Origin of the sequence: Hyphobacterium vulgare (assembly GCF_042643335.1) — a bacterium.
In the GTDB taxonomy this organism is placed as follows: domain Bacteria; phylum Pseudomonadota; class Alphaproteobacteria; order Caulobacterales; family Maricaulaceae; genus Hyphobacterium; species Hyphobacterium vulgare.
On record NZ_JBHRSV010000020.1, the window covers coordinates 30021 to 84511 of the forward strand.

Annotated in this window: 58 protein-coding genes and 1 riboswitch (1 of these 59 only partly in view); of the genes, 16 read left to right on the forward strand and 42 right to left on the reverse strand. The window is 65.8% G+C overall.

From position 1 onward, the window contains the following. A partial coding sequence (gene ahcY / locus ACFOOR_RS10960) for an adenosylhomocysteinase (protein WP_380214538.1) occupies positions 1–1347 on the reverse strand: 1347 nt, incomplete at its 3' end. Between the two features lie 178 nt (positions 1348–1525). Between ahcY and ACFOOR_RS10965 the strand changes: the two genes are divergently transcribed. After that, positions 1526–2350: a TIGR00282 family metallophosphoesterase gene (locus tag ACFOOR_RS10965; RefSeq protein ID WP_343164735.1), complete on the forward strand. Its 825-nt coding sequence runs from the start codon at positions 1526–1528 to the stop codon at positions 2348–2350. A gap of 158 nt (positions 2351–2508) precedes the next feature. Here ACFOOR_RS10965 and fsa read toward each other — a convergent pair whose 3' ends face one another. The 3 genes from fsa to ACFOOR_RS10980 all read right to left on the reverse strand — a co-directional run bounded on the left by fsa (position 2509) and on the right by ACFOOR_RS10980 (position 4671). Then, complete coding sequence (gene fsa, locus ACFOOR_RS10970) at positions 2509–3162, reverse strand: fructose-6-phosphate aldolase (protein ID WP_343164820.1); 654 nt, start codon at positions 3160–3162, stop codon at positions 2509–2511. A 64-nt stretch (positions 3163–3226) separates the two neighbouring features. Further along, positions 3227–4468, reverse strand: coding sequence for a type II toxin-antitoxin system HipA family toxin (locus ACFOOR_RS10975; protein ID WP_343164734.1), 1242 nt, complete (start codon positions 4466–4468; stop codon positions 3227–3229). Continuing rightward, positions 4465–4671 (reverse strand): type II toxin-antitoxin system Y4mF family antitoxin, encoded by a 207-nt coding sequence (locus ACFOOR_RS10980; RefSeq protein WP_343164733.1) that lies wholly within the window; start codon positions 4669–4671, stop codon positions 4465–4467. Before ACFOOR_RS10980 ends, ACFOOR_RS10975 begins: the two co-directional genes overlap by 4 nt. A 239-nt stretch (positions 4672–4910) precedes the next feature. Here ACFOOR_RS10980 and ACFOOR_RS10985 point away from each other — a divergent pair, with 239 nt between their 5' ends. Together ACFOOR_RS10985 and ACFOOR_RS10990 are read left to right on the forward strand one after the other, a co-directional pair. Beyond that, positions 4911–5672, forward strand: coding sequence for a YebC/PmpR family DNA-binding transcriptional regulator (locus tag ACFOOR_RS10985; RefSeq protein WP_343164732.1), 762 nt, complete (start codon positions 4911–4913; stop codon positions 5670–5672). A 4-nt stretch (positions 5673–5676) separates the two neighbouring features. Continuing rightward, complete coding sequence (locus tag ACFOOR_RS10990; protein ID WP_343164731.1) at positions 5677–6552, forward strand: hypothetical protein; 876 nt, start codon at positions 5677–5679, stop codon at positions 6550–6552. 95 nt (positions 6553–6647) lie between these two features. Here the strand turns inward: ACFOOR_RS10990 and ACFOOR_RS10995 are convergent, their stop codons facing one another. Beyond that, positions 6648–7727 carry an SMP-30/gluconolactonase/LRE family protein gene (locus ACFOOR_RS10995; RefSeq protein ID WP_343164730.1) on the reverse strand — a complete coding sequence of 360 codons (1080 nt, stop codon included), beginning with the start codon at positions 7725–7727 and terminating at the stop codon, positions 6648–6650. Between the two features lie 190 nt (positions 7728–7917). Here ACFOOR_RS10995 and tkt point away from each other — a divergent pair, with 190 nt between their 5' ends. Beyond that, the gene (gene tkt, locus ACFOOR_RS11000; RefSeq protein ID WP_343164729.1) at positions 7918–9903 is read left to right on the forward strand and encodes a transketolase; all 1986 of its coding nucleotides are present in this window, start codon (positions 7918–7920) and stop codon (positions 9901–9903) included. 2 nt (positions 9904–9905) lie between these two features. On the opposite strand, the gene ACFOOR_RS11005 is transcribed toward tkt, so the two are convergent. From ACFOOR_RS11005 to ruvC, 15 genes are all read right to left on the reverse strand, one after another. Beyond that, complete coding sequence (locus tag ACFOOR_RS11005; protein ID WP_343164728.1) at positions 9906–10538, reverse strand: glutathione S-transferase family protein; 633 nt, start codon at positions 10536–10538, stop codon at positions 9906–9908. After that, positions 10535–10942, reverse strand: coding sequence for a cupin domain-containing protein (locus tag ACFOOR_RS11010; RefSeq protein ID WP_343164727.1), 408 nt, complete (start codon positions 10940–10942; stop codon positions 10535–10537). The genes ACFOOR_RS11005 and ACFOOR_RS11010 overlap by 4 nt, the downstream gene beginning before the upstream one ends. Further along, complete coding sequence (folP, locus tag ACFOOR_RS11015; RefSeq protein ID WP_343164819.1) at positions 10939–11760, reverse strand: dihydropteroate synthase; 822 nt, start codon at positions 11758–11760, stop codon at positions 10939–10941. Before folP ends, ACFOOR_RS11010 begins: the two co-directional genes overlap by 4 nt. Positions 11761–11784: 24 nt before the next feature. Further along, positions 11785–13710 (reverse strand): ATP-dependent zinc metalloprotease FtsH, encoded by a 1926-nt coding sequence (gene ftsH / locus ACFOOR_RS11020; RefSeq protein ID WP_343164726.1) that lies wholly within the window; start codon positions 13708–13710, stop codon positions 11785–11787. Then, positions 13707–15092 carry a tRNA lysidine(34) synthetase TilS gene (gene tilS, locus ACFOOR_RS11025; RefSeq protein WP_343164725.1) on the reverse strand — a complete coding sequence of 462 codons (1386 nt, stop codon included), beginning with the start codon at positions 15090–15092 and terminating at the stop codon, positions 13707–13709. The genes ftsH and tilS overlap by 4 nt, the downstream gene beginning before the upstream one ends. Continuing rightward, complete coding sequence (gene ybgF / locus ACFOOR_RS11030; RefSeq protein ID WP_343164724.1) at positions 15083–15985, reverse strand: tol-pal system protein YbgF; 903 nt, start codon at positions 15983–15985, stop codon at positions 15083–15085. Before ybgF ends, tilS begins: the two co-directional genes overlap by 10 nt. Positions 15986–16107: 122 nt before the next feature. Continuing rightward, positions 16108–16632 (reverse strand): peptidoglycan-associated lipoprotein Pal, encoded by a 525-nt coding sequence (gene pal / locus ACFOOR_RS11035; protein WP_343164723.1) that lies wholly within the window; start codon positions 16630–16632, stop codon positions 16108–16110. Between the two features lie 144 nt (positions 16633–16776). Then, positions 16777–18132 carry a Tol-Pal system beta propeller repeat protein TolB gene (tolB, locus tag ACFOOR_RS11040; RefSeq protein ID WP_343164722.1) on the reverse strand — a complete coding sequence of 452 codons (1356 nt, stop codon included), beginning with the start codon at positions 18130–18132 and terminating at the stop codon, positions 16777–16779. 38 nt (positions 18133–18170) lie between these two features. After that, the gene (locus ACFOOR_RS11045; protein ID WP_343164721.1) at positions 18171–19007 is read right to left on the reverse strand and encodes a hypothetical protein; all 837 of its coding nucleotides are present in this window, start codon (positions 19005–19007) and stop codon (positions 18171–18173) included. Positions 19008–19009: 2 nt separating this feature from the next. Next, positions 19010–19441 carry an ExbD/TolR family protein gene (locus ACFOOR_RS11050; RefSeq protein ID WP_343164720.1) on the reverse strand — a complete coding sequence of 144 codons (432 nt, stop codon included), beginning with the start codon at positions 19439–19441 and terminating at the stop codon, positions 19010–19012. A 3-nt stretch (positions 19442–19444) separates the two neighbouring features. Next, complete coding sequence (tolQ, locus tag ACFOOR_RS11055; protein WP_343164719.1) at positions 19445–20113, reverse strand: protein TolQ; 669 nt, start codon at positions 20111–20113, stop codon at positions 19445–19447. A 185-nt stretch (positions 20114–20298) separates the two neighbouring features. Next, positions 20299–20757 (reverse strand): tol-pal system-associated acyl-CoA thioesterase, encoded by a 459-nt coding sequence (gene ybgC, locus ACFOOR_RS11060; RefSeq protein ID WP_343164718.1) that lies wholly within the window; start codon positions 20755–20757, stop codon positions 20299–20301. Beyond that, positions 20754–21779, reverse strand: coding sequence for a Holliday junction branch migration DNA helicase RuvB (gene ruvB, locus ACFOOR_RS11065; protein WP_343164717.1), 1026 nt, complete (start codon positions 21777–21779; stop codon positions 20754–20756). Before ruvB ends, ybgC begins: the two co-directional genes overlap by 4 nt. Next, the gene (gene ruvA, locus ACFOOR_RS11070) at positions 21776–22426 is read right to left on the reverse strand and encodes a Holliday junction branch migration protein RuvA (RefSeq protein ID WP_343164716.1); all 651 of its coding nucleotides are present in this window, start codon (positions 22424–22426) and stop codon (positions 21776–21778) included. The genes ruvB and ruvA overlap by 4 nt, the downstream gene beginning before the upstream one ends. A gap of 3 nt (positions 22427–22429) precedes the next feature. Continuing rightward, positions 22430–22930, reverse strand: a complete 501-nt coding sequence (gene ruvC, locus ACFOOR_RS11075) for a crossover junction endodeoxyribonuclease RuvC (protein WP_343164818.1) — start codon at positions 22928–22930, stop codon at positions 22430–22432. A 230-nt stretch (positions 22931–23160) separates the two neighbouring features. Between ruvC and ACFOOR_RS11080 the strand changes: the two genes are divergently transcribed. The 4 genes from ACFOOR_RS11080 (at position 23161) to ACFOOR_RS11095 (ending at position 26249) form a co-directional block, all read left to right on the forward strand. Then, positions 23161–23499 (forward strand): hypothetical protein, encoded by a 339-nt coding sequence (locus ACFOOR_RS11080; RefSeq protein ID WP_343164715.1) that lies wholly within the window; start codon positions 23161–23163, stop codon positions 23497–23499. A gap of 275 nt (positions 23500–23774) precedes the next feature. Next, entirely contained in the window at positions 23775–24284 is a 510-nt protein-coding gene (locus tag ACFOOR_RS11085; RefSeq protein ID WP_343164714.1) for a hypothetical protein, read from the forward strand. Positions 24285–24356: 72 nt separating this feature from the next. Next, entirely contained in the window at positions 24357–24896 is a 540-nt protein-coding gene (locus ACFOOR_RS11090; RefSeq protein WP_343164713.1) for a hypothetical protein, read from the forward strand. A 162-nt stretch (positions 24897–25058) separates the two neighbouring features. Further along, complete coding sequence (locus ACFOOR_RS11095; protein ID WP_343164712.1) at positions 25059–26249, forward strand: cupin domain-containing protein; 1191 nt, start codon at positions 25059–25061, stop codon at positions 26247–26249. Here the strand turns inward: ACFOOR_RS11095 and ACFOOR_RS11100 are convergent. The 16 genes from ACFOOR_RS11100 to ACFOOR_RS11175 form a co-directional block, all read right to left on the reverse strand. Next, positions 26219–27103, reverse strand: a complete 885-nt coding sequence (locus ACFOOR_RS11100) for a DMT family transporter (RefSeq protein ID WP_343164711.1) — start codon at positions 27101–27103, stop codon at positions 26219–26221. The two genes, ACFOOR_RS11095 and ACFOOR_RS11100, sit on opposite strands and share 31 nt — an antisense overlap. A gap of 27 nt (positions 27104–27130) precedes the next feature. Then, positions 27131–28054 (reverse strand): isopenicillin N synthase family dioxygenase, encoded by a 924-nt coding sequence (locus tag ACFOOR_RS11105; RefSeq protein WP_343164710.1) that lies wholly within the window; start codon positions 28052–28054, stop codon positions 27131–27133. Next, positions 28051–28923 (reverse strand): ribokinase, encoded by an 873-nt coding sequence (locus tag ACFOOR_RS11110; RefSeq protein ID WP_343164709.1) that lies wholly within the window; start codon positions 28921–28923, stop codon positions 28051–28053. The genes ACFOOR_RS11105 and ACFOOR_RS11110 overlap by 4 nt, the downstream gene beginning before the upstream one ends. After that, positions 28920–29870 (reverse strand): nucleoside hydrolase, encoded by a 951-nt coding sequence (locus ACFOOR_RS11115; protein ID WP_343164708.1) that lies wholly within the window; start codon positions 29868–29870, stop codon positions 28920–28922. The genes ACFOOR_RS11110 and ACFOOR_RS11115 overlap by 4 nt, the downstream gene beginning before the upstream one ends. Positions 29871–29920: 50 nt before the next feature. Continuing rightward, positions 29921–30562, reverse strand: coding sequence for a hypothetical protein (locus ACFOOR_RS11120; RefSeq protein ID WP_343164707.1), 642 nt, complete (start codon positions 30560–30562; stop codon positions 29921–29923). Between the two features lie 20 nt (positions 30563–30582). Further along, positions 30583–31356, reverse strand: coding sequence for a hypothetical protein (locus ACFOOR_RS11125; protein WP_343164706.1), 774 nt, complete (start codon positions 31354–31356; stop codon positions 30583–30585). Further along, on the reverse strand, positions 31353–32081 hold the full coding sequence (locus tag ACFOOR_RS11130) for a hypothetical protein (protein WP_343164705.1): 729 nt from the start codon (positions 32079–32081) through the stop codon (positions 31353–31355). Before ACFOOR_RS11130 ends, ACFOOR_RS11125 begins: the two co-directional genes overlap by 4 nt. Continuing rightward, the gene (locus ACFOOR_RS11135) at positions 32078–32803 is read right to left on the reverse strand and encodes a hypothetical protein (protein WP_343164704.1); all 726 of its coding nucleotides are present in this window, start codon (positions 32801–32803) and stop codon (positions 32078–32080) included. The genes ACFOOR_RS11130 and ACFOOR_RS11135 overlap by 4 nt, the downstream gene beginning before the upstream one ends. Further along, on the reverse strand, positions 32800–33921 hold the full coding sequence (locus ACFOOR_RS11140) for a DUF3500 domain-containing protein (RefSeq protein ID WP_343164703.1): 1122 nt from the start codon (positions 33919–33921) through the stop codon (positions 32800–32802). The genes ACFOOR_RS11135 and ACFOOR_RS11140 overlap by 4 nt, the downstream gene beginning before the upstream one ends. 207 nt (positions 33922–34128) lie before the next feature. After that, positions 34129–34881: a hypothetical protein gene (locus tag ACFOOR_RS11145; protein ID WP_343164702.1), complete on the reverse strand. Its 753-nt coding sequence runs from the start codon at positions 34879–34881 to the stop codon at positions 34129–34131. Between the two features lie 89 nt (positions 34882–34970). Then, the gene (locus ACFOOR_RS11150; RefSeq protein WP_343164701.1) at positions 34971–35786 is read right to left on the reverse strand and encodes a hypothetical protein; all 816 of its coding nucleotides are present in this window, start codon (positions 35784–35786) and stop codon (positions 34971–34973) included. A 72-nt stretch (positions 35787–35858) separates the two neighbouring features. Then, complete coding sequence (locus ACFOOR_RS11155; RefSeq protein ID WP_343164700.1) at positions 35859–36392, reverse strand: DUF4199 domain-containing protein; 534 nt, start codon at positions 36390–36392, stop codon at positions 35859–35861. A gap of 84 nt (positions 36393–36476) precedes the next feature. Then, positions 36477–36989, reverse strand: coding sequence for a response regulator transcription factor (locus ACFOOR_RS11160; RefSeq protein ID WP_343164699.1), 513 nt, complete (start codon positions 36987–36989; stop codon positions 36477–36479). 46 nt (positions 36990–37035) lie between these two features. Continuing rightward, a complete protein-coding gene (locus tag ACFOOR_RS11165; RefSeq protein WP_343164698.1) occupies positions 37036–38280 on the reverse strand; it encodes a hypothetical protein in 1245 nt (414 codons plus the stop codon). A 73-nt stretch (positions 38281–38353) separates the two neighbouring features. Then, on the reverse strand, positions 38354–40189 hold the full coding sequence (locus ACFOOR_RS11170) for a tetratricopeptide repeat protein (protein ID WP_343164697.1): 1836 nt from the start codon (positions 40187–40189) through the stop codon (positions 38354–38356). 65 nt (positions 40190–40254) lie between these two features. Beyond that, a complete protein-coding gene (locus tag ACFOOR_RS11175; protein ID WP_343164696.1) occupies positions 40255–42021 on the reverse strand; it encodes an ABC transporter ATP-binding protein in 1767 nt (588 codons plus the stop codon). Positions 42022–42358: 337 nt separating this feature from the next. On the opposite strand from ACFOOR_RS11175, the gene thiD reads away from it, so the two are divergent. Then, positions 42359–43177, forward strand: coding sequence for a bifunctional hydroxymethylpyrimidine kinase/phosphomethylpyrimidine kinase (thiD, locus tag ACFOOR_RS11180; protein WP_343164817.1), 819 nt, complete (start codon positions 42359–42361; stop codon positions 43175–43177). Here thiD and ACFOOR_RS11185 read toward each other — a convergent pair. Further along, positions 43144–44052, reverse strand: coding sequence for a DMT family transporter (locus ACFOOR_RS11185; RefSeq protein ID WP_343164695.1), 909 nt, complete (start codon positions 44050–44052; stop codon positions 43144–43146). The genes thiD and ACFOOR_RS11185 overlap by 34 nt on opposite strands. Beyond that, the gene (locus ACFOOR_RS11190) at positions 44049–45185 is read right to left on the reverse strand and encodes an aminotransferase class V-fold PLP-dependent enzyme (RefSeq protein ID WP_343164694.1); all 1137 of its coding nucleotides are present in this window, start codon (positions 45183–45185) and stop codon (positions 44049–44051) included. Before ACFOOR_RS11190 ends, ACFOOR_RS11185 begins: the two co-directional genes overlap by 4 nt. A 122-nt stretch (positions 45186–45307) precedes the next feature. Between ACFOOR_RS11190 and ACFOOR_RS11195 the strand changes: the two genes are divergently transcribed. Continuing rightward, entirely contained in the window at positions 45308–46471 is a 1164-nt protein-coding gene (locus ACFOOR_RS11195) for a phosphoserine transaminase (protein ID WP_343164693.1), read from the forward strand. A gap of 65 nt (positions 46472–46536) precedes the next feature. Further along, complete coding sequence (locus ACFOOR_RS11200) at positions 46537–47106, forward strand: outer membrane beta-barrel protein (protein WP_343164816.1); 570 nt, start codon at positions 46537–46539, stop codon at positions 47104–47106. Positions 47107–47218: 112 nt separating this feature from the next. On the opposite strand, the gene ACFOOR_RS11205 is transcribed toward ACFOOR_RS11200, so the two are convergent. Beyond that, positions 47219–47767 carry a hypothetical protein gene (locus tag ACFOOR_RS11205; protein ID WP_343164692.1) on the reverse strand — a complete coding sequence of 183 codons (549 nt, stop codon included), beginning with the start codon at positions 47765–47767 and terminating at the stop codon, positions 47219–47221. 129 nt (positions 47768–47896) lie between these two features. Between ACFOOR_RS11205 and ACFOOR_RS11210 the strand changes: the two genes are divergently transcribed. After that, positions 47897–49186 (forward strand): adenylosuccinate synthase, encoded by a 1290-nt coding sequence (locus ACFOOR_RS11210; RefSeq protein ID WP_343164691.1) that lies wholly within the window; start codon positions 47897–47899, stop codon positions 49184–49186. Positions 49187–49192: 6 nt separating this feature from the next. On the opposite strand, the gene ACFOOR_RS11215 is transcribed toward ACFOOR_RS11210, so the two are convergent. The 3 genes from ACFOOR_RS11215 to ACFOOR_RS11225 all read right to left on the reverse strand — a co-directional run bounded on the left by ACFOOR_RS11215 (position 49193) and on the right by ACFOOR_RS11225 (position 50945). Beyond that, a complete protein-coding gene (locus ACFOOR_RS11215) occupies positions 49193–49714 on the reverse strand; it encodes a hypothetical protein (RefSeq protein WP_343164690.1) in 522 nt (173 codons plus the stop codon). 164 nt (positions 49715–49878) lie between these two features. After that, positions 49879–50373: a hypothetical protein gene (locus ACFOOR_RS11220; RefSeq protein WP_343164689.1), complete on the reverse strand. Its 495-nt coding sequence runs from the start codon at positions 50371–50373 to the stop codon at positions 49879–49881. A 68-nt stretch (positions 50374–50441) separates the two neighbouring features. Next, positions 50442–50945, reverse strand: a complete 504-nt coding sequence (locus ACFOOR_RS11225) for a hypothetical protein (protein WP_343164688.1) — start codon at positions 50943–50945, stop codon at positions 50442–50444. 93 nt (positions 50946–51038) lie between these two features. Continuing rightward, positions 51039–51154, forward strand: a riboswitch (TPP riboswitch). Here ACFOOR_RS11225 and ACFOOR_RS11230 point away from each other — a divergent pair. The 4 genes from ACFOOR_RS11230 to ACFOOR_RS11245 all read left to right on the forward strand — a co-directional run. Further along, complete coding sequence (locus ACFOOR_RS11230; protein ID WP_343164687.1) at positions 51149–51640, forward strand: hypothetical protein; 492 nt, start codon at positions 51149–51151, stop codon at positions 51638–51640. Its footprint overlaps the riboswitch before it by 6 nt. Positions 51641–51685: 45 nt before the next feature. Next, the gene (thiC, locus tag ACFOOR_RS11235) at positions 51686–53728 is read left to right on the forward strand and encodes a phosphomethylpyrimidine synthase ThiC (RefSeq protein ID WP_343164686.1); all 2043 of its coding nucleotides are present in this window, start codon (positions 51686–51688) and stop codon (positions 53726–53728) included. Continuing rightward, the gene (locus ACFOOR_RS11240; protein ID WP_343164685.1) at positions 53725–53952 is read left to right on the forward strand and encodes a hypothetical protein; all 228 of its coding nucleotides are present in this window, start codon (positions 53725–53727) and stop codon (positions 53950–53952) included. The genes thiC and ACFOOR_RS11240 overlap by 4 nt, the downstream gene beginning before the upstream one ends. Positions 53953–54265: 313 nt before the next feature. Continuing rightward, a protein-coding gene (locus ACFOOR_RS11245) for an SH3 domain-containing protein (RefSeq protein WP_343164684.1) crosses the window boundary here: on the forward strand, positions 54266–54491 show its 5' portion. It continues 698 nt past the right edge of the window; the window shows 226 of its 924 coding nt (coding positions 1–226); it begins with the start codon at positions 54266–54268; its stop codon lies beyond the right edge, outside the window.

A 54491-nucleotide genomic window follows, 5' to 3' on the forward strand; every position in this document is an offset into this window, starting at 1 on the left:
ATTGGCCTGCTCGCCCGACAGCTTGGTCAGCTTTGCACTGAGCTTCGGCAGGTGCAGCGCCGCGACCTTCTCGTCGAGATGCTTGGGCAGGATGTAGACTTGGTTCTGGTAGGCATCGCCGCGCGTCCACAGTTCGATCTGGGCCAGCGTCTGGTTGGTGAAGCTGGCGCTCATCACGAAGCTCGGGTGGCCGTTGGCATTGCCGAGGTTCACGAGACGGCCTTCCGACAGCAGGATGATGCGGTTGCCTTCCGGGAACTCGATCAGGTCGACCTGCGGCTTCACATTCTTCCACTTGAAGTTCTGAAGCGCCTCGACCTGGATCTCGTTGTCGAAGTGACCGATATTGCACACGATCGCCATGTCCTTCATGGCGCGCATGTGGTCGATCGTGATGACATCCTTGTTGCCGGTCGCCGTGACGACGATGTCGACATTGTCGATCACGTCCTCGACCGTCACCACCTGGAAGCCGTCCATGCAGGCCTGCAGCGCGCAGATCGGGTCGATCTCGGTCACCGCCACGCGGGCACCGGCCTGGGCGAGGGATTCCGCGGAACCCTTGCCGACATCGCCATAGCCGCAGACCAGGGCGGTCTTGCCGGCCATCATGACGTCGGTGCCGCGGCGGATGGCGTCAACCAGGCTTTCACGGCAGCCGTAACGGTTGTCGAATTTCGACTTGGTCACGGAGTCGTTGACGTTGATCGCCGGGAAGGGCAGCTCGCCGCGCTTGTGCATCTGGTACAGGCGCATCACACCGGTCGTGGTCTCTTCGGACACGCCCTTGATGTTGGCGAGCGCTTTTTCGAACCAGCCGGGATTGGCGGCGATGCGCTTGCGGATTTGCGCGAACAGCCACTTTTCCTCTTCCGACTTCGGCTCGCCGAGCGTCGACGGATCGGCTTCGGCCTTCTTGCCGAGCATCAGATACATCGTCGCGTCGCCGCCATCGTCGAGGATCATGTTGGCGGTTTCGCCGTTCGGCCAATCGAAGATCTTGTCGCAGAAGTCCCAGTATTCCTCGAGCGTCTCGCCCTTGTGGGCAAAGACCGGGATGCCGCGCTCGGCGATCGCCGCGGCCGCGTGATCCTGGGTCGAGAAGATGTTGCACGAGGCCCAGCGCACTTCGGCGCCGAGCTCGACCAGCGTCTCGATCAGGACAGCGGTCTGGATCGTCATGTGCAGAGAGCCGGCGACCCGCGCGCCTTTGAGCGGCTTCTTGGCGCCAAACTCTTCGCGCAACGCCATCAGGCCCGGCATTTCGATTTCGGCCATCTCGATTTCGGTGCGGCCCCAGCCGGCAAGGCTCAGATCCTTGACGGCATAGTCTTTCGTGTCGGTCATGTCGGATAATCCTCTTGGGACGATGAAAAACGAAAAGAGAGGGCAGGGTCTCTGGTAAAGCCGCGGGCGCTCTAACACGGGGGTCGCGCTGGCTCAACTTCGTACCGGAACAGACCTGCCTTGCATGTGCGTGACGCCCGATATAGGCCGCACGCCTGATCTTCAAAACGGAGCCACCATGCGCCTCGCCATTTTCGGAGACGTCGTCGGACACACCGGCCGCCGCGCCGTGCAGGACCACCTGCCCGGCCTGCGCGAGACGCTGAAGCTCGACTTCGTCGTCGTGAATGCGGAAAACGCCGCCGCCGGTTTCGGCATCACCAAGGGCACGGCGGAAGACCTGTTCGACGCCGGCGCCGACGCTCTGACCCTGGGCAATCACGCCTGGGACCAGGCCGAGGCCCTGACCCTGCTTGACCAGGAACCGCGCCTGATCCGCCCGGCGAACTACCCGCAGGACCTCCCCATTCCGGGCAAGGGCGCGAACCTGTTCCACACCGCCGATGGCCGCAGCGTGCTTGTGACCAACCTCATGGGCCGGCTCTACATGGACCCGCTCGACGACCCCTTCGTCGCGGCGGAACGCGAGCTGTCGAACGCTCCGCTCGGCCAGGTCGCTGACGCCGTCATCGTCGATTTCCATGGCGAAGCGACCAGCGAGAAGATGGCGATGGGCCTGTTCTGCGACGGCCGGGCCAGTGTCGTGGTCGGCACCCACACCCATGTCCCGACAGCCGACGCCCGCATTCTGAGCCGCGGCACGGCCTACATCACCGACCTGGGGATGACCGGCGACTACGATTCCGTCATCGGCATGGACAAGGAAGAACCGATGCGCCGCTTCACCTCGCGTCTGCGCTCCGGGCGCATGATCCCGGCCGAAGGGGAGGCCACCCTGTCGGGCCTGTTCGTCGAGACCGACGACCGGACCGGCCTCGCGGTGCGCTGCGAGCCGATCCGGGTGGGCGGGTTGCTGTCGCAGGCGATGCCGGGCGTCGCCTAGGTTATTTCAGGCGCCCCTCCCTCCCCCTGATGGGGAGGGTGCCCGCCGTCAGGCGGGCGGGAGGGGTGATATGCCGAAGACCACCCCCTCCGCCCCGGAACAAGTCCGGGGCACCTCCCCCATCAAGGGGGAGGAGGAACAACAGCATCAATCGATATCTAGATCGCCCCCCGTCCCGACGCTTCCCAGTCCTTCAGGAAGGCGGCGAGCCCGGCATCGGTCAGGTCATGCTGGATCATCTTCTCAAAGATCGCCGGCGGGATGGTGCAGGCATCGGCCCCGGCCAGCGCCGAGCCCTCGACATGCTCCACCGAGCGGATCGAGGCGGCGAGGATGCGGGTCTCGTAGCCATATTCGTCATAGACGGCGCGGATGCGCTGGATCAGCCCCAGCCCGTCCTCGCCGCGGTCGTCGAGCCGGCCGATGAAGGGCGACACGAAAGTCGCGCCGGCCTTCGCCGCCAGCAGGGCCTGCGCGACCGAGAAGCACAGCGTCACATTCGTGGGATGCCCGTCCGCGGTCAGCGCGGCGCAGGCCTTGAGGCCTTCGAAGGTCAGCGGCAGCTTCACGACGATATTGTCAGCCACGGTGCGCAGCTTCTGGCCTTCCGCGATCATCGTCGCGGCATCGGTCGCGACCACTTCGGCGCTGACCGGACCATCGACCGCGGCGCAGATATTCGTCAGACCGGTGATGAAATCCCCGCCGGCTTTCGCGACCAGCGACGGATTGGTCGTCACCCCGTCGACGAGCCCCGTCTCGGCATGGGCGGAAATCAGCGCGGCATCGGCGGTGTCGAGGAAAATCTGCATGAAGAACTCCGGCATTTCCGCTGTCATATCCCGGCTTCGTGAACAGAAAGTCACGCTTGGCTGGTCATGAGCGGCCCAATTGCGCGTTACGCAGGGTTCGTTCGGTCTGCTCTTGTATCGCGTTGCTGAAGAGACGTACGGCATCGGGCCGGGCGGCCGGATCTTGAATCAATTCATCGGCAGTCGCCGGAAGGTGTTCGAGAATCTTTCGGCAAAGCCTGTCGACCTGTCGAAGTGTCGCTGCCGGCCCCAGACCGGCTTGGTTGGCAAATTCCTGCCAGTCTTCCTTGAAAATATAGCGGCGGCTGCGCGCGCTTCCGATCTTCATGGCCAGGTTTTCGGTGATCCCGTGATACATGCCCGCGGACAGGACGTCGTATAACGGAGCGAGTCGGTGTCCGTCGGGGCTGATCATGAAGCTGAAATTCTTGGCGTGCGCATCGGTATTGCCGACTGCGGCATTGAAGATGACGCGGTCGAGCAGGGCCAGCCGGTCTTCGACAAGCTGGGTGCTGGCTGCGTCGATGAGCGCGAACAGTGCGCTCAGTCCGGGACCGCCGGAGGCTTCGTACTTTCGTGTCGGCGGAATTCCGAGTGCTTGTGCCGAATCCTCCTGGTGCAGCCTGTCAACAAATCCGTCCTCGCGCCGCTTGCGGTCGTACCGTTCGATCAGGAGATAGCGGTACCCTTCGGCTATTCCGAGTTGGACATTGGGAGTATCCACGCCGACGGCCTTTGCGAGACGCATGCAAAGCGCCTCATTCTCCACGCTTGCATAAAGCCGCTGCGAATCTGGTTTCAGAATATGGGTCGATGCCGCCCCGTTCTGCGGCAGGTGAATCCTGTCATCGAACAGCGCGACCGCCATTTTTGACTGCGCCCCCGCCAATGACAGAGTGACCTCGTCTTCTCCGGCGTGAAGCGGCCGGGCAGGAAGTCCGGCAATATCCTCCGCAAGCTCCGCTGGAGATCGGAGAAGATATCTGCCGGGATGTTCGGGTCCGCCAATACACAGGGCCCCGGCAGTTTCCCGGCCCATGCGTCGAAGCAACGCAAATATCTCGCCGGGATGCAGCCCAAGCCGGCTGGCAAACACTCTCAGCTGATCGTCCTCAGGCAGAAGGTTCCAGAACCATCCCGTCGACAGGCCCTCGTCTTGTTCATCAGCAGACAGCGGCAATGATTGGGAAATCGGGAAGCATTCGCGATGTTCCAGCCAATCCACCGCGTAACGAAAGGTCAGGCCTCTGCCTGTGTCGGTGAGGTGGCCGACTAGCCGTGTGTGCAGATAGACATCCAACATCATACTTTGGCGTCCAGGCGTAGACCCAGCGCCGTCGCGATTGCGATCACGGCCCCGATCCGTGCGTTTGGCTTGCCGCGTTCCACCTCGCTGATCCATTGATGGCTGACCCCCATGGCTGCGGCGACCTGTTCCTGGGTCAATTGACGCGCCTCCCGGGCGGACCGGATTGCTCGTCCGAGGTCGCGGGCATTTCGTATCTCCATGCAGTCTCCATTTCGTCGATCAACGAAATTTAGCAGGAGCCGGCAGAATATCAATCAGTTTTCGCCAATCGGCGAAAATCAGCGAAATTGGAGAGTGATGCGCCTCAATTTCGTCAAGCGGCGAAACTTTCGACGCGGACAACCGGCTTGGACAGGGCGGTTCGATACGCTAGACAACGCGCCACATCAGGGCCGGTCGATCCGGCCCCTCCACCCGATTGCATCAGGAGGTTTCGGCCATGGCCGGGCACTCGAAATGGGCGAATATCCAGCACCGCAAGGGCCGTCAGGACAAGGCGCGCGGCAAGCTGTTCTCCAAGCTCTCCAAGGAAATCACCATCGCCGCGAAGATGGGTGGTCCCGACCCCGACATGAATCCGCGCCTGCGCCTCGCCGTGGCCAATGCCAAGGGCCAGTCGATGCCGAAGGACAACATCCAGCGCGCCATCGACAAGGCGGTCGGCGGTGATGTCGAGGCCTATGAGGAAATCCGCTACGAAGGTTTCGGCCCCGGCGGCATCGGCCTGATCGTCGAGGTCTCGACCGACAACCGCAACCGCGCGGCGTCCGATGTGCGCACGGCCTTCTCCAAGAATGGTGGAAACATGGGCGAGACCGGCGCGGTCGCCTTCATGTTCGACCAGGTCGGCGAGATCCGCTTCCCGGTCAACGTCGGTGACGAGGAATCCGTGTTCGAGGCTGCCATCGAGGCGGGTGCCGAAGACGTGTCGACCGAAGAGGGCGACGAGGACGAAGCCGGCGAATACGTCATCATCTGCGCCCGCGAGGATCTTGGCGAAGTGTCCACCGCGCTTCAGGAAAAGCTCGGCGAGGCGAAGTCCGCCAACATCATCTGGAAGCCGCAGAATTTGATCGAGGTCGAAGCCGACAAGGCCGCCGGCGTGATGAAGTTGCTCGAAGTCCTCGACGATCTCGACGACGTGCAGAACGTCTTCTCCAACGCCGACTTCTCCGACGAATCCCTCGCCGGCATGGAATAATTCCATGCCCGGCATCACCTTCGTCGACGCAGTCAACTTCCCCTCCGGCAACGGCACGGGGGACGATCGCTACGGCTTCGACGAAGGCATGGGCACGGCCTGGGTGGTCGATGGCGCGACCGATGTCGGCACGCGCCGCGTCTTTCCCGAACTGGTCGAGCGTCCGCCGTCCGGCCCCTTGCTGTTTGAAAGCGATGCGGCCTGGTATGCCGACACGCTGAACGCGGCCTTCACCGCGCCGCCGCGGTCCGGTGAGGCTCCCAAGGCCTATCTCGAACGCATCATCGCTTGCGTCGCCGAAACCGCGCGCGCCGAAGCGCTCTGCGATCTGTCGGCAGAGCCGCGCCACAACTTGCCGAGCGCGGGCGGTATCTGGATGCGCTGCGAAGGCGGCAGCGCCGACTTCGCCGGGCTCGGTGACTGCGTCGCCATCGTGCGGTCCGGCAGCCACACGCATTTCGTCGGCCAGCTTGACCTGATCCGCGCCGAACACGCCTTCAACCGCCAGCAACTCGCCGAACCGGCGGGCAAGGCGGGCGGCTACGCCAATGCCCGCGTCTCGCGCGGGCGGATGAACACCGAAGGCCATCACTGGGTCTTCTCGATCCATCCCGAAGCCGCTGACCGCGCCGAGACCGATCGCGTCAGCGTGTCGGAAGGCGACCACATCCTTCTGATGTCGGACGGCTTCTTCCGCCTCGTCGAACCCTATGGCATCTGCACGGTCGAAACGCTGATGGACCGGGCGATCGAGGAGGACGGCCTGCTCTCGCTCGTCCGCGATCTGCGCAATGCCGAGCGCAATCCCGACGACGACGCGAAGATCGGCCGCCTCAAGACGAAGGACGACGCCACCGCGCTTCTGGTGCGGGTGGACTAAGCCGCGACCGGAAAAGACCCCTCACCCTGACGCGCGTCGCCTTCGGAGCCGTACGCCTGTCCCTCTCCCTGCAGGGAGAGGGAGGGGACGATCCTTCACGGAATCACGAACACACCGGCCCGCGGTTCGGTCAGCGAGCCCAGATAGAGCCGGCCCTCCCCGTCGGGCACGACATTGGCAATCATGCCCCAGCGCCCGTCCGGGTCGTGCCAGCTGTCGAGATGGTTTCCCTGCTCGTCGACGACGAGGATGAAGGCGCGCGGCGGCCCGGCCCTGAGCCAGACAAACTCAGGCAGCTTGGTGATCATGCGTGTCAGGAAGGGATTGCGGTGCAGGAAGGTCAGTAGCGGCACGCGCTGCGTGTCCATCGCGATATAGAGACGCCCCGTCCCGTCGCCGGTGACCCCGTCGGGGATGCCCGGCAGATTGTCGGCGACGATCTCCCACTCCCCGGCGCGCGGCCCCTCAATCCAGTAGCGGGACAGCCGGTAGCGGAAGGTCTCGATCACGAAGACCGATTGCCCGTCGGACGCCATCGCCACGCCATTTGCGAAATAGAGATCGTCCTGCAGAAGGTCGATCGTGCCGTCCATCTGCAGGGCATAGAACAGGCCGTAGGGCCGGTTCTCCGCCATATCGTACTGGAAGCTCGGCTCGCCATTGCCGTTCGGCCAGCGCCAGGACGCATCGGTGACGTAGATCGTGCCGTCCGCGGCGATATCGAGATCGTCGGCGAAACCGAACGGCCGGTAGGCGGGCCCATTCGAGATCAGTTCGACCGCGCCGGAGTCCACGTTGATGGCGTACACCCCGTCCGAGGCGGCGGCGATCAGCCGGCCTTCCGGGTGCCATTGCAGGCCCAAAACCGGGCGGTTGTTGGTGACCTGCGCCACCACCCGGGCCTCGCGGCCGCTCTCGGATACCCACATCAGCGTGCCGTCCGGCTGTCCGGTATAGAAGCCGCCACCCGGTGCCAGTGCGATGTCCTCGCTCGAGGCGATCAGCCCCTCGCCGCGCGCCCCCGCCGCTGCGAGTGCGCCGTCGGGCTCCAGCACGCCGGTCAGTTCGGGGGGGTCGAGCTCGTCCCAATAGGCGGGGTCGACGCGCGACGGCCACAGCCACCAGACCAGCAGAACAAGGGCGATCCCGCCCAGAACCCAACCGAAAGTACGCATGAAATGCCTCCCCAGCCCGTCACTCTAGCGCGCCGTCTGCGTTCTGGCGAAGCCTTGCTGCGGACCGGACTCCGCTTTTCGGCCACGAAACGTTAGGACCCGCACCTGTCCGCGATTCAATGCGCCGCGTCCGCCGCGAATCCCCTTAGGGTCGGCATCGCTCGCGCCACCGCTCGCCCCGGGGAATGCCATGACCTCCGAAACCAGCCTCGATCCGGCGCGCTTGCGCCAACTCGCCAACGCCATTCGCGCCCTGTCGATGGATGCGGTCGAACAGGCCAATTCCGGGCATCCGGGCATGCCGATGGGCATGGCGGATGTCGCGGCGGTCCTCTGGACCCGGCATCTGAAATTCGATGCTGCCGACCCGGCCTGGCCCGATCGCGACCGCTTCATCCTGTCGGCTGGTCACGGTTCAATGCTGATCTATGCGCTGCTGCACCTCGCCGGCTTCGAGGACGTGACGCTCGACGAGATCAGGAAGTTCCGCCAGCTCGGTTCGAAGACGCCGGGCCACCCCGAATATGGTCACACGGCCGGCGTCGAGATGACGACCGGCCCGCTGGGGCAGGGCATTTCCACTGCCGTCGGATTCGCGCTGGCCGAGCGGATGATGCACGCCCGTTTCGGCAGCGATCTCGTCGATCACCACACCTTCGTCATCGCATCGGACGGCGACCTTCAGGAAGGCATCAGCCATGAGGCGATCTCGCTCGCCGGGCATCTGAAGCTGAACCGGCTGATCGTGCTGTGGGACGACAACGAGATTTCCATCGACGGCGACACGCGCCTGTCGGAATCGACCGATGTCCTGAAACGCTTCGAGGCTGCGGGCTGGGCGACCAGCCGTGTCGATGGGCACGACCCGGCGGCGGTCGATGCCGCGCTTCACGCCGCCAGGACGAGCGGCCGCCCGGTTTTGATTGCCTGCCGCACCACGATCGGCTTTGGCGCCCCGACCAAGGCCGGCAAGGCATCCTCGCACGGCTCGCCACTGGGTGCCGAGGAGATCGCCGGCGCGCGGACGGCGCTGGGCTGGAGCCACGGAGCGTTCGAACTGCCCGGCGATATCGTCGAGGAGTGGCGTGCTGCCGGCCGCCGATCGATCGCCGCGCGCGCAGCCTGGCAGGACCGGCTCGCCGCCTCTGGCCGCCAGAGCGAGTTCATCTCCAGCCTCGCCCCGGACATGCCCGGGGACGTCGCCGCGATGATGGCGAACTACCGCAGGGAACTGACCGGAACCCGCCCGTCCCTGGCATCGCGCGCGGCGTCGGGCCAGACGCTCGACCGCCTCGTCCCGGCGTGGCGCGAACTCGCCGGAGGTTCGGCCGACCTCACCGGATCGAACCTCACCAGGGCGAAGGATCAGTCCATCCTCACCGCCAATGATTATTCCGGCCGATACATCCATTTCGGCGTGCGCGAGCATGGCATGGCAGCCTGCGCCAACGGGATGAGCCTGCATGGCGGCGTCCGGCCCTATATCGGCACCTTCCTCGTCTTCGCCGACTATTGCCGCCCAGCGATCCGGCTTGCCGCGCTGATGCGCCAGCCCGTGACCTATGTCTTCACCCACGATTCCATCGGTCTCGGGGAAGACGGCCCGACCCACCAGCCGGTCGAGCATCTGGCGTCATTGCGGGCGATGCCGAATGTCAGGGTCTTCCGCCCCGCTGATGCGCTCGAAACGGCCGAGTGCTGGGAAGCGGCGCTCAACGAGACCGGTGGGCCTTCGGTTCTGGCTCTGTCGCGCCAGAAACTGCCCTTCCTGCGCGGCGATGACGGCAGCGAAAACCTGTCCGCCAAGGGCGCATACGTGCTGCGCGAGGGCACGGATGGCGTCTACATTGCCACCGGATCGGAAGTGAAGATCGCGATGGATGCGGCGGAGATTCTTGAAGCTCAGGGTCATTCCATCCGGGTCGTGTCGGCGCCGAGCCTGGAAGTCTTCGCTGCGCAGAGCGCTGAATACCGGGACCAGGTCCTGCCGCGTAACCTGCCCTGTGTGGCGGTCGAGGCGGCCGCCCGCTTCGGCTGGGATCGCTGGATCGGCCGCGATGGCGGCTTCGTCGGAATGGAAAGCTTCGGCGAATCAGGCCCGATCGAGGATCTCTACGCGCATTTCGGCATCACCGCCGAGCGCGCGGCGGAGGAAATGTTGAAACGGGTCGGCTAGAATCAGTTGCTCTGGAAATTGCGCGCGAAGACCCGGGCGACCACCGGGTGCGCCTCGGTGCGTTCGACGATGGCGTTGAGGGTCCGGCAATTCGTCCGGAACCAGTCGCGTCCCGGGGACCAGTGGCTCATCATCGCGGCATAGATGTCGAGCACCGTCATGGTATCGCCGACGATGAAGCTGGCCGGCTTGATCTGGGCTTCCATCAGCTGCCACAGCGCCCGCCGGCGGGCGAGCGCGCCCTTCACCAGCATGTCGTGCCCGGCCGGGTCTTCATAGAAGCGGCCCGGCTTGTCGCTGATCGCATAGGTCGAATAGAAATTCGCGGCCAGGAAGGTCAGCCAGCGCAGGAAGGTCGCCCGGCCCTTCGCGCCCGGCTTCGGAGCCAGATTCGCCTCCGGGAAGATCTCCGACAGATAGATCAGGATCGCCGCGCTTTCCGTCATCAGCGTGCCGTTCGGCAATTCCAGCGCCGGGACCTGAAGCAGGGGATTGATGGACTTCAGCCGTTCGAAGGCTTCTCCCCCCTCGAACGGGGAGGCCGGCACGAAGTGATAGTCGGCACCCGCGATGTCGAGCACCGCCTCGACACAGGTCGATCCCGTACCCTCTGCCCCGTAAAGCGTGAAGCTCATGCGCGTCTCTCGTCTTCGGTGATCGGACGATGGTCGGTTCCCTCGCCCTCGGTCACGAACAGGGCTTCGCCAGGTTCGACCACGACCCCGCGATGCCAGATATTTCTCGGCACAAGCATGGCCTGGCCGGAGTCGAGCCTCACCGTCCGATTTCCACCTGGCTCGTCAAGGATCACATCCATTGCGCCAGATAGCATCACGATGACTTCCTCGCCCTCGGGATGACGTTCCCAATGTGCAAAGTCCTCCGTCATCGGGAAGCTCATGACGAGCCGCCCCGGATACCGGGTCTGGCCGCTGATCAGGTCTGGCCAGAATCGCTCGTCTACCGCAATCTCCCTGGCGCCGCTGTGGGCCAGATGGATATAAGTGGACTTCGGATCGAAGCCTTTTCCTTCGGTCATTCCCCAATACCCTCGATGGCGACTGAAACCGTCAGCGCCTGAACCGTTTCGCGCACGTCGTGAACGCGCAGGATTGCTGCACCCGATGCTGCAGCATGCAAGGCCACGGCCAGCGACCCGCCGAGACGGTTATCTGATTGCGATCCCACGTCAATCGCGGCAATGAAGCGCTTGCGTGACGCGCCGACCAGAACCGGGAATCCCGCTTCGGCAAGCGAAGAAATGCTGCGCAGCAATGCGAGATTATGCTGCAGTGTCTTGCCGAAGCCGATACCCGGGTCGATCCAGATCTTGTTGCGCGGAATGCCCGCCGCGATCGCCGCATTCGCGCGTTCGAGCAGAAAGGCTTCGACCTCGGCCACCACGTCGTCATAGGCGGGTGCGTGCTGCATCGTGCGCGGCTCGCCCTTCATGTGCATCAGGCAGACCGCGGCGTTCAGTTCGGCGGCTGTATCCAGTGCACCGAGGGCGCGCAGAGCATTGACGTCATTCCAGATCGTCGCGCCGGCGGCGAAGGCGGCGCGCGCGACACCCGGCTTCATCGTGTCGATCGAGATCGGGATGCCGGTCTGGTGCCGCAGCGCCTCGATCACCGGCACGGTGCGGACAATCTCTTCGGCCTCGCCGACGGGCTGGGCACCCGGCCGGGTCGATTCCCCGCCGATGTCGAGCATGTCCGCGCCGTCGGTCACGAGCTTCAGACCGTGCTCGACCGCGCGCGGCAAATCGTCGAACTGTCCGCCATCGGAAAAACTGTCCGGCGTGACATTGACGATCCCCATGACGAAAGGCCGCCCGCGTGCGCGGACGGCCTTCATCAGGTCAGTCGGAAGTCCGGTCACTCAGGCCCCTTGCGGCGACACACCGCCGGGCGCGGGACCTTCCTCGTCTTCCTCGTCCGTCACCGGCACGGCACCGGTCGGCGGCGTGCCGGTCGGGCTCGTGTCCTCGCTCGGACGCGAGGGGGGATTGCCCTTCAGGAGTTCGGTGATTTCCTCGCCCGACAGCGTTTCGTATTCGAGCAGGCCTTCGGCGAGCGTCTCCCAGTCCTTTTTCTTCTCGGTCAGGATTTTCCGGGCCGTCGAATTCGCCTCGTCGATCAGGCGGCGGACTTCCTCTTCGATGATCCGGGCGGTCTCGCCGGAGATCGATTTTGTCCGCGTGAGTTCCTGGCCGAGGAAGACGTTCTGGCCGTTGCTGTCGGAATAATCGATCGTGCCCAGCTTGTCGGAGAACCCCCAGCGCGTGACCATGGCACGGGCGACGCGGGTCGCCTGCTGGATGTCGGACGACGCCCCGGACGTGATCTTCTCCTTGCCGAATTTCAGCTCCTCGGCGATCCGCCCGCCCATCGCGATCGCCAGGAAGGACGTCATCTGGGTGTAGTTCTCGCTCAGCTTGTCGGCTTCCGGCAGACGCATCACCATGCCGAGCGCGCGGCCCCGCGGGATGATCGTCGCCTTGTGCACCGGGTCGGCCTCGGGAACGTTGATCGAGACGATGGCGTGACCGGCCTCGTGATAGGCCGTCAGGATCTTCTCCTTCTCGCCCATCACCATCGAGCGCCGCTCCGGCCCCATCATCACCTTGTCCTTGGCGTCCTCGAGCTCGGCCATGGAGACGACGCGCTTGTTGCGCCGGGCGGCCAGCAGGGCCGCCTCGTTGATCAGATTGGCGAGATCCGCACCGGAGAAGCCCGGCGTGCCGCGCGCGATCGTCTTCGGATCGACATCGGCCGCGACCGGGACATTGCGCATGTGGACTTTCAGGATTTTCTCGCGCCCGGAGATGTCCGGGTTCGGGACCACGACCTGGCGGTCGAAGCGGCCCGGACGCATCAGCGCCGGATCGAGCACGTCGGGACGGTTGGTCGCGGCAATCAGGATGATCCCCTCATTCGCCTCGAAACCGTCCATCTCGACCAGAAGCTGGTTCAGCGTCTGCTCGCGCTCGTCATTGCCGCCGCCAAGGCCGGCACCGCGTGACCGGCCCACTGCATCAATTTCGTCGATGAAGATGATGCAGGGCGCATTCTTCTTGGCCTGTTCGAACATGTCGCGGACCCGGCTCGCGCCGACGCCGACGAACATTTCCACGAAGTCGGAACCGGAAATCGTGAAGAAGGGCACATTGGCTTCGCCCGCGACGGCGCGCGCAATGAGCGTCTTGCCGGTACCCGGAGGGCCGACCAGCAGCGCGCCTTTCGGGATCTTGCCGCCGAGACGCTGGAATTTGGACGGATCCTTCAGGAATTCGACGATCTCCTGCAGCTCTTCCTTGGCCTCGTCGACGCCGGCGACATCCTCGAAGGTCACGCGGCCCTGGCGTTCGGTCAGCAGGCGCGCCTTGGACTTGCCGAAGCCCATCGCGCCGCCGCGGCCGCCGCCCTGCATCTGGCGCATGAAGAATATCCACACCGCGATCAGCAGCAGCATCGGGAACCACTGGATCAGGATGGTCCAGAAGCTCGGTCCGGTCTGGCCCGGATCAGCGCTGATCTCGACGCCATTGTCGCGCAGTGTGGAGATCAGCTGATCGTCCTGCGGCGGCAGGTTGGCGACGAAGGTCTCGCCGCTGCCATTCTGGCCGATGATGCGCTCGCCGCGGATCTCCGCGCGATTGATCGTGTCCGCTTCCACCTGATCGAGGAATTGCGAATAGCTGATCTGGTTGGCGTTCGCCGTCTGCGGCGGTCCCTGTAGCAGGTTGAACAGCGCCACGAGCAGGAGGAGGACGATGCCCCAGATGAGAAGATTGCGAAGGTTCATGTCTCTAACACTTCCAGATCCGATCCCCGGGGATATGGGGCGTCGGAGAATGAATTGCGAGAGCCGGCCGCACCGGTTCGCAGCGCCAATTCCCGATCAAACCACGCCGGCGGGAGTCCGGCAAAGAGCGTTCGTGCAGCCAGCGCCGGGCCCAGCCATCCCGACCTGACACTGCGGGGCGTGTCGAGGCCCGCCACCGCAAGCACCGTGCCGCCTTGCCGCAGCGCGCCAAGCGTCGGCCGCGCAAGGCCTGGCACCGCGTCCAGCGCCGCAGCGCCGGTGTAACCTGAATAGTCGGCTCCAAGCGGCCCGATGTCGAGGCCCTCGCAATCGGATGCAATCTGCCATCGTCCGTCCCAGGCGACGCTTTTGCCCAAAGGCAGGCCAGACGCCGCCGCAGGTTCACGGCCGGGTTCGCGCACCAGCCAGTGCCGGCCTTGCCAATTGGTCAGGGCCGCACCGCCCCCGGTCGCCGGTCCGCCGCACTCCAGTCCGGTAATCACCGCCTCCACGCCGCGCGGTGCGGGCCGGGATGCGCCGGACACCATGGCGATGGCCGCGGCCACGGCCCGTCGCCGCAGCGCGGCTGGCGCGGTGTTCAGCCTCGCCCGGTCGAGCCTGACCCCGCCCCAGGGCCTGGGGTCGATCGCCTCGAGGAACAGGCGCGCCCCGGCTGCCGCGAGACCGTCTTCGATCCGGCCCGCGCTATCGGCCAACCCGGTCAGCCGGCCGGTGCCGAGGCCGCGCGCACGAAGTCGTTCGAGGGTCCGGCGCACCCGGATGCGCTGGAAGCCGGTGTCCTCGTTGGAGGGGTCGTCGATCCAGTCGAGGCCCTGAGCCGACAGCCAGTGCCGGACACCGGCGCGGGTCTGGTCGATCAGCGGCCGGGCGATCCACAGCCCGTCGCCGTCCGGCCAGACTGGGTGCGGCGACAGGGGCCGCATTGTTGCCAGGCCGGAAAGGCCCGCTCCGGCGGTCAGCCGCATCCAGACGGTTTCCGCCCGGTCGTCATGGGTATGCCCGAGAAGAATGGTCGCGGCCCCGATGCGCCGGGCCTCGTGCGCGAGTTCGGTCAGCCGCCATTGACGCGCTTCGGCCTGCAGACCGCTGGCCGGGACCGCGCCGTCGCGGCGGACGATGCGAGCCGGTACGCCTTCGGTCTCGGCCATCGCAGCGGCACGGCGGGCGTCCTCTGCGCTCTCCCGGCGGAATCCATGGTCGCAGACAAGCGCGTGCAGCGGGCGACCGGAAAACCGGCTCCACCGCGCCGCAAGGATCAGGAGCGTGCGGGAATCGGCCCCGCCGGACAGGCCGATCAGGACCGGTCCGGGCGCGGTGACGAGCGTGTCGAGACGCGCGGCGGTTTCAGCGCCTAGCGGCACCCGATCCGCATCGCTTCGCGATTGGCGCGCGCCCGCGCGTCGGCGGTCGCGTTCGGGAATTGGCTGGAGAAGCGGCCGAGCGTCTGGCACGCATCATTGTCGCGGCCGAGATTGGACAGGGAGGAGGCGAGGCGCACCAGCGCGTCCGGCGCCTTTGGACCGCGTCCGTCCGCGCGCAGCGACGCGATATAGGCGTCGGCGGCCTCGGCGAAATCCGAATTGATGAAATAGGTTTCGCCGAGCCAGAACTGCGCTTCGGAGGCGCGCTGGTGATCGGGATAGTCGGCGACGAAACGCTCGAACCCTTCCTGCGCGCCGAAGAAATCGCCGTCGAGCAGACGGCTTTCCGCCTCCGCATACAGCGTGTTCGGATCACGAGCGGGCATGTTCGCGGCACCGGAAGCCGCGAGCGTGCTCGGACCACCCAGCGGGCGTGTCGCGGCAGCGCGCTCGTCCGCATAGGGATCGTCGGGATTGGTGACAGCGTAATTGCCGGTCAGATCGGCGGGACCGCCTGCGCGACCGGAAGGACCGGAGGAGGGAGAGCCGGCGCCCGCCATCGCCTCGTCGCCGAATCCGGCATTGTCGTTGGCGGGGGCGCTCATCAGCGCATCGACATCGCGTCCGAGACGCTCCAATTCCTGGCGCATGCGCCGGTTCTGGAATTCCAGCTCCTCGATCGTGCCGCGAAGATCGCGCATTTCGCCCTCCAGCCCGTCCACGCGGACCAGGAGCTGTTCGGCGACCGGATCACCAGCCATGAAGCGGGACTCCATCTCGGCGAGCCGCGCTTCGGCGGCGTCGAGGCGCTGCGCCATTTCGCGGCGCGATTGCGCCTCGGCAGGCGCGGCCAGGAGGAGGATGAGCGGGAGGAGCAGGAAATAGCGTGTCATGTCACCAATTCTGATCAGCTAGCGCGGCGAAAATGCGGCGTTCGGCAGACAGGGAAACGCCCGCCCGGCAGGGGCCGGACGGGCGTCTCGTTTCACCGGTCAGATCATCCGGAGCGTTCGAACTAGCTGTTCGATCCGCCCTGGATCATCGTGATCGCGTTCCGGTTCTGCGCCCAGCAGGCCTCGTTCGACTGCAAGCAGGACGGGCGCTCCTTGCCGTAGGACACGGTGGAGATGCGCGCCGGCGACACGCCGAGGCTGACCAGGTAGTCGCGGGCCGCATTGGCGCGGCGGGCACCCAGGGCGAGGTTGTATTCGCGCGTGCCGCGCTCGTCGCAATTGCCGGCGACGAGAATGGTCGTGCCCGGATAGGCGTTCAGCCACTCGGCCTGACGGCGGAGGGTTTCACGCGCTTCCGGACGCAGCGAATACTGGTCGAGATCGTAGAACACCCGGTCGCCAGCAGTGGCGACGAAGTGCGCTTCGGTTCCCGGCGTCGGGCCCGGGTTTTCCGGGGTTGTGCGCGGCGGAGTCGTCGGGCCATCGACGCGGGTCTGCGGCGGCGGCGTGTTGTCTTCCGGCGGCGTCGAGGCACAGGCAGCCGCGAGAGCGGCGAGGCTGGCTACGGCGAGAAACTTGATTTTCATGCGTGCGTCATCCCTTCTGAACCGCTCCCTCGCAGGGTTGCGGTATGACTCCCACGTGACGTGTCTTTGCGGCGTATTCGTGACCGACGGACCCTTCCTTGAGCAAATTTCCGGGGTCGTGGGAAAAAGTTAACGCCGACTGCCTCAATCAATCAAGGGCGACCATGCCGGATCGGAGGCGGCGCCACGGATTGGCGCAGGCCGCAGATTGAATCCCGCAAGGTCAATACTCCAGATGGCGTATTGGGTTCCGTTCGACGAACGGTCTCCGCGGGTGAACAGCAGAACCCGGCCATTCGGCGACCAGGCCGGGCTGTCGACGAAATAGCCTTCATAGAGGATGCGTTCCTCTCCGCTGCCATCGGCGCGAACCACGCCGAGCGCGAACTGGCTGCCGCGCTGTTTCACGAAGGCGATCAGGTCGCCGCGCGGCGACCAGACCGGGGCGGTGTAGCGGCCTTCGCCATAGGTGATGCGCTGGGCCGGGCCGCCATTGGCGTCCATGACATAGAGCTGCGACCCGCCGCCGCGTGCCGAGGAGAACACGATCTGATCGCCATCGGGCGAGAAGGACGGTTCCACATCGTCGGCCGGGTGGTCGGTCAGGCGCGTCAACTGTCGTGCCCGCAAATCGAAGCGGTGGATGTCATGGCCGGACTGGCGTTCGATCGAAACCACCAGGCTCTGACCGTCCGGCGAGAAGCGCGCCGACAGCGACTGGCCGTCTGCATCGACCTGGGCAAGCCCTCGCGTGCCGGTCGCGAACAGCGCTTCCTGGCGGCCGGTTTCGAGATCGTAGAGATAAGTGGTCGCATGACCGTCGATGAAGGAGACATAGGCAATCTGCTGCGCGCTCGGCGAATAGTTCGGCAGCAGCGCCATGTAGGACCGGTCGGTCAGATAGGACGGGTTGGCGCCGTCCTGGTCCATGATCGCCAGCCGGCGCGTCGGGATGCCGTCCGGCCCGGTGCCTTCCGCGACATAGACGATCCGCGTGTCGAAATAGCCGCTTTCGCCCGTCAGGCGCTGATAGACCGCGTCGGCGACCTTGTGCGCCACCCGGCGCCAGTTTTCCGGCGCGGTGACGAATTGCAGGCCCAGCATCTGCTCTTCGAGACGCGTGTCCCACAGGCGGAAGGCGACGAGGAGCCGGCCGTCCGGCTGCTGCGTCACCCGGCCCGCCAGAAGCGCGTCGGCCTCGATGATCCGCCAGTCCTGGAAGCGCGGCCGGAGATCGATATTGGTGATGTTCTCGATGAAGGCGTTCTGCGGCACCGAGGTGAACAAGGCCGAGGAGGCGAGGTCGTTGCGGACCACTTCGGCGATTTCCGCGCCATACAGATCGCCCGATCCGTTCTCCACGAAATCGGGAATGGCGATCGGGGTCGGTTCCAGATTGCCGCGGTCGATCGTGACCTGCAGCGGCTGCTGCGCCAGCGCGGCGGCAGACAGAATCAACGTCAGAAGTAGGGCGGCGAGGGGGCTGGTGACGCGAAGCATGTCGGCGGGCTCCTCAGGAGTATGAAGGCGGCGAGCGGTCAGAAACTATCATTGCGGAAAGTGACATCGATAAGGCGCCATTGCGCGTATTGTTCCGATGGCAGGCGGTAGGGCGCGCAATCGATGATCGCGGCCAGCGCACGCTCCTGAGCGACCTGCCAATAGGGGTCGCCGGACGCCCGGATGCGGCTGGCATTTTCCGCCACCGGCGGGGCGGCCAGCGTGCCGTCGCGGTTCAGGCGGACCTGCACGTTCACGATCAGCCGTTCCGGGTTCGGCGCGTCGCGTGAATTGCGCCAGCAGCGATTGGCCTGGCTGCGGATGAAATCCGACAACGTCGCCGTATCGGCGCTTCCCGACCCGACGCCGCGCTGGTTGTCGCCCTGCAGTGCGGCGGAATTCGAATTCTGGGAGTTGCGCGACTGGTTGACCAGGTCGGACAGGTTGTCGAGATCGAGCGCGTCGGACTGGGTGCGTTGCTGGGTCTGTTGCGGCGGCGTGCGCGGTGTTTCGCGCGGCGCAGGCGTATCCTCGACCTCCGGCTCGGCTTCGGCCTCCGGCTCGACCGCTTCCGGGGCGGCTTCGGTCGGGTCGGGTATCACCGCTTCGGGTTCGCTCTCGGCCGGTGCGGGCGGCGTGTCTTCAGCGGGTTGTTCGGCCGGGGTCTCGACCGGTATTTCCTCGGCGGGCGGCGGGGTTTCGGCGACCGGATCGGGCGTCCGCGCCTGGACATTGGTGATGTCCGACAGCGTCACCAGATCAACCGGCACGATGGAGCCCGACGACAGCGGACGCACCGCCATCGGGAAATAGATCAGCCCGCTGACGATCAGGGCGCCGTGCAGCGCCAGGGATATGGCAAGCGCCCGGCGCAACCCTATTCCCCTTGGGAGATCGGGTCGGTGATCAGGCCGAGATTGCCGTAGCCGGCGGCGCTGATCCGGCCCATGACCCGCATCACCGAGCCGTAGTCGGCATTCTCGTCGGCGCGGATGAAGACGCGGCTTTCATAGCCCGCCCCGGCGATCGCCTGCAGCCGCGGCACCAGCGTTTCGAGCTCGACGACGGTTTCCTGCAGATAGATCACGCCGTCCGCGCCGATCGTGATCGTCAGCGGCTCCTCATTGGCGGGCATGGCCCGGGCCTCGGTTTCCGGCAGATCGACCGCGACCCCAACCGTCAACAGCGGTGCGGTGATCATGAAGACGATGAGCAGGACAAGCATCACGTCCACGAAGGGCGTGACGTTGATCTCGGCTTGCGGCTTCCAGCGCCGGTTCGACCCGTTGCGGCTGATGCTTCCGGCCATGACCTAGCCCTCGTCGCGGTCTGCGAGGGCGGACAATTCGTCGCCGAAGGCTTCGAGACGGGCGGCATAGCCCGCCAGATTGGCCGACAGTGCATTGTAGAAGATCACCGCCGGAATGGCGGCCAGCAGGCCCAGCGCGGTGGCGAACAGCGCCTCGGCAATGCCCGGCGCGACGACAGCGAGATTGGTGTTCTGCGAGGCGGCGATGGAGCGGAAGGCATTCATGATGCCCCACACCGTGCCGAACAGGCCCACGAACGGGGCGGCCGACGAGATGGTCGCAAGCAGGCCGAGACCGCCCTCCATCCGGTTGAGCTCGCGCGAGGTTTCCGCCCCGGCGGCTTTCGAGACCCGCTCGCCCGAGCGGGCGCCCTTCCATTCGCGCAGCGCCGCGGCGAAGACCCGGCTGAACGGATCGCGCGGCCGGCGCGCGAATTCGTCGGCCAGCGAGTCGATCGACCGGCCCGACCAGAAGCTTTCCTCGAAATGCTTCGCCTTGCCCCGTGCGGCACGCAGCGAAAGCCACTTGTCGATGGCGACCGCCCAGCTGGCGACCGACATGATGATCAGCACGCCCATGACGGCTTTGACGACCCAGTCGGCACGCAGGAACAACTCCAGAAATCCGAATTCTTGCGCGGCGGGCGCGAGTTCGATCATCGTGGCTTCCATGCCCATTCCCCTCGTTTCAACGCGGCTTTCGAATACGGCCTCAGGCTTTTGACCGCAAAAGGGTTAACCCGGCGATTCCAGACACCACCCCAGTGCCGTGATTTCGCCTGCCCGATGCAAGCCTCGAGCCGACCCCGGAAAGACAGGCCGATTGCGGCGATTTGAGGGAGTCGGCAAAGCCGGAATCAGTCGGCGGGCAATGTCAGGACAGGCGTCCACGCCTCGATCATGAATCTCGGCGGGCGCTTTGGCCGGCCATTGGGATCGATGATCACCGCTTCCAGCTCGGCTGTGCAAAGCGTCTGCTCGCCGCGCCGGATGGCCTGGCCCATGATCAGGCGCGGTCCGCGATTGGGCCGGTAGAGCGTTTCCACGATCAACGCGTCATCCACCTTGGCCGGCGCGATCCAGTCGATCTGCATCGACCGCACCGCGAAGGCGATCGGGTCGTCGCTGGCGATCAGTTCGCTGTGGTGGATGCCGAGCGCGCGCAAACTTTCCGTCCGCCCCCGCTCGAAGAAATGCAGATAGCGCGCGTGATAGACGATGCCGGAAAAATCCGTGTCCTCGTAATAGACGCGCACCGGCAGGCGATGGATCTTGTCGGCATCCCACTGTCCGCAGGAAGGTTGGGCCTGGCTCATTTCCCGAACAACCCGCTTTGAAGTGTCTTGGGTGCATCGAGGCCGAGATGGGCATAGGCCCGCGCCGTGGCGGTGCGCCCGCGCGGCGTGCGCTGGATGAAGCCCTGCTGGATCAGGAAGGGTTCGACCACGTCTTCCAGCGCATCGCGCGCCTCGGCCAGCGAGGCGGCCATCGTGTCCATCCCGACCGGCCCGCCGGAGAAGTGATGGATCAGGGCGTTGAGGTAGCGCCGGTCGAGACTGTCGAGCCCGATCTCGTCGACTTCGAGCCGCTTCAGCGCCTTGTCGGCCACCGCCGCGTCGATGATCTCCGACCCGTCCGCCTCGGCGAAATCCCGCACCCGGCGCAGCAGCCGCCCGGCGACGCGCGGCGTGCCGCGGGCGCGCTTGGCGATCTCCGCCGCCCCGTCCTCGGTCGCCTCCGAGCCGATGCGGCGCGCGGCGCGCGACACGATGCCGGTCAGCTCCTTGACGTCATAGAATTCGAGCCGCACCGGCACGCCGAAACGGTCGCGCAGCGGAGTGGCGAGGAGGCCTGCCCGCGTCGTCGCGCCGACGAGGGTGAAGGGCGGCAGATCGATCCGCACCGTTCGCGCTGCCGGGCCCTCGCCGATCACGAGGTCAAGGCAGAAATCCTCCATCGCCGGGTAGAGGATCTCCTCCACCACCGGCGCGAGCCGGTGAATTTCATCAATGAAAAGGACGTCGCGCGGTTCGAGATTGGTCAGGATGGCGGCGAGATCGCCCGCCCGCGCAATCACCGGGCCGGAGGTAGCGCGGAAGCCGACACCCAGTTCGCGCGCCACGATCTGCGCCAGCGTGGTCTTTCCCAGACCCGGGGGGCCGGACAGGAGGACGTGATCGAGGGCCTCTTCGCGCCGCCGCGCCGCCTCGACGAAGACTTTCAGATTCGAGATCGCCGCCGGCTGGCCGACGAATTCGGCAAAGCTGAGGGGCCGCAGCGCCTTGTCGCGCGCGTCGTCCGGCTGGGCCTCGGCGGAGATGGGGCGGTCTTCGGTCACCGCGCCAGCTCCTTGAGGGCGGCGCGGATGAGGTCACCTTCCCCGGCCTCGGAGCCGAGCGCGCGGGCAGCGGCGGCCACGCCCTTGCGGGCTTCGCTTTCGCCATAGCCGAGATTGAGCAGGGCCGAGACCGCGTCCTCGCGCGCGCCGTCTTGCCCGCCGCTGTCGGCCGCCTGCGCAGCCGCGCGCGGGGCGGATTTCATCGCCTCGTCCATCGCCTTGAAGTCGGCGGCATAGCTGCGTCCGCGGGGCGGGGGCTTGTCCTTCAGTTCGGCAGCAAGGCGCTGGGCGAGTTTCGGCCCGACGCCCTTGGCGCGGGAGAAGGCCGACGCATCCCCGAGGATCGCGGCGCTTTCGAGATCGGCGGCTCCGAGGGCATCGAGCACGGCGAGGGCGGCTTTCGAGCCGACACCCTGGATCTGCTGCAGATGCTGGAACCAGGCGCGTTCGCGTTCCGACAGGAAGCCCCAGAGCCGGATCAGATCCTCGCGCACCTGGGTCTCGATGTGGAGTTCCACCGCCTGACCCGGTTCGAGCCGCGCCAGCGACCGCCCGCCCATGCCGACGAGATAGCCCACACCGTGGACATCGATCACCGCGTCATTCTCGCCGATCGCGTCGACATGGCCTTTGAGTTTCGCGAACATGGCTTACGCCGCTCCCGACAGTTTGCGCGCGCCGCGATGATGCGCGTGACAGATGGCCACGGCCAGCGCGTCGGCGGCATCCGCCTTCGCGCCCGTGCCCGGCAGCAGGACCCGGATCATCGCGGCGATCTGGTTCTTGTCCGCCGCGCCGGTTCCGACAACCGACTTCTTGACCAGCCGAGCCGCGTATTCGGCGACCGACAGGCCGGCGCGCGCGGGCGCCAGCATGGCGGCCGCGCGGGCATGGCCCAGCTTCAGCGCGCTCATCGCGTTTTCGGCCATGAAGGTCTCTTCGGCGGCGGCTTCATCCGGCGTGTGCTCGGCAATCACTGCTTCGAGGCCCGACATGACAGCGAGCAGCCGGTCGGAAAGCGCTGCGTTTGCGGGCGGCGCGATCACGCCGTGCGCGATGCAGGACAACCGCGTGCCCTCGACCCGGATCACGCCCCATCCGGTGCGCCGCAATCCCGGATCGATTCCCAGTATTCGAATCGCGCCTGTCATTGCCGCATCATAGACCGCCACGTCCGGCTTCCCGCAATCGCGTGATCGCAGCGACAATGCGAGTTGTTCTCAGGTTTGGCCGTCGCAGATTGCATCCTCAGGTGGATTTCAGTGAAAAATATTGCGAGCAATTCGCACTCTCACGAATAATTCTTGACCACCGCACTCGGAATCCCTTTCTTGGCGCCGCTAGGGACTTGATCTCTATTAAGGTTTGCAGGGGGAGTATCATGGCGAAAAAAGGTAAGATCAGCCGTCGTTCGTTCCTGACCCGCGTTGCGGGCGGGGTCGCGGCGACCGGTGCGATCGCTTCTGTCGCGGGTGCCGCGACGATTCAGCGTTCGGGCCGCACTGACAGCGATCCGAGCGATCCGGCAGGCAATGGCCGCACCGGCCGTACGGACTCTGATCCGAACGATATGGTCAATCACGGCACGGCTGCCACCGGCTACACCGACGCGGACAGCAACAGCTGCGCCGACGCGGGCGGGTACGGCCGTGGCAACACCGGCTACACGGACAGCGACTCCGGTTCCTGCGGCGACCCCGCGGGCCGCGGCCGCGGCTGACGAGCCAGGTTTGGGGGCGGGAGGCAGCCAGGCTGCCTCCCGCTTTTCCTTTGGCTCCCGATTCTGGGCGCAGATGACCGCTTCGGCGGTCTTTATTGCCGCATGTTTTGAGAATAATACGCATTCACACTGCAGTTGCGAACCACTCGCGGTAATTTGCGGAATTTCAAGGGAAAATGGTCTTCTGCAATTGACCCTGTGCTTGCACTGGACCTAGGCTCCGTGCGCGGGGGAGCCGGCCTTGAGCCGGTTCATCAGACAGGGACAGTTCAGCCATGGCGAAAAAAGGCAAGATCAGCCGCCGTTCATTCCTCACCCGGGTGGCCGGTACGGCCGTCGCAACGGGCGCGGCGGCGACGATCACGGGCGCGGCGAGCGCACAGAATTACACGGGCCGCACCGACAGCGACACCGGCAGCGGTGCTGACCGCGTCGGCTATGGCCGCACCGGTGTGACCGACAGCGATACTGGTGGTGGTGCCGATCGCGTCGGCTACGGCCGCGGCACGCGCCGCTCGGGCGTGACCGACAGCGACCCGTCCGATCCGGTTGGCAATGGCCGTGGCGGACGCACATCCGGCATCACTGACAGCGATCCGTCCGACCCGGTTGGCAACGGCCGCGGCGGCAGCCGCCGGACCGGCTACACCGACGCTGACTCGGGCAGCTGGGGCGACCCGGGCGGCAATGGCCGCGGGCCTCGGCGGGGCTATACCGGTCTGACCGACGGCGATTCCGGCAGTAATGCCGATGCCGCAGGCTATGGCCGCGGGACCGATCACTAGAGTGACGAAGGCGGCGCCTCCTGAAAGGGGGCGCCGCTTTTCACTGCGACGCAGCGACAAAGGAGGCCAGTCATGGCCAAGAAGGGCAAGCTCAGCCGCCGCTCATTCCTGACCCGTGCCGGCGGTGTGGCGATTGCGACCGGGGCGGCGGGTGCCGTCAGCGGCTGCGCCACCACCGGATACTATACCGGGATCACCGATTCCGACGCCGGGGCCTATGCCGATGCCGCGGGATACGGCCGGGGCAGCGGCTACCGCTCGGGCGTGACCGACAGCGATCCCTATGACCCTGTTGGCGGCGGGCGCGGCGGCGGCAGTTCCGGGATCACCGACAATGATACGGGTGCCTATGCCGATCCGGTCGGCAACGGCCGCGGCACGCGCGGACGCGGCGGCAATTCCGGCATCACGGACAACGATACCGGTGCCTATGCCGACCCCGTCGGAAATGGACGCGGCGGTCGTGGCCGCGGCGGCAATTCCGGCATCACCGACAGCGACACCGGCGCCTATGCTGACCCGGTCGGGAACGGCCGCGGCGGTCGCCGCAGCTGCACCGACAGCGATACCGGGGCCTATGCGGACCCGGTCGGAGGCGGCCGTCGCTGCTGACAGCATGAAAGTTCGGATATTCTGCCGCGCCGGTCTTTGACAGGCCCGCGCGGCGGAATAGCTTCATCCTGGCATGATTCAGCCCGCTGAATTGCCGCCTGACATCACATCCAACGACGATTATCCTTACATTTAGTATGGTTTTCGGGGAGACGGACGACCATGAAGAATGCGCCCTGGCGGGCGAACCCGCTGGATTATGTGATCGGACCGAGCGATCGGGACGATTTCTTCGCCAATTACCATGAGGCGAAGGCCCTGATCGTCCGACGCGACGAGCCGAATCGTTACCGGGACCTGCTGTCGATCGCTCGGATCGATGAGATGCTCGCCTCGATCGATCTCGACGGTGCCCAGGTCGACATGGCGCGTGCCGAACCCCCGGTTCACCGCGACCAGTTCCTGTTTCCCGGCGGCGGCGCGGACCGTGGTGCAATCTCCGATCTCTATCGCGATGGCGCGACGCTGATCCTGCCGCAACTGCACCAGATGGACGCGAAGCTGAAGGATTTCTGCCGCGCGCTGGAATCGGTCCTGTCCTGCCACGTGCAGACCAACATCTATCTGACGCCGCCGAACTCGCAGGGTTTCCGTACGCATTACGACGACCATGACGTCTTCGTGCTGCAGGTCGAAGGCGAGAAACATTGGCGTCTCTACAACACGCCGATCGAGAATCCGTATCGCGGCGAGGGCTTCCAGTCGGGTCAGCACGAGATCAGCGAGCCGGTCGAGAGCTTCGTCCTGAAAGCGGGCGATTGCGCCTACGTCCCGCGCGGCATGGTGCACGACGCTTCGACCGCGGGGACGGGCGACTCGCTGCACATCACCTGCGGTCTGATCGTGAAGACCTGGGCCGACCTCATGCTCGAGGCTGTTTCCGAGGTTGCGCTCGACCACCCCGGCTTCCGCCGCTCGCTGCCGCCGGGCTTCGCCCGCGACGACTTCGACCGCACGAAGGCCACCGCGCATTTCAAGGACCTCGTCGCCGTGCTCGGCAAGGAGCTTGAACTCGACAGCGCGATGGATCTGTTCACCGACACCTTCATCCGCTCGCGCCAACCCGATTCCGCCGGCGCAATCGTCGGCCGGGCCGCCCCGATGCAGCCTGGTGCGAAATTCCGGCTGCGTGCACTCGCGCCCTGGCGGCTGGCTGAAAACGCCGAGAAGGAAGCGCTCGTCCTGATCACAGCGGGCGGCGAATTGACCTTCAAGCTTTCAGCCGAGCCCGCGATTCAGGCCATGCTCGATGGCGGCGAGATATCGCTTGCCAGCTTCTCGATGCTGGAGGCGGGCGAGGCCCAGGAATCGCTGAACAAGCTCTATGCCTTCGGTGTGATCGAACCGGCCTGACGCCGGCGGATCAACGTCAGGGCAATTCCGGCAAGGATGAGCGCGCTGGCTCCGGCCAGCCGCCATCCCGCCGGTTCTCCGAGCAACAGGACTCCGCCCAGTGCGGCTGCCGCCGGCGTCGCCAGTTGCACGCTGCCTGACGCAATGACCGGCAGCCGCGGCAGGCAGAGATACCAGACCGAATACCCCGCCGCAGACGTGATCACGCCGCAGACGATCGCGAGCGTGATCCCGTGCCCCGTGACATCGTCGAACCCGGTGATCAGCATCGCCGGCAGCAGGAAGGGCCAGGCGAGCGCGAAATTGCGCGCCGTCCGGCCGACCGGATCGCCCCCCGCACGCCCGCGCAATGTGTAGACGCCCCAGGCGACGCCGGCCACCGCCATCAGGGCCGCCGCGCCGGGCGCCGCGCCGCCACTTCCCGGCAGCAGCAACCAGACGAGACCGGCAAAGGCGATCATCAGTCCGCCGATTTCTCTCGCGGACACCCCGTGGCGTAGCGAGGCGATCGTCACCGTTCCGCCGACCGCGGCGAACAGGATCAGCGCGCCCGATGCTGCATCGAGCGCGACATAGGCGAAGGAAAAGAAGCCGGTATAGACGGCCAGCGCGGCCGCGCCGGGCAAATCCGTGATCCGGGGCCGGATATCCCGGCGCGTCAGCAGGCAGAACACCATGAGCGCCGCGGCACCGCTGGCCAGCCGGATCGTCCCGAACGCGCCGGGCCCGATCAGCTCGCCAGACAGGGCCGCACGCGTCAGCAGGGAATTGCCCGCGAAGGCGGCAATCGCCAGCGCCGCCAGTGCGAAGGTCACGGACGGAGTGAAGTGCAGCGCCGGACGTGCATTCGTCACTGAGAATCTCCGGGCTGGCGCATGCCGTCAGCTCGCCGGCAATCCGATATCCCGCAGCCGCTCATTGAGGAACTCGCCCGCCGTAACCGGCGCTTCGGGCCGGCCGGCTTCACGGCAGGACGGCACGCATTCCAGCACCACGTCGGACTTCGGCTGCAGGAAGAAGGGCATGGAATAGCGGCTGACATTCGGTCCCGAGGGATTGACCACGCGGTGCGTGGTCGCCGGGATCACCCCGCCGGTCAGGCGCGCCATCATGTCCCCGGTATCGACGACGAGATGGCCGCGCTCATTCTCGACCGGCTTCCACTGCCCGTCCCGGTCGAGCAATTCCAGACCCGACCCCTCGGCCGCGACCAGCAGCGTGATCAGATTGATGTCCTCATGCGCGGCGGCGCGGATCGAACGCGGATCGGCCCCCGCCGGGATGGGCGGGTAGTGCAGCAGGCGCAAGAGCGACGTACCGCCCTTCACGCGCGCTTCGAACCAGTCTTCCGGCAGGTCGAGCCCGATCGCGATCGCTTTCAGGAGTTCGCGGCCGGTATCGAACAGGCAGTCGAACAGGGTTTCGAACGTGTCGCGGAACCCGGCCGGCGTCTGGGGCCAGACATTCGGGTGTTCCACGGCTTCGCCCGGACGCGCCTCGTGCCCGATCTGCCAGAACTCCTTCAGATCCGGCACGTCATGGTCCTTCGCGTGCTCCACCCCGAACGGCGTATAGCCGCGCAGCGCGCCGGCATGCCGCCGCTTTTCGGCGTCCGGCAGTGCGAAAAACGCCGCCGAGAGGCGATAGCTGTCATCGAGCAGATCCGTATCGACGCCGTGGCCTTCCAGCGTGATGAAGCCGTGGCGTTTGAGCCCGTCCATGAGCTGGCGGACGAAGCCCGCTCGGCGGGCGGTGTCGCCGCTCGTGAAATCCTTGAGGTCGAGATGTGCGATCGCGTCGGTCATGCGCCTGTGTTTCCCGCCGCGATCAGGGCGTCAACATCCTTGCGCCGCGGCAGGCTGGGCTGCGCGCCCTCGCGCGTCACCGACAAGGCACTCGCCGCGCAGGCGAAGGTCAGGGCGTCAGCGTCTGTCTGGCCCTCGAGCAAGGCGACGGTCAGCGCGGCGACGAAGGTGTCGCCGGCACCGGTCGTGTCGACGACTGTCACGTCCGGCGGGGCCGCCCGGGCGATCTCGGCGCCATCGCGACAGAGCACAGCACCGGCCGCCCCGAGCGTGACGGCCAGCAGACCGCCCGCCGCTTTCAACCGGTCCAGTCCGTAGAAGGCCGCTTCGCCCTCATTGACGACAATCAGATGCGCCCGCTGCAGCAATTCGCCCGGCACGTCCGCGGCCGGTGCGAGATTGAGGGCAACGAAGCCGGTGCAACGCGCCGCGGCTTCGAAAACGGTCTCGATCGGGATTTCCAGCTGCGCGATCAGCGCGCCGTCGATGATGTCCGGCAACAAGTCCGGGGTGAAGGCCGCGTTCGCCCCCGGCGCGACCACGATCTGGTTCTCTCCGCTGTCGCTGACCGCGATGAGAGCGATGCCGGTCGCTGCACAGGTCAGGGAATGACAGCCTGCCAGACCGACCCCGTCCGCCTGCAAGAGCGACAGCGCGGCTTCGGCATTCGCATCGCTGCCGACACAGGCGAGCATCTCGACCTCGGCACCCAGCCGCCGCGCGGCGAGCGCCTGGTTCGCGCCCTTGCCGCCCGGATGCTGCGCGAACACGCCGCCCAGCACGGTCTCGCCCGCCACCGGCAGGTGGTCGCAGCGCGCGACGAGGTCGAGATTGACCGATCCGGCGACGGTGATGCGGGGCGCGCTCATAAACGGGCGATCCTCTCCAGCAGAAGGTCGAAGGCGGCTTCCGCGTCGATCCCGGTCGTCCACACCGCATTGGCGTCCGGACTGCCCCTTGTCACCGAACTATGCCCGCGCATCTCGCCTTCCGTCAGCGCGGCGATCCGCGCCGGTTCGGCTGTGAACAGATCCGGCCGCAACAGGTAGAGGATGACGCACGGATCGTGCAGCGCCGCGCCCTCGGCCCCATAGATCTCGCCATAGATGGCGTTGACGTGCGCCATCATGTCCCAACCCGCGTGCGCGGCCGGTGAGCCGATGGCGCGCAGCCGGTCCATCCGCGCGGGCGTGCAGCGCAATTGCAGCGTCGTGTCGAGCCCGATCACGGTAATGGGCCGGCCGCACGCCAGAACGATCTGCGCGGCATGGGGGTCGGCATAGACATTGAACTCGGCGTGCGGCGTGATGTTGCCGCCCTCCAGATCCGCCCCGCCCATGACGACGATCTCGGCGATCCCCGCCGTGATGTCCGGTGCCTCCATCAGGGCGGTGGCCAGATTGGTCGCCGGCCCGGTTATGGCGAGCGTGAGCGGCGTGTCCGCCGTGCGCAGCGTTTCAATCAGCCAGCTGACCGCGTCGACCGGCTCCGCACCCCGCTGCGGCGGGGGCAGGACGGCGCACCCCAGCCCGCTCTCACCATGGATGTGATCGGCGAAGACCGGTTCGACCGACAGCGGCGTCTGGCATCCGGAATAGACGGGCACATCGCCCCGGCCGGCGAGCGCCAGCGCGCCGAGCGCATTGGCGGTACAGGTCTCGACCCGCACATTGCCTGCGACCGTACAAACCGCCATCAGATCGAATTCGGGGGACGCCGCCGCCGCGAACAGCGCCATGCAATCGTCCACGCCGGGATCGCAGTCGATGATGAGCGGGCGGGGGGCAGATTGCGGCACGCCGGATCCTTCGGCCAAGGGTATGGCCCGAGACTAGCGCCGCGATTCCTCGAGCGGAATGCTCCGCATCACTCGGGCGGCGGCCCGATGGAGATGGCGATGCCGAGATAGACGAGTGTCAGGATCAGGCCCACGGCCGTGGCCCGCTTGATCTTCCGCTCCCGGATCAGGTCATAGGTCGGCAAGGCGAAGAGCAGCACCAGCCACATCGGAAGGACGGCAAACGGGTTGAGGTCCAGCACGTAGCCGACGCGCGCCAGTGCCGGAAACATCAGCGACAGGCTCGCCAGCATCATGAAGCGCTTGTGCAAAGCCGGCGTGTTCCGCCAGTTCAGCGCCATCAGATAGTAGAGGGCGAAGAATGTCGCGTTGAGCGTATTCACGTAGAGGATTTGCGGCGAGCCGGTCCGCAGCATGTTCTCGTAGGACACCCAGATTCCGGACGGCAGCATCGCCGCGACGAGGATCAGGCTGGCCGCGCCCAGCGTCTTGTGCAGCGCATACTGGCCGCGCCCGATCAGCCCTGTCTGCACCACGACCAGCGCAAACCAGAATCCCATGAGAAGCGCATGAACGTGCAGCAGCGGCCGCATCGGCGGTAGATGGTCGGCATTCACGATGGCGTGCAGCGGAAAGCCCGTCACGACGATCGCGAACAGCACCAGGCTGTGAAAGAAGAAGAAGCGCTCTCCGCGCACCATCTGGTTCATGTCATCCCCCCGGATTGAACTCATTCGGATACCGGCGGCAGGATCCGCCTGAACATGTCCAGCCAATAGGCCTGGGACCGGCTTTCGAGCGACGCTTCGACCGCGCGTTGGCGCAGCAGGGGCCGGATCGTGTCGCTCGTGCGCAGGCGCTGCGCGATTTGGGCGAAGGCCTCGTCATGCCCCTCGATCTCGCACGCAGACAGGAGCAGGCCGGGCAGCGCGTCATAGTCGCCGATCGTCAGGGTGCGCGGCTCCGCACACGTGTCCGCCAGCGCGTCATAAAGGTCGCGCTCGGCGAGGGCGAAGAAGGCAAAGCGGTAGGGGCGATCGGGATTTTGATAGCTGATCTCCTCCTGCCCGGTCTCGTAATATTCGATGGCTCCGGCGATCAGCGCGTCGTCGGCGATCAGATCGATCGTCCCGGTGGAAACCAGTTCCTCATAGGTCGTGCGGATGACCGGAAAGCTGAAAATCTGCGTGGCCCGGAAGGCCTCGACCACCAGGGTGCGGTCATCGGTCTCGCGCCGGCCCTCCAGCGTGTCGAGCGCACGCTGGGCGTTGTCGGCGACCTGTTCGTAATAGGTGGTGACCCCGATGACGCGCCACTGCTCGGCCTGCATGTCCTCGATCAGGCGCGCGGTCAGCACCTCGGCCCGGTCGTTGGCCACGCGCTGTGCGTTCCACGCCGTGACCTGAAAACCGATCACCACGCCGAGGATGACGATCACGAACTCGATCGCCACGGCGAACCAGTTCTGTTCACGGACGGCCTTCGAGATGCGGGAGAGGATCATTCGGCAATCCGTTCATCAAGTTCGGCACGCAGAGTCGTGACCTCCGCCTGGACCGAGTGCAGCCAGTACACGTTGAATCCGTGACCCCGGCGCAGTGTCGACATGGCGGGCAGGAATTGTGGGTCGGCCCGCATCGCGGCCAGATCATAGCGCGACACGCCGGGGACGTCGGGCACGCCGGATTCGCCGAGCGTGTCCTGATAAACCAGATACCGGTTGAGATATTCGCCGTAGCGGTCCTGCTGGGTAAAAACGAATGCAAAGACCCGGTCGTATCGCGCCAGGAGGGCGTCGATCTCGATCAGCATTTCGCGCAGTTCTGGATCTGAGATCAACGACAGCTGACCGGCCGATTCCATCTCCCGGAACGTGGTCGATCGCGGTGGCGGTATCGTCCCCAGCAGGATCGACGACAGATCACTGCGGAACGCCGCGTCATCGGCCGGTTCGGCCTCCCCGCTTTCGATGAAGGCCATGATGCGATCCGCGGCCTCGAACATCTCGGTGTAGGATTCAATGCCGCCCCGCGTCGTGGTCTCGATGTCGACGAAGTCGTCACGCAGCCGTTCGATATAGGCCGCTTCGCGCGCCTGATTGACGCGCGCCGCATTCCACGCCGTGACCTGAAAACCGATCACCACACCGGCGATGACGATGATGAATTCCAGCGCAACGGCGAACCAGTTCTGCTCGCGGATGGCCTTGGAGATGCGGGCGAGGATCATGGAGTCGCCCCCTCCACGCAATGCGCCGCGTGACTCGCTAACGATCGTTCGACACGCTCCAGCTTCTCAACCGTTGTGGTTTTCCAGCTCAGGCTGGCAGTTGCCATCTGTTCGACCATCTGTGTCGCGAGCAGGAAGTCGACGCCGCCGATGACGGCCTGCAGCGCCTCGCGTTGGGACGGGGCCAGCGCCTCGATCTCTGGCGGAGTCAGGGTGACCGCACCGAAGACCGGTGCGCCGGGATCGAACACCGCGTTTGCCAGATCCGATCCCGCGCGCTGGTGCCGTTCGATATGCTCGCCGAAATCGGTCAGCGCCGCGCGCAGTTCGGAAGACCGGATCAGTCCGATATCCCCGTTCGAGATCAGTTGCGCATAGGTGGCGGACCCGGCGGGCGGCACCCGAAGCATGAACATCTCGTTTGAAAACTGGCCGAGACTGTCCAGATCGAGCCCGTCCTGTGCGGCCTGAACCAGGGCGCTTGCCTGTTCGGCCGTGCGATGCGCATCGCTCAAATGCTGCCGGGCGTCCGGCCCGATGACCGCGAAATCGTCCACAAGACGGCAGATGATCACGGCTTCAAGCGCCCGGTCCTGCCGCGCGGCGTTCCACGCCGTCACCTGAAAACCGATCACCACACCGAGGATGACGATCAGGAACTCGATCGCCACAGCGAACCAGTTCTGCGCCCGGATGGCGCGGGTGAGACGGGCGAGGATCATTCTTCGGCATGCGCTTCTTCATAATGCGTCCGCAGCCAGTCCGAGCCGTATTCGTTGGACGGGTCGCGGATCACGATGTGGAAGTGGTTGGGACGGTCCTCTCTGCCGGTGCGGGTGAAGTCGATATGCAGGGAGGGCCCCGTGATGCGCAACATGAAGCGCCGGGACAGATCCGTGTAATCGCCCCACCAGGCCAGCATGATGTTGTCCAGCCCGTCCGCCTCGATGCGGGCCATTTGTGCATCTGCCGCGGCCATCGTCGCCGTCCCGATGAACTCCCGGATCGCATAGGTCAGCATGATCTGTTGCTCTGCGTTCAGATCAGCGGCGGACAGCCCCACGGGTGCCGCCTCCATGTCCGGTACCCAGTCCGGACCGGCAAATCTGGCGCTGTCCCGCGTGTCATCTGACTGAACCAGCTCATCCATCTGCTCGGTTTCGAGCGACGCCATCAGGTCGGCCACCCGGTCCAGTTCGTGCTGAAGCGAGCGCCGGCCTGCATATGTGCCGGTCTGGATCGTCTGCGGATTGTTTCCGAGGAAAACCGGCGTGAAGGCGATGCGGCCTTCGACCACGGTCGCCGTCACCGCCAGATGATGCCCGTCAAGCACCAGTGACCAGGTGCCGGACGCCGGGTCGCCGAAAATCCGGACCCAGTAGTTTTCCGGGTCATTCGCCTCCATCCGGCTTGTCGCCCGCTCCCGGTCCTCGTCGGACAGGTCCTCGCCCCGTTCCGCGATGGCGGCTTCGACACCGGCCCGGAGATAGGTTTCCAGCGTCATGATGTGCATGGCATCGCCATACCCTTCGCTGGACAGTCCGCGCGCCAGAAGCCTATGCAGCGCAATGCGTTGGGTGTCGTTCAGTGTGGCGATCTGCAGCCCGGACCTCGGAGCCATCGTCGTCGGCAGGTTGCTCCAGCCCTCGCGCGCCTCGGTGTCGCTCAGGTCAAACAGCACGCTGGACCGTTGATCCTCGTCCAGTGTTACGAGGAAGTCGGCGGCAGCCGCCGCCATGGCCGCAGCCTCGTGTTGCATGCCGGTCTCGGCGTGATCCGGATGCGCATGGGCAGCGCCGGTCAGAATCGTGCTCAGCAGCACAAGAATGAAATATTTCATGGTATCCCCCCCGACTGTTTTACTACGTCATTGCGGTTCACCGTGTCACCAAATTAATAGAGAGGCTGAGTACAGCCTTTATACCGGACAGCTATCCTGTTGCGTCCCGGGCGTGCATGTTTTCCGCATCATCCCATTGAACTGTACCTTTGAGAGGAACGGCGAACTGGTTCTGCTCACGCACGGCGCGGGTGATGCGGGCGAGGATTATGGGGCCAGCTCCGGCACTTCACAGGGTCTTTCCGTCAGCCGCGCCGTCTCCTCGCACAAGGCAATGGCTCTATCGAGCGCCTCCGCCCATCTGATCGTCAACATGCGGCTCCGCGTGTTCCCGAAAAAGACGAAGTCCATGAAATCCTCCGACTGGGCCGCTCTTTCCGGATCTATCGAGTAGCGGCGGCGCAGCGGGTGGTCGGCGTCATAGTCGATTTCGAGAAACTCATCCTGAGCCGCAATCGATCGGGGAAAGGCGAGGGCTTCTTCCCGTCGCCGATCATTGTTCGTACGCAGGCTGTCGATTTCCGACCAGTATTCCGCAAGCGCGATCCGCATCGCTTCATCGCCTATGCGCGAAGTCAGTCCCGCGCTGACGATCTCGTCATAGACGACGCGGGAGGGTGTGGGCTCCTGCAGGTTCCCCGCCGAAAAAATTCCGCCGACCAGCTCGCGGGGATCGACATTCTCGAAATCGCCGGCCAGCAGGCTTTGGATCAGAACGTCCCGACGCGCATCGCTGTCCCGCCGGGCCTCGACCTGCTGACTGAAGTACCGGACATTTGTTTCGGCCTCGCCATGAAGCCGGGTCAGCATGAGCGTCTCGCGCTCCGCATCCGCGCGCGCCTGCGCCCATTCCGTCACCTGAAAACCGATCACCACACCGAGGATGACGATCAGGAACTCGATCGCCACAGCGAACCAGTTCTGTTCGCGGATGGCTTTCGTAATGCGGCTCAGAATCATGTCCCGAAGCCTCCCCCGGGACGGAGTTAAGCACATTCTTCAATTGCTTGGGGACAAGAAAGGAAAACCTTGCGTCCCGGTCCTCGCATTCAGGGGCAATCAGGGTCGTCCGGATCGGGGACCGGCATGGGACCATACTGGTCCCTCATCGGACTTTCAATGAAGGTGCAAACACCGTCCGTGTCGTCATAGCCGGTTCCGGAGTTGCCCGAGGCGTTCATCATCGCTCCGCCAATGACGACAGCGCCAAGAAGCAGAAGCAGCCAGACCCCGTCATTGCTCGAAGCACCGGAATTTGAGGTATTCGGCCGGCGCTGTGGCTGCACCGTCTCGTATACGGCGCGCAACAGGGTCTCACCGGCGACTTCCGCCCGGCCCTGATAGGGCGAGGTGAAATTCCAGCTCGAATAGTATTGCAGCCGGATGTCCTCATTGGCCGTCCGGTACAAGTAGATTTCCCGTATCCGGTTGTAGACCTGTCCGCCACCCGTGCACCGCGCCGGGGCGTTGGTATAGGCATAATCGACATCGAACCGGCCACCGCCGCTCTCCGACAGGGCACGGCCGTCCACCGGGAACATGGCGCCTGTGCAGTCATTGTCCGCCTGAACGTAAAGTATGCCGTCTTCACCGACCCAGATGCGCAGCCGGACCGTCGTATTGATGGCCTCGCGGCGTCCGCCCATCCGGCGCGGATCGATGTTGATGCCATTTCCGCTGAGGGTTATGCCCCGCCCGACATTCGTGCCTTCGCGGGCTTCGCCCGACAGCTGAATATCGCCTGTCCAGTGAGACAAGACGCGCCGAGGCGCATCATCGATGGCCGTTTGTTGCGCCAGCAGGGGTGCCGGCAGCAGCAATTGGAGCGAGAGCACGCAACACAATCGGGCGATCAAGGCACGCATGGTGCTTCCTCCCTTGGCGACACCGGGAAGAACCATGCGTGCGGTATGCAACCCTAATGTGACACCCGATCGCTAGGCCCGCCGCGGCAGAACGCCCGGATTGCGCAGGATGGCCGCCGACAGGATCGCCACCAGGAGGCCGACCGGCGCGATCTCGGTGAAGGTGATCGGCATGCGGAACCACCAGTTCTGGTAGAGGTCCATCATCGGCTCCATCCCGGCTCGGAATTCCTCGATCTCGGCCGCACTCGCCCCGTTCGCCTGCTGCGCCTCGATCTGCGAGGCGAGATACACGTCCATGAAATCGCGCGCCCAGATGTTGAAATAGACTTCCCAGGCGATGACGTAGAACAGGCCTGCGACCAGCGCGACGCCGAGACCGACGCCCAGAGCCGGCCAGAATTTGATCGTCCCGCCGAGATGGGTATCGCGGTGCCGCTTCACCGCCACGAAGATGAAGCTGAGCGCGACGAGCATGATCAGATAGCCCGTCAGCATCGAGCCGGACCCGCCGTGCGCGTCGCCCATCAGGGCAATCGAACCCAGCATGAGAGCCGAAACGATCAGGCCCGAGATGGTGCCGAAGATCAGAATGATGCGTGTCATGTGAAATCCCTCCTGGCCGTCTTGCATGACGACGGCGCGCTGTGTCTGACCCCGGCACGATCGGCACCCGGCCCGATCGCGTCGTCACCCGGTCGGGTGATTTTCGCGAATGGGTCCATCCGGGTGACCGCCCGGCGGGGCGCCCGGTTCGTCACCCCGCGCCGGAATCAGCCGCAGGGCGCGCGCCTTTTCGATCGCCTGCACGCGGCCGGAGACCTCCATCTTGGAATAGAGCCGGGCGGCATGCGTCTTCACCGTGTTGGGCGAAACGCCAAGCGTGCGGGCGAGCGCCTTGTTGCTCTCACCCGTGACGAGCGTCTCCAGCACCTCCATCTCGCGCGGCGTCAGGCCCAGCGCGGCGATGGCGGCGTCATTGCGGATGAAGGGCGCGGGGGCGGTCCGGCGGGTCAGACGCATGCCAGTCCACAGACCGATCGCCGCGAATCCGGCACCCACGACGATCAGAAAGACCTCGATCCCCATCCGCCGCATCCAGAAGCGGTATTCCAGCCATTCCAGCGCGAAGGCCGCCGCGGCCAGCGCGGCCCCGGCGAGGATGATTGTCGTCCATCCCCTGAAACCCCTGAGTCTCCCCATGTGTGAAGTCTCGCCCAAGGCGGGCCGGACGGCAATCGGTAGTGGTCTATGGCGTTGCTCGGCCCAGCCTATCCTCGAACCAGTCCCGGTCCTCGCGCCCGGCGACGTCTTCGAGCATGTCGAGCAGGTCCGGCGTCGTGTTGACCGGGTCGGTCATGTAGCGGCGCATGAATTCCGCGAAACGCGGCCGTCCGATACGCACTTCCAGCTCCCAAAGGGCCACGGGACCGGCGAGATAGCTGACCATATAGGGTGGCCGTTCGGTGGCGCCCGGTACCCAGATCGGCGGCAATTCCTGCCCCTCGATCCGCGCCCGGTAGCGGTTCATCCGCGCGATGAAGGCGTCTTCGCCGAACCGTTCACGCACCGCCATATTCCCCGCCTGATCGGCGAAGGCCTCGTTCAGCCAGTTCTCCACCGTGTTGAAATTCGCCCCCATGCTCCAGTGGTGCGCCAGTTCATGGCACAGGAACTGGGTCAACGGCTGGTCTTCGGTGTCGGAAATATCGGTCAACGTGATGTAGCTGCGCCGGTTGTAGGCGCTCTCGCTGCGGCGATGGATCACGAAATGCGCCTCGGGAAGCGGGCTGTTTTCCCCGTAAAGCGGGTCCAGATAGTTGAAGCAGAAGCTTGCCGCCTCGATCAGCCGGTCGGTTCCCGCATCCGTGTCGCGCAGATCGTAGAGCGTGAAGCCGTCCGCCTCCGTCACCCGGAAATCCGGGGCGAGGGTGAAGGCGATGTCGAGTGACGCATCGTCATTGCGGATACGCACACCGGTCGGAAGCTGCTCGACCGTGCCGTTCGCCACGCCGAGCCAGGGCGCGCCGACATCGACCGTCAGATCGGCAGTCAGATAGCCCTGGAACGTCGCATCGACCGGCAGCCAGAATCCGTCCACCGACAACTCCACCCGGTCGGGCGCAACGGCATTGATTTCGTTGTTCGGCGGTTCCGGGAAAAGCACGCCGTCATACCCCAGCTCGATGGTGCGCACCGCACCGCTGGACGGTTCCAGTGCGATCACAATGGCCTGGAACGGCCCCTGTTCGGCGGCCTCGAAGCGCGCCACGTCGCCGCCGACCGCGATATTCTGGAGGCTCGGCGCGATCAGGAAGGTGACGCTCTCCGCGTCCGGGTCGAGCACCGAGATCCGCCAGACGAGATCGACGAATCCGGTCTCCACATCGGCGGTCATCTCGCCCTCATAGTGATAGACCGGCTCGCCGAACTGCGCCGCCGCACCCGCCGACATCACGCTCGTCAGGGCCAGCGCCCCTGTCAGGATTTTCATCCAGTCCTCCCTCTTTGCTGCCCAAGGGATGCGGCAAGGAGAAAGATCGGATGCAGGAAAGCTGGACGCAGCGCTATTCGCAGCGAAAGTCATCCGCGCCCACAGGGCGGCATTGCGGCGGGAAGCCGCGCGCCCTCCAAAGATCCACCAGGCCCCCACGGCGGACCCAGTCTTTCCATCGCGGATCGGCGAAAACTTCGCCGCTGAAAGTTTGCCAGAATGGGTTGTAGCTGGCCCAATTCGTGGGCCGGCCGCTGGCAGTCCCGACCGGAACCTGAGAGAAAAAATACTCCATGTCGGACGCCAGCAAGGAATACAGGGTTCGGACAAAGCCCCGGCTTTCGGCGGCTAGCGCTTGTATCTCTGCCAGGGTTTGAGCAGCGATGAAGGGCTCGATCAAATCCTCATCTGCCGGAGCCGGGTGGCCACGGTCGAGCAAGGTGGTGAGCGCGGACTGGGTTCCGGCAATGTCCCCGGCCCGGGCATGGCTCCACATCAGGTTCGCATAGGGGAAGCGCAGACTCGGGTCGATGTCGATTGAGGCGCGGAATTGCGCGTCCGATTCGTCAAACCGGCCCTGTATGGCGAGCAGGTTTCCCAACGTGTTGAGGAAAATTGCCCCCTGCGGATCGAGCGCGACAGCACGCTCAGAGAGCGCCAGCGCTTCCGCTCCATAGCCCACCTTTCCGAGTATCTGAGCAGCCGTGTCGAGGACGTCGGGATCGTTGGGCGCGAGGGCCACGGCCCGGTCCAGCATGTCCAGCCCCTCGACCCAGTTCCAGTTCTCGGCCAGCGCCGATCCAAGAAAGGCATGGGCCTGGGCGTCGGCCGGATTGATCGTAATTGCCCGGCGCGCGGTCTCAACGGTCAGGGCATTCCATCTCATCCGAAGCTCGGGAGCCGGTGCGCTGTCGCCCTGACGGTAATAGGGCATCACCAGATACACCCCGGCCAGTACAGTCCAGCCGGGCCCGTATTCCGGGTCGCGCGCCAGCGTTTCGGTCAGCATGGCAGCCGCGAGTTCAAGATTGTCCTGACCACGGTCGCGATAGAGTTGGCGGGCATGAAGGAAGGTTTCGTAGGCGGCCATATCAGAGGTTCGGGCAACGCTGACCGCACCATTGTCGAGCCCCAGCGATGTGGCGAGCTCATCGGCAACCGCCCCCGCGATCTCGTCCTGGATATCGAAAATATCGGTCAGTTCCCGGTCATAGGTCTCCGACCAGAGATGAAAACCGTCCTCGGAACGGATCAACTGGGCGGTGATCCGAAGCCGCGTCCCGCTGCGGCGCACGCTGCCCTCCAGAACATGGCTGACATTCAGCGCACTGCCGATCTCGCGCAAATCCTGGTCCTGACCCCGATAGGCAAAGCTGGAGGTTCGTCCCGCGACCTGCAGGCCGGGAATGCGGACCAGCACATTGAGGATTTCTTCTGAAATGCCGTCGGCGAAATAGGCCTGATCGCTATCGGGGCTCATGTCGGCGAAGGGCAGGACGGCGACGGATGCGCCTTCGCCCGCTTCCGCTCGCGCCGCGAGTTCAGGAGCGGTTGCCGCTTGCGGGCTCGCCAATTGCTGCCAGACGATGACGCCGACAAGCACGACCAGCCCGGCGACGATGGCAAAATCCAGCTTTCGCGCGGTTTGTGAGGCAATGCTGTCTTCTGCGGGCACGGCAACCGTCAGCTTCATGCCCTCTGGCGTCATCTCGAACGCCCAGGCCAGCAGCAGGGCAATGGGAAAGCCGATGCCGATCAGAACGATGACCAGCGTATCGGTCCAGTCCGGCAGGCCCAGCGGTGCCTCGATCAACGAGACGATCTGAAGCGTCAGCCAGCCCACGACCAGATAGGCCGCCGCCACACGAAACACGTTGCGGCGGCGAAGCTCGGCCAGCAAACCTGTCATCAATCTGTCTCCCCCTGCCGCCTGACTAGCACACGCGGCAGGAGAAAACGAGAATTTAGAGAGACTTACCCCGCCGCGACGGCCGCGAGCCGGGCGTAGAGCCCGTCGTCCGACATCAGCCGGTCGTGCGTGCCCTGTTCCACGACACGGCCCTTCTCGAAAACGAGAATCCGGTCCGCATCGCGGATGGTCGACAGGCGGTGGGCAATGACGAGCGTCGTCTTGCCCGCGGTCGCCGCTTCCATCGCCGCCTGCACCTCGCGCTCCGTCTCGTTGTCGAGGCTGGACGTCGCCTCGTCGAAAATCAGGATTGGCGCATCGGCGAGAATCGCCCGCGCGATCGCCACGCGCTGGCGCTCACCGCCCGACAGCTTTACGCCGCGCTCACCCACGAGCGTGTCGTAGCCCTGGGGCAGGGCGGTGATGAAGCCGTCCGCATGGGCGAGCCGCGCCGCCCGGCGGATCTCCTTCATCGAGGCGTCGGGACGCGCATAGGCGATGTTTTCCGCGATCGAGCGGTGGAACAGGACCGGGTCCTGAGGCACCAGCGCGACGGCGCTCCTGAGGCTCGCCTGCGTCACCTCGCGGACATCCTGCCCGTCGATGCGGATCGCCCCGCCGGTCACGTCGTAGAGGCGCTGGACCAGCTTCACGAAGGTCGACTTGCCGGCACCGGTGGGGCCGACCAACGCGACCTTTTCGCCCGGCGTGATCGTCAGGGTGAAGTCCTCGTAGAGCGCACCGGCCGCGTTCTCGTAGGCGAAGGTCACGTCGTCGAACACGATCTCGCCCGCACCCGGCACGAAGTCCGGCGCGTCCGGCGCATCCTCGATCTGGACCTCCATGTCCTCGAACAGGGCGATGTCCTGGATCTCGTCGAGACCGCGCTGGACGTTCTGGAACTCCTCGCCGAAGCGCCGCATGTAACCGGCCATCTGCAGGAAGGCGGTGATCGCGAAGACAACATCGCCCGGGCTGGCCTGCCCGCTCGACCACATGTGGATCAAGAGACCCGTCAGCCCCGCCTGCAATGACAGGATGGCGACGATCTGGATCAGCCACGTATTGACGAAGCGCAGCCAGGTCTTCTTCACCTCGGCGCGCCAGCGCCAGGCCAGCCGGCTGAACCGGTCATTCTCGCGCGCTTCGCCGCCGAAGCTCTTCACCGTCGCAATGCCGCCGACCACGTCGGCCACGGCCCCGCCCAGTTCCGAGTCGATCGCGTTGGAGCGGATGTTCTGCGGCCGGATATACATCGTCGACGCCAGGATCGTCAGGACGACGAAGATCGTCGTGACGGTCAGCGAGAACGCTCCGACAACGGGCCAGTTGAACAGCATGTAGAGGCCAAGCCCGTACATCACGCTGACCGAGGGGATCAGGCCGAACCAGGTCGTCGCCGTGATCACGTCATAGGCCCACATGCCGCGCGTCACCTTGCGGACCACGCTGCCGGCGAAGGTGTTGGCATGCCAGTCGAGCGAGAAGCGCTGCACCTTGGCGAAGGCTTCCGACACCATGTCGGCCATGTTCGCCGAGGAGAAGCGCACCTCGAAGCGGATGGCGATCTGGCGGCAGGCATTCACGCCGATGGCGAAGCTCAGGAAGGCCGCATAGGCCGCCCAGTGCGTGTGGCTGCTGTCGGGATTGGTCAGCGCGTCGATCAGCGCTCCGGCCGCGATCGGCACGAAGACGTCGAGCACCGTCGCGGTCATCGTGAAGGCGATGATCGTCGCGAAGAATGCCGGACGGCGCCGCCACTGGCGGATCAGGAAAGCGATGACCCGCAGATTGGACAGCGTGCGGGGCGTATTTTCAGCAAGGTCGGTCATGGCACCGAAGGGCGGTCGGCCCTTCTCCCATCAATCATGAAACATCGGAAATGGCTTTCGGGATCGTGGAGGCCCGCTATGCCGGTGGCCGCATCGCGCGGCGTTCGGTCAATGGCGGGTCGGACGATCGATCAGCCGTCCGGCGCGTTTCAGGATTGGTACATGGGTCGGTGCGGACCTCGTTCCGTTATCGGGGCGCTGCCTCTACGCCTGTCGGGCGGACGTGACCACCCCTGGTGGAGAAATTTACGTTCACCGTGTGGCAGGCGCGGCTTTTTGGCCACACTGCGGTTTTCCGAACTGGTCAGACGTGCCGCGTCTGTCTAACAATTTCGTCATGAAGGGGAGCGGGGCCAAAGGACGTGTCCTGATCATCGCCGGATCGGATTCCGGCGGCGGTGCGGGCATCCAGGCCGACATCAAGGCGGTGTCGGCGGCGGGCGGCTATGCCGCGACCGCGATCACCGCGATCACCGTGCAGAACACGCTGGGCGTCTCCGCCGTCCATCCCGTTCCGCTCGACATCATCGAAGGCCAGATGCGCGCCGTGCTGGATGATATCGGCGCCGACGCGATCAAGACCGGTATGCTGGCAACGGCGGACGTGGTGCGCCTTGTGGCGCGTGTGTTGCGAGAGACGGCGGCGGACATTCCACTCATCCTCGACCCGGTCATGGTCGCGACCTCGGGCGACGTGCTGCTCGCGGCGGACGCGATCACCGCCGTCCGCGAAGAGCTGCTTCCCCTTGCTGCGCTGGTGACTCCGAACGCCCCCGAAGCCGAAAAGCTGACCGGGCTGACAGTGTCGAATGTCGGCGAGCAGGCCGAGGCCGGCCGGGCGCTGGTCGCTGCCGGGGCAAAGGCGGCGCTCGTGAAGGGCGGGCATCTGACGGGACCGGTCGTCCACGATGTGCTTGTGACCGCGACCGAAATGCGGGTGTTCGAATCCCCGCGGATCGCCACCACCAACACCCACGGGACGGGCTGCACGCTGGCTTCGGCGATCGCCGCGCGGATCGCGCTGGGAATGTCACTCGTCGACGCGGTCGAAGGGGCGGGGCGCTATCTGCACGAAGCCATTGTCCGTGCACCGGGATTCGGGTCGGGCCACGGCCCGGTCGATCACGTCTGGCCGCTGCGCGACGCCGCGCGCTGACCGCGCCTTGCGATCACGATCCCCACCAGAATGATGACGAGGCCGAGCGGTGCGGAAAGCCCGATCGCCTCGCCCAGAACCAGTCCCGCGCCGAGCGCGACGACCGGCACTATGTAATTGGTTGTGGACAGGAATCCGGCTCCGGCGGTGGTCACCAGCCGCATGTAGATGACCGAGCCGAGCGCGGTCGGGCCGATGGCCAGCCACAGCGCCGCGGCCCAGCCGGCAGCGTTCGGCCGGGCATGATGGATCAGGTCCAAGAGGCCGTAAGGCGCGGTCCAGACCGCCGCGAGGACCAGCATTCCCGCTGCGGAAACAAGCGGATGCATCGGCGGCGCGCGCCGGGCGATCACCACATTCATGGCGAAGGACAGGGCCGCGCCCAGCACCGCCAGCTGGGCGACGAAATCCCCCGCGACGAGCCCGCCGAGGGCCGCGGGGCCGATCAGAACCACCACGCCGGCAAAGCCGACGCCGAAGCCCAGAGTGGTGATCTTCGTCATCTTCTCGTCAGTGAAGACGTGCGCCATGGCGACGGTCATCAGCGGCATGAAGGCGAGGAGGATGCCGGCCACCGCCGACGGGATGAATTGCTGCCCCCAAGGGATGAGCGTGAAGGGCAGGGCATTGCCGAACAGGCCGAGCGCGATGAACCACAGCCATCGCTTGTCCTTGAATCCGGGCAGTTTTTCGCCGATGGCATAGGCCCATACGGTCAGCATGATCGCGGCCAGCGCCAGCCGCGCGAAGGCCAGCGCGCCCGGCGGGGCGGCGTCGAGCGCGAAACTGATGAAGGCGAAGGCCGTGCCCCACGTCGCGGCGAGCACGCCCAGAAGCGCCCATTCCTTCGGTCCGGCGGCGCGCAGCGGGCTCATCTCAGCGCCGCCTTCATCGCATCTGCGAAACGCCGGACATCATCTTCGTCATTATAGAGATGCGGCGTCACGCGCAGCCGGTCGCCGCGCTGCGAGACATGGACGCCCGAAGCGCCGAGACGCGCCGCGAGATCGGCCGGCGCATCGGCGGGAAGCGAAAGACAGAGATAGTGGTCGGCCCGGTCCGGCACGTCGTCCTTCACGCCGAGGGCACGGACGGAGTCGGCGAGGGCGGACGTCGTCCCCCGGAGCGTGTCCGCGATCCGGCCGACGCCGACGGAGTTCAGGAGTTTGACCGAGGCCGTCGCAGCGGGGACAAGCTGGAAGCCGCTGCGCTCGCCCATGTCGAACCGCCGCGCACCGGGCGCGTAGCCGTCGGCATAGTCGACGAGGCGGGCGAAGTCCTCCGACCCCTGCCGGGCGATCCAGTTCTCTTCCAGAGGCACGCCGTCCAGATGCCGGTCGGCGATGTGCATCACGCCGATCGTGTAGGGACCGAGCAGCCATTTGTATGAGGCCGCGACCGCGAAATCGGGGTCGATGGCCGAAACGTCGAACGGTTTGGCGCCGAGCGACTGGGTCAGGTCCAGCACCAGCGCCGCGCCGTGCTTGCGGCCCTCGGCGGCGATCGTTTCGAGGTCGAGCGATCCGCCATCGGCCCAATGCACCTGCGGCAGGGCGAGGACGGATGTCCGCGGCCCGATGGCGGCCATCACCGCCTCGGTCCAGCTCTGATTGGCGGAGCGAGAGACCGTCCGGACCGTCGCGCCCGTGCGGTCGGCCAGCACCCGCCACGTATAGACGTTGGACGGGAATTGATCCTTCAGAACGAGGATTTCAGACCCGGCTTCCGGGGTCAGATTCCGCGCCGCCGTGGCGAGGCCATAGCTCGCCGACGGCACCAGCGCCACATTCTCGGGAGACCCGCCGAACAGCTTCGCCGCTTCGGCGCGCATGGCGTCCGGCCCGGTGAAGAAGTCGCCTGGCGCCTTCACATTCCAGGGCTGTGCCTTCTGGCGATAGCTCGCCATCCCGGCCTCGACCGAGGCGGTCGGAAGCGGACCCATATAGGCACAATTGAGATAGGTGACCTCGCGCGGCAGGTCGAACAGGGCGCGGAAATCCTCTGACATGCGCCGGGTGTGGACCGGCGGCGAAAACGGGTCAACGACGGAAAATGATGCGATGTCGCGGCAGAAGGTTTGACGCTCCTCCGGCGCGGGTCTAGGCGAATGACGGAAGAGGGAGTCGGACAATGAACGAAACCGCCAAGCCGCACCTGCGTCCCTTTGATCCGCGCTTTTCCTGCGGGCCGACCAAGAAGCATCCCGGCTGGTCGCTCGATCAATTGTCGAATGCCGCCCTGGGTCGCAGCCACCGCAGTGCTCTGGCGGTGTCGAAATTGCGCGAGGCGATCGACCGGACGATGGCGCTGCTGGAAGTGCCGGAGGGCTTTCGCGGCGCGATCCTCGGCGGATCGGACACCGGCGCAATGGAGGCCGCGATCTGGTCGCTGCTGGGTGAACGCCCGGTTGACGTCTTCGCCTGGGACACGTTCGGCGCACGCTGGCTGAAGGATGTCCGCGACGAGCTGAAGCTGAAGGACGCCAATGTCCACGAGGCCAGGGGCGGGCTGACGCCCGATTTCTCCAAGGCGCGCAAGAATGCCGACATCGTCTTCACCTGGAACGCCACCGCTGCCGGCGCGATGATCCCGGACACAGACTGGATCCCGGACGAACGCGAGGGCCTGACCCTGGTCGACGCGACCAGCGCCGCCTTCGCACTCGAGCTCGACTGGTCGAAGATCGACGTCCTCACCTTCTCCTGGCAGAAGGCGATGGGCGGTGAGGCCCAGCACGGCATGATCATCCTGTCGCCGCGCGCCATCGAACGGCTCAAGACGTACACGCCGTCCTGGCCGATCCCGCGCATGATGCAGCTGAAGAATGCCGACGGCCTCAATGAAGGCCTGTTCGAAGGCAAGACGCTGAACACCGTCTCCCTCCTGTCGACGGAGGATTACCTCCTGTCGCTGAAATGGGCTGCGAAGGAAGGTGGGCTGGCCGCCCTGATCGCCCGCACGCGGAAGAATTTCGCCGTGCTGTCGAACTGGGTCGCGGCAACGCCCTGGATCGATTTCCTCGTCGAGGACACAGCCAGCCGCTCGCCCGTCTCGGTGACTCTGAAATTCGCCGATCCGGACGTCACCGCGATGAGCCAGGAGGAGCAGTGGGCGATCACGCGCAAGATGGCGTCCCTGCTCGACCGAGAAAACGCCGCGCTCGACGTGGCGCCCCACGTTTCCGGCGTGGCGGGCCTGCGCATCTGGTGCGGCCCGACGATCGAGGCCGACGACCTTGCCGCGCTGGGACCCTGGCTCGACTGGGCCTATGTTGAGGCGCGGCGCGCGGACTAGCATTTCATAAACCCGCCGTCCGGTTTATGGTGCGGCACCGATTTTCGAGGGGGAGTTTGCCCGTGATGATTCGTACCCTGGCCGCCTGCGCGGCAACGCTGGTGTTTGCCGCACCGGCCCTGGCCGACAATGAAGGCTGGGAAATCCGTGGCGGCGCGACCGCGCACGACCTCTCCGACCATGTCGAGGACGGCCCGAACGTCACCGTCGGCCTGGCGACCCCCTCGCTCGGCGGTCCGGACTGGATGTTCAACCCGCGCGGCTATGTCTATGGCTCGTTCAACACCAACGGCCTGACCAATTTCGGTGGTTTCGGCCTCGAATGGGACGGCGATCTCAACGACCGCGTCTCGGTCATTCTCGGCCTCGGCCTGACCTATAATGACGGCGTCACCGACATCGACCCGAATTCGCCGCCGTCGGACCCGAACCGCATCCGCCTCGCCACCACCCGGTCGCTGATGGGCAACCACATCCTGTTCCACACCACGCTCGGCCTCGATTTCGAAGTCACCGAGAACCTCGTCGTGCGGACCTATTACGAGCACATCTCGCACGGCCAGATCCTGGCCAATGGCCGCAACCAGGCGCTGGACAATGCCGGCGTGATGATCGGCTGGCGCTTCGGCGGCTGATCCGTCGCCCGAAAAGAATGGAGCGCCGCAGGGGGGCCGCGGCGCTCCACGCATCCGGGGTAGACAGTAGGGACCGGGAGTCTAGGCCCGAGATGCGTTTTCTGATGCGAGCTCAGTTCGCGTTCGGATCGTCTTCCTGGCGCATATAGCGGCCGATGAACCAGTCATTCCAGACGTCATTGGCTTCGTCATATTGCTGGAAATGCTGGGTGACGCTGCCGTCCTCGTTCGGCGTCCAGGTGCCGCGGAAGGGCGCGGTCTGGCTGCCGGTCGCGCCGAAATAGGTGATCTCGCCGACCAGCACCATCGCGCCGGCCTCGTTGAGGCCGCCGGAATAGTCGATATAGCTGTTCGACCCCATCCAGATCTGGCGCCACTGGCCGCTTGTCGGGTCGAGATAATTCATGCTCGTCCCGTCGCCGCCGCCGGCATTGGTCCATTCCTCGAGGATCAGGCAGCCATTCGAGCGCTTCTCGATATGATTGGTGCCGCCCAGCTGGCCATTCTGGCCGTAGACATTCCAGTCGCCGACCCAGAAGTCGAAATCGTGCGCACCCTCGATATCGTCACAGCCCGGCGGCGGGCCTTGCTGCGCCGTCGCGGCGGGCGCGAAAACCGCGGCCGTGCCGAGCGCGGCGATGAGCGAAACTGTCAGGCGCATGGCGGCCTCCCCGTGATGCATGCGGCACCTGCCCAGATGCCATTGGAGCTTTCACTCTAGGCTGATAAACCCCCGACCGCAGGTCACGTCTGCGTGAGGGATTCCGCGCCCGCCCGAAGGAGCGATTTCATGGCCAATGTCACCGTCGTCGGCGCCCAATGGGGCGATGAAGGCAAGGGCAAGATCGTCGACTGGCTGTCGGTTCGCGCCGATGTCGTCGCGCGCTTCCAGGGCGGCCACAATGCCGGCCACACCCTCGTCGTGGGCAATGAGACCTACAAGCTGTCGCTGATGCCGTCGGGCGTGGTGCGCGGCAAGCTGTCGGTGATCGGCAATGGCGTCGTCGTCGACCCCTGGGCCTTCCGCGACGAGAAGGCCCGGCTCGAAGCACAGGGCGTGACCATCACCGCCGACACGGTGAAGGTGGCCGAGACCGCCGCCCTGATCCTGCCGGTGCACCGCGAACTCGATGCGCTGCGCGAGAACCGCGACGATGGCGGCGCCATCGGCACCACCCGCCGCGGCATCGGCCCGGCCTATGAGGACAAGGTCGGCCGCCGCGCCATCCGCGTCGTCGATCTCGCCGACCCCGAAGGCCTGACCCGCAAGGTCTCCGACCTCCTGCATCACCACAACGCGCTGCGGCGCGGCTATGGCCAGCCGGAATTCCAGGCTGGCGATCTGATCGAACAGCTGAAGGACATTGCGCCCGTCATCCTGCCGCACATGTCACCGGTGTGGCGCGATCTCGGCGCGGCGATCCGCGCAGGCGAGAAAGTCCTGTTCGAGGGCGCGCAGGGCGCGCTGCTCGATGTCGACCACGGCACCTATCCCTTCGTCACCTCGTCCAACACGGTCGCGGCGCAGGCCGCCGCGGGATGCGGCGTCGGGCCGAAGGCGGTCGGCTATGTGCTCGGCATCGTCAAGGCGTATACGACCCGCGTGGGCGAAGGACCTTTCCCGACCGAACTCCTCGATGCCGACGGCCAGAAACTGGGCGAGCGCGGCCATGAGTTCGGCGTCGTCACCGGCCGCAAGCGCCGCTGCGGCTGGTTCGACGCGGTGCTGGTACGCCAGACCGTCCAGTTCGGCGGCATCGACGGCATCGCCTTCACCAAGCTCGACGTGCTCGACGGTTTCGACGAGCTGAAGATCTGCACCGCCTACGAGCTCGATGGCGAAATCATCGACCGCCTGCCGGCCGACCGGCTGCAGCAGGCGCGCGTGAAGCCGGTCTACGAGACCCACAAGGGCTGGTCGGAATCCACCCGCGGCGCGCGTTCCTGGGCCGATCTGCCGGCCGAGGCGGTGAAATATGTCCGCCGGGTCGAGGAGCTGATCGGCGCCCCCGTCGCCATGCTCTCCACCAGCCCGGAACGCGAGGACGTCATCCTGATGACCGATCCGTTTCTGGGGTAGACGCCTTCACTCCCTTCCGCACCACACGAAGGGATTGAGCGTTGTCCCGTCGGCCAGGACGCCGTGCGGTTCCGGGTTCTGCTGCATGCGCACCATCACCTCGCCCTGGCTCTCGGGCGAGGTGGTTCGCGCATCGACCAGATCCGTGCGCCCGTCATTGCGGAAATACATCAGCGCGGTCAGCCGCGTGCCCGCCGCGTCGGCGGCATCGATCGTCGCCAGCCCGGCGAGATCCCAGACCTGGATCGGCGTGTCCTGAAGCTCGGCGCTGATCAGCGCGAATTCCGCCGGACCGGAGCCCAGATCGATCACGATACGCCCCATGTCCCCGGGAATTGCCGCATCGCCCGGGACGAGGCGGAAGCTGCGCGGCGTGCCGGTCGTGCAGGGATTGCTCCCATCGCCCGGCCACTCGGCATAACGCCCCTCTGCCAGCATCGGCCGTCCGTTCGGGAAACGCCCGCCCGTGTCCTCCTGCGCCAGGGCCGGCGCGGCAAGGGTGGCAGCGGCCAGAAGGATCGCGATCAACCGTTTTCCTCCCCGGTTTACGGGGGAGGTGTCAGCGCAGCTGACGGAGGGGGGACATTCCCCCCCTCGCCCCGGAACTGATCCGGGGCACTCCCCCCGCAGGCGGGGGGAGAAAGACGGACGCGTTGGTGTTGTCATTTTCGGCACTCGTCGCGAAAGCGCGCCTATTCTGTGCCGCAGTACACAAAGGATTCAAGCGCAGTCCCGTCTGGCGCGATTCCGTGCGGCAGGGGATCATCCTCCATGCGAATGACGCTCGTCATTTCGCCGCCCGCCACCGTCAGACCGACCTGACCGACCACATAGCGCTGGTCCGCGTGCAGCAGCAGGGTCATCACCAGGCGGGTATTGTCGCCGCCGCGCGCCTGGACCACGCCGATGCCCCGGATTTCACCGTCCGCGAGTTCCTGCGGGTGCATCGACGTCATCGACAACGCCATGTCGATCGGGCCGGTGCCGAAGTCGGCACGGATCCGGCCCCGGTCGGCGCTGTCCCGCGGGTCCCCGGCGATCAGTGTGAAATAGCGGCGGCCTTCGGCGGCGCAGGCATCGCCTTCGGCCATGTCCTCGACATAGCGGCCATCAGGCAGCAGCGGGGCGGGCCCGGCCTCCGCGTCCTGGGCGGTCAATGACAATGCGGCCAATGCGAGTATCATCATGACATGCAACCTCCCGTTTCCTGATCCTTACCCCGGCCGGACGACCCGCCGCAATAACCTGTGATCGCCTAACCGCCGCAATATCCGAACGGACCGGCGGCCTCGCCCTCGGCGACATGGACCACCGCTTCCCGGCCCCAGCGTTCGGCCTCGAACCCCATCACCTCGATCCACACCCGGCCGTCCGCATCGACGGCGATTGCGGCGGTGAAGGTGCCGATCGTCTGGCCGCTGGTGACGCCGCCGATTTCGACCCCGGCGGTGTGGACCTGTCCGCCCTGAAGCCGGGCCCGGCGCATTCCGTCCCCGGAGAGTGCGGCCAGGCGCGGCGGGGTGTGCAGGATGTAGTCGCCCGCCTCGTCCCCGATCCGGAATCCGAAGGTTCCGAGATTGGGCGAGCGCGCATGTGGCGGCGCGTCCAGCGCATGAAGATCGAAATGATCAGCGTTGTCGTCATTACAGAGCGGAACCCCGTCCGCGCCGAGCGCGGCATAGCGGCCATTCTCCAGCCGGTCCGCTGCGGCGCCGTCACCGGCGGCCAGCAGGGTGAGGGCAGTCAGGATTTCGATCATGGTCACTCCCGGTCTGCGGCGAAGTCTGGCGCCGGAGTCATGAAACCGGGGTGAACGCCCCTTGCCAGCGCGCGCCGTCTCGGTCAGTGTCGCGCCGCATCCGAGGGGGGCCGCCGGCAGGTGGCTGAGACCCGGGCTGACGCCGCCCTGGCCACCCTTACAACCGGATCCGGATCATGCCGGCGTCGGGACAGGAGAGAGACATGCTTCGCTTTGCCAGTATTGCCGCCCTTGCCCTCGTGGCCGCAGCCTGCACGCCGCCCGCCGACGAGGCCGTGACGGCTGAAACCGCGGCGCCCGAATCTGCGGCACCCGAAACCGCCGCGCCCGAGACCGGCGGATCCGATGCGATGCCGCAGATGCAGGCGGTCCTGAACGCGCCGGACGCGCAGACCCTGCACGCCTTCCTGCTGGCGAACGAGGCGGCCATCATCCCGTCCGACTGGCACACGGGTGAACCGGCGGGCCAGCAATTCTGGGATTTCCCCGACACGCTGGACGGTTATGTCGCCAGTTCCGAATGCGCCTGGACCAGCAGCGACCAGAGCGCGATGAACTGCTTGCTGACCGTCGCCGAGCCCGACGGCAGTGAGGACGGCCCGCGCAGCGTCATGTACCGCGCCGAGATCGGCTACACGCCCGAGGGCGAACTGACCCTCCTCAGCCCGAATGTCCGCTGGGCGACGATGGGGTAGGGCCTCTTCGCGTACCCGTCAGATCGCAACTGCGAAAGAACCCCCATGAACAAGCCCACCACCCAAGACGCCTTCGACACGCCGAAGGTCACGACCGGCCCGCTGCCCGGCTCGCGCCGCGTCTACACGTCGCCCGCCGCCGCGCCGGACCTGAAGGTCCCGCACCGCGAGATCGAGCTGCACCCGACGGCGAACGAGCCGCCGCTGCGCGTCTATGACTGCTCCGGCCCCTATTCCGATCCGGCGGCCAGCATCGATGTCGAACACGGCCTCGCCCGCACCCGCACGGACTGGGTGCTCGAACGCGGCGGGGTCGAGGCCTATGAGGGGCGCGAACCCTCGCCGCTCGACAATGGCGGCGCGACCGGCAAATACCTCGCCCGCGAGTTTCCGGTGCGGCATCGTCCGCTGCGCAGGATTCCCTCCCCCGCCGGGGGAGGGTCAGGGTGGGGGGCAAACGGCGCTGCCGCCGCGTCCGGCCCGGACGGGATCACCCCACCCCAGCCCTCCCCTCAAGGGGAGGGAGCGGGTAAGCGCCATCTGGTCACCCAGCTGGAATTCGCCCGCGCCGGCATCGTCACCAAGGAAATGATCTACGCCGCCGAGCGGGAAAATCTCGGCCGCGCCGCCGCCATGGCGGGCGCCGCCGAACGCCGCGCCGACGGTGAGGATTTCGGCGCCGAAATCCCGGAATTCGTGACCCCGGAATTCGTCCGCGACGAGATCGCGCGCGGCCGCGCCATCATCCCGGCCAACATCAATCATGGCGAGCTGGAGCCGATGGTGATCGGCCGCAACTTCCTGGTGAAGATCAACGCCAATATCGGCAATTCCGCCGTCGCCTCCTCCGTCGAGGAAGAGGTCGAGAAGATGGTCTGGGCCATCCGCTGGGGCGGCGACACGGTGATGGACCTCTCGACCGGCAAGAACATCCACAACACCCGCGAATGGATATTGCGCAACTCGCCGGTCCCGATCGGCACCGTGCCGATCTATCAGGCGCTGGAGAAGGTGAACGGCATCGCCGAGGACCTGACCTGGGAAGTGTTCCGCGACACGCTGATCGAACAGGCCGAACAGGGCGTCGACTATTTCACCATCCATGCCGGCGTGCGGCTCGCCTATGTGCCGCTGACCGCCAGCCGCGTCACCGGCATCGTCTCGCGCGGCGGCTCGATCATGGCAAAGTGGTGCCTCGCCCACCACAAGGAGAGCTTCCTCTACACCCATTTCGAGGACATCTGCGACATCATGGCGGCCTATGACGTCTCCTTCTCGCTGGGAGACGGGCTGCGCCCCGGCTCGATCGCCGACGCCAATGACGCCGCGCAATTCGCCGAGCTGGAGACGCTGGGCGAGCTGACGAAGATCGCCTGGGCGAAGGGCTGCCAGGTCATGATCGAGGGGCCGGGCCATGTGCCGATGCACAAGATCAAGGCCAATATGGACAAGCAGCTCGCCGTCTGCGGCGAGGCGCCCTTCTACACGCTGGGGCCGCTGACGACCGACATCGCGCCGGGATACGACCACATCACCTCGGCCATCGGCGCGGCGATGATCGGCTGGTTCGGCACGGCGATGCTCTGCTACGTCACGCCGAAGGAGCATCTGGGCCTGCCCGACCGCGATGACGTGAAGACCGGCGTCGTCACCTACAAGATCGCCGCCCACGCCGCCGACCTCGCCAAGGGCCACCCGGCCGCGAAACTGCGCGATGACGCGATGAGCCGGGCGCGCTTCGAATTCCGCTGGCAGGACCAGTTCAATATCGGCCTCGACCCGGAAACCGCGAAGGATTTCCACGACCAGACCCTGCCCAAGGAAGCGCACAAGGTGGCGCATTTCTGCTCGATGTGCGGGCCGAAATTCTGCTCGATGAAAATCAGCCAGGACGTGCGCGACTTCGCCGCCGGCAAGACCGGCGCCACCGCCGAAGAGGCGAAGAAGGGCATGGAGGAGAAGGCCCTCGGTCCGAAGGCGGAGCGAAGCGAAGCCGTGGACCCATCAGAAATCGAGGCCGGGCTGAAAGCCAAGGCCGAGGAGTTTCGCGCGAAGGGCGGCGAGGTCTATCTGGAGACGGGGGAGTGATACGGGGGCTGGTCACGGCGGTTTTCGCCGGACTGGCCATCCTCTTCGCCGCGCTGACCGCCTTGCGGGCGCGCCTGCCCTATGACGAGGCGGGCCGGTATTTCGACCCGGCGGACGCCGTGACCTATGACCAGCAGGCGGTGCTGGTCTATGGCGTGCTGGCCTTCGCCGCAGCGGTTGTCGCCGTAGTTGCGGTGGTCTGGAAGCGGCCCGCACGGTCCTGAGGCACCGCGAAGCGGCGTCTCGACGGGCGGCTCGTATCCGCGACCTTCCCCGGTTTTGCGAAGCAAAGACCGGGGTCTATCTCGTCACATCGTCTGGAACCCGGATCGCGCTGCGCGCGTCCGGGAAACGGCAGTTTTCACGGACCGTCAGCCTGTCTCGTGGATTTGCCCGGCTCCGCGAGTGCGGCGACGGCAAAGCCCGTTCGGCGAACCCGAACCGTTCCGGCGGAGTCCTCGATTCGCCTCTGAGGGAGTCGCCCGGGCGCGAGGCTTTGTATAAACTTTTCCGAGGGACAGCGTACGGGTTGGGAGAATGGGGTTTCTCCTCGAGGAATTGTGGAAATCCGTGTCGAACGGGTGGTTGCTGGCGCTGTCGATCATCGGCGCCTTCGGCTTTCTGTCGGCCTTCAACCACGTCTATGACTTTTCCGCCTTCCTCTATGTCGCGCGCCAGATCGGACGGCTGTCGGAATTCTTCTGGATCGACGTCCTGCGCATTCCCATTGCACCGATGCTCTCGGAATATCTGACGATCCTCG

Excerpts from the sequence above, each read along its gene's own strand:
- ACFOOR_RS10965 (WP_343164735.1), top strand. The coding sequence starts at position 1,526 with ATGCGCCTCGCCATTTTCGGAGACGTCGTCGGACACACCGGCCGCCGC.
- fsa (WP_343164820.1), bottom strand. The coding sequence starts at position 3,162 with ATGCAGATTTTCCTCGACACCGCCGATGCCGCGCTGATTTCCGCCCAT.
- ACFOOR_RS10975 (WP_343164734.1), bottom strand. The coding sequence starts at position 4,468 with ATGATGTTGGATGTCTATCTGCACACACGGCTAGTCGGCCACCTCACC.
- ACFOOR_RS10980 (WP_343164733.1), bottom strand. The coding sequence starts at position 4,671 with ATGGAGATACGAAATGCCCGCGACCTCGGACGAGCAATCCGGTCCGCC.
- ACFOOR_RS10985 (WP_343164732.1), top strand. The coding sequence starts at position 4,911 with ATGGCCGGGCACTCGAAATGGGCGAATATCCAGCACCGCAAGGGCCGT.
- ACFOOR_RS10990 (WP_343164731.1), top strand. The coding sequence starts at position 5,677 with ATGCCCGGCATCACCTTCGTCGACGCAGTCAACTTCCCCTCCGGCAAC.
- ACFOOR_RS10995 (WP_343164730.1), bottom strand. The coding sequence starts at position 7,727 with ATGCGTACTTTCGGTTGGGTTCTGGGCGGGATCGCCCTTGTTCTGCTG.
- tkt (WP_343164729.1), top strand. The coding sequence starts at position 7,918 with ATGACCTCCGAAACCAGCCTCGATCCGGCGCGCTTGCGCCAACTCGCC.
- ACFOOR_RS11005 (WP_343164728.1), bottom strand. The coding sequence starts at position 10,538 with ATGAGCTTCACGCTTTACGGGGCAGAGGGTACGGGATCGACCTGTGTC.
- ACFOOR_RS11010 (WP_343164727.1), bottom strand. The coding sequence starts at position 10,942 with ATGACCGAAGGAAAAGGCTTCGATCCGAAGTCCACTTATATCCATCTG.
- folP (WP_343164819.1), bottom strand. The coding sequence starts at position 11,760 with ATGAAGGCCGTCCGCGCACGCGGGCGGCCTTTCGTCATGGGGATCGTC.
- ftsH (WP_343164726.1), bottom strand. The coding sequence starts at position 13,710 with ATGAACCTTCGCAATCTTCTCATCTGGGGCATCGTCCTCCTCCTGCTC.
- ybgF (WP_343164724.1), bottom strand. The coding sequence starts at position 15,985 with ATGACACGCTATTTCCTGCTCCTCCCGCTCATCCTCCTCCTGGCCGCG.
- pal (WP_343164723.1), bottom strand. The coding sequence starts at position 16,632 with ATGAAAATCAAGTTTCTCGCCGTAGCCAGCCTCGCCGCTCTCGCGGCT.
- tolB (WP_343164722.1), bottom strand. The coding sequence starts at position 18,132 with ATGCTTCGCGTCACCAGCCCCCTCGCCGCCCTACTTCTGACGTTGATT.
- ACFOOR_RS11050 (WP_343164720.1), bottom strand. The coding sequence starts at position 19,441 with ATGGCCGGAAGCATCAGCCGCAACGGGTCGAACCGGCGCTGGAAGCCG.
- tolQ (WP_343164719.1), bottom strand. The coding sequence starts at position 20,113 with ATGGAAGCCACGATGATCGAACTCGCGCCCGCCGCGCAAGAATTCGGA.
- ybgC (WP_343164718.1), bottom strand. The coding sequence starts at position 20,757 with ATGAGCCAGGCCCAACCTTCCTGCGGACAGTGGGATGCCGACAAGATC.
- ruvA (WP_343164716.1), bottom strand. The coding sequence starts at position 22,426 with ATGTTCGCGAAACTCAAAGGCCATGTCGACGCGATCGGCGAGAATGAC.
- ruvC (WP_343164818.1), bottom strand. The coding sequence starts at position 22,930 with ATGACAGGCGCGATTCGAATACTGGGAATCGATCCGGGATTGCGGCGC.
- ACFOOR_RS11080 (WP_343164715.1), top strand. The coding sequence starts at position 23,161 with ATGGCGAAAAAAGGTAAGATCAGCCGTCGTTCGTTCCTGACCCGCGTT.
- ACFOOR_RS11085 (WP_343164714.1), top strand. The coding sequence starts at position 23,775 with ATGGCGAAAAAAGGCAAGATCAGCCGCCGTTCATTCCTCACCCGGGTG.
- ACFOOR_RS11090 (WP_343164713.1), top strand. The coding sequence starts at position 24,357 with ATGGCCAAGAAGGGCAAGCTCAGCCGCCGCTCATTCCTGACCCGTGCC.
- ACFOOR_RS11095 (WP_343164712.1), top strand. The coding sequence starts at position 25,059 with ATGAAGAATGCGCCCTGGCGGGCGAACCCGCTGGATTATGTGATCGGA.
- ACFOOR_RS11105 (WP_343164710.1), bottom strand. The coding sequence starts at position 28,054 with ATGACCGACGCGATCGCACATCTCGACCTCAAGGATTTCACGAGCGGC.
- ACFOOR_RS11110 (WP_343164709.1), bottom strand. The coding sequence starts at position 28,923 with ATGAGCGCGCCCCGCATCACCGTCGCCGGATCGGTCAATCTCGACCTC.
- ACFOOR_RS11120 (WP_343164707.1), bottom strand. The coding sequence starts at position 30,562 with ATGAACCAGATGGTGCGCGGAGAGCGCTTCTTCTTCTTTCACAGCCTG.
- ACFOOR_RS11125 (WP_343164706.1), bottom strand. The coding sequence starts at position 31,356 with ATGATCCTCTCCCGCATCTCGAAGGCCGTCCGTGAACAGAACTGGTTC.
- ACFOOR_RS11130 (WP_343164705.1), bottom strand. The coding sequence starts at position 32,081 with ATGATCCTCGCCCGCATCTCCAAGGCCATCCGCGAGCAGAACTGGTTC.
- ACFOOR_RS11135 (WP_343164704.1), bottom strand. The coding sequence starts at position 32,803 with ATGATCCTCGCCCGTCTCACCCGCGCCATCCGGGCGCAGAACTGGTTC.
- ACFOOR_RS11140 (WP_343164703.1), bottom strand. The coding sequence starts at position 33,921 with ATGAAATATTTCATTCTTGTGCTGCTGAGCACGATTCTGACCGGCGCT.
- ACFOOR_RS11145 (WP_343164702.1), bottom strand. The coding sequence starts at position 34,881 with ATGATTCTGAGCCGCATTACGAAAGCCATCCGCGAACAGAACTGGTTC.
- ACFOOR_RS11150 (WP_343164701.1), bottom strand. The coding sequence starts at position 35,786 with ATGCGTGCCTTGATCGCCCGATTGTGTTGCGTGCTCTCGCTCCAATTG.
- ACFOOR_RS11155 (WP_343164700.1), bottom strand. The coding sequence starts at position 36,392 with ATGACACGCATCATTCTGATCTTCGGCACCATCTCGGGCCTGATCGTT.
- ACFOOR_RS11160 (WP_343164699.1), bottom strand. The coding sequence starts at position 36,989 with ATGGGGAGACTCAGGGGTTTCAGGGGATGGACGACAATCATCCTCGCC.
- ACFOOR_RS11165 (WP_343164698.1), bottom strand. The coding sequence starts at position 38,280 with ATGAAAATCCTGACAGGGGCGCTGGCCCTGACGAGCGTGATGTCGGCG.
- ACFOOR_RS11170 (WP_343164697.1), bottom strand. The coding sequence starts at position 40,189 with ATGACAGGTTTGCTGGCCGAGCTTCGCCGCCGCAACGTGTTTCGTGTG.
- ACFOOR_RS11175 (WP_343164696.1), bottom strand. The coding sequence starts at position 42,021 with ATGACCGACCTTGCTGAAAATACGCCCCGCACGCTGTCCAATCTGCGG.
- thiD (WP_343164817.1), top strand. The coding sequence starts at position 42,359 with ATGAAGGGGAGCGGGGCCAAAGGACGTGTCCTGATCATCGCCGGATCG.
- ACFOOR_RS11185 (WP_343164695.1), bottom strand. The coding sequence starts at position 44,052 with ATGAGCCCGCTGCGCGCCGCCGGACCGAAGGAATGGGCGCTTCTGGGC.
- ACFOOR_RS11190 (WP_343164694.1), bottom strand. The coding sequence starts at position 45,185 with ATGTCAGAGGATTTCCGCGCCCTGTTCGACCTGCCGCGCGAGGTCACC.
- ACFOOR_RS11195 (WP_343164693.1), top strand. The coding sequence starts at position 45,308 with ATGAACGAAACCGCCAAGCCGCACCTGCGTCCCTTTGATCCGCGCTTT.
- ACFOOR_RS11200 (WP_343164816.1), top strand. The coding sequence starts at position 46,537 with ATGATTCGTACCCTGGCCGCCTGCGCGGCAACGCTGGTGTTTGCCGCA.
- ACFOOR_RS11205 (WP_343164692.1), bottom strand. The coding sequence starts at position 47,767 with ATGCGCCTGACAGTTTCGCTCATCGCCGCGCTCGGCACGGCCGCGGTT.
- ACFOOR_RS11210 (WP_343164691.1), top strand. The coding sequence starts at position 47,897 with ATGGCCAATGTCACCGTCGTCGGCGCCCAATGGGGCGATGAAGGCAAG.
- ACFOOR_RS11220 (WP_343164689.1), bottom strand. The coding sequence starts at position 50,373 with ATGATGATACTCGCATTGGCCGCATTGTCATTGACCGCCCAGGACGCG.
- ACFOOR_RS11225 (WP_343164688.1), bottom strand. The coding sequence starts at position 50,945 with ATGATCGAAATCCTGACTGCCCTCACCCTGCTGGCCGCCGGTGACGGC.
- ACFOOR_RS11230 (WP_343164687.1), top strand. The coding sequence starts at position 51,149 with ATGCTTCGCTTTGCCAGTATTGCCGCCCTTGCCCTCGTGGCCGCAGCC.
- thiC (WP_343164686.1), top strand. The coding sequence starts at position 51,686 with ATGAACAAGCCCACCACCCAAGACGCCTTCGACACGCCGAAGGTCACG.